Raw genomic sequence first — 51,914 nt, 5'->3', positions numbered from 1 at the left:
GCTCCGGGGGAAGGGGCTTGCCGAAGAGGGTGTGGGCCAGGAGCACATCCTCCCGCAGGAGGTCCTCCAGGAGGAGGTTGGTGGTGTAACCCCCGTAGGAATGGACCAAGGCGGCCACCGCCTCGGGCTTGGGGCGGGCCTTTTCCAAAAGGTCCCGGACCCGCACCCCCTTCCAGGCCACGTCCAGCCGGCTCCAACGGGTGACGCAGTGGAAGTCCCGCACCACCTCCACCTGGGGTAGGGCCAGGAGGTCCTGGTAGGTGAGGGTAAGGGGGACCTCCACCAAGCCCGAAAGGCTAAAGCGCCATTCCCCTGGCGCAACCTCAGGCTCTTCCCCGTAGGTGAGGATGGGGAAGCGCTCGGTGACGATCTGGCCCGGAGGGATCCGCTCCATACCCCTAGGCTAGCGGGGAAAGCCCAAGGAAAAAGGAAGGGCGCTTACCGGCTTTGGTAGCGGAGGACCCGCACCTTCTCCAAGGTGATGAGCCCCTCCCTCACCATCCCCTCCAGGACCGGCAAAAAGGCCTGGACCTTTTCCTCCGTATCCACGATCTCCACCACCACGGGCAGGTCCTCGGAAAGCTGGAGGACCTTGGCGGTGTGGATGCGGGAATGGGCGCCATAGCCCATGAAGCCCTTGAGCACCGTGGCCCCCGCCAGGCCCCGCCGCTTCGCCTCCAGGACAATGGCCTCGTAAAGGGGGCGGCCCCCAAACCGGTCCGACTCCCCGAGGAAGATGCGGAGGAGCAGCGCCTCGCCCGAAAGGCCCCCAGGGTTCTCGGCCATGGGAAAAGGCTACCACAAAAGGGGCCGGGAAGCTTCCCGGCCCCCACCCCCATGGCAGGGCTACTTCTTCATCATCTTGGCCATGAGGCCCTCGAGGGCCTTCATGTCCTCGTTCATGTGGCCAAAGGCCTTGCCCAGGGCCTTGAGGAGGAGGAAGAGCACCCCGAGCGCCTTTTGCACCTCGGGGTCGGCCAGTTGCTTGAGGATGCCCGCCAGGCCCACCCGGGGAGGCTCCCGCAGGGTCTCGGGGGTGAAGGTCTCCGCAAGCCCCCGCTCCAGGGCGCTCGCCATCATGCCGATGGCGGCGGGCTCAATGCGGGAGAGGATGTCCAAAACGTTGGCCCCGTGGGAGATGAGCCGGAGGAGCTGGGGCTCCATAAGCATCCCCAGGCCCTCGCCGAAGTTCTCCGAGAGGTGGCCGAGGAAGGCTAAAGCCCCGGACTTCTCCAGCTTCTCCAGGGTTTCCGCCAACTTCCCCAGGGCCTCCGCCTGGTCCAGGAAGCGGGCGAGGAGGGAAACGAGCTCCAGGTTCTTGGGATCTAGAAGGAGGCCCAGGTTCTCGGCAAGGGTCTCCCCCGTGCCTATTTGCGCCAACAGGCCAAGCCCGCTTTTCTCCAAAACCTCCTCAATTCGGGCCAGGCGTTCCTCCACCGTCAGGGTCTTCTCCATGGCCCCTCCTACTCGATTAGGGTGGCGAACCAGAAGCCCTCAAAGAGCATCTTGGTCACCCGCACCCACTTGCCCACGGCCATCACGCCGCAGGAGGGCATGCCCGTGCCCGCCAGCAGCCTTTCAAAGGAGCACTGGGGCAGGAGGGCGTTGTCCCCGAAGTCCATGATGCACATGGCCACGGGGTTGAAGGGTTCGCCGATATAGGCCCCCTTGAGGTCGGAGGCGATGACCCCGGCCACGTACTCCCCCTGGAAGTGGGCCACCACCCCGGCGGGGGGCAGCATCAGGGAGGGGTTCACCGTGTCGCCGATGACGAAGACGTTGGGGAACTTGGGGGAGCGGAAGGTGGACTTGTGCACCTCGGGGAAGCCGTTGGGTCCGGCCAGGGGGGATTCCCGCACCACCCGGTTGGGGGCGAAGGGCGGGGTGAGGATGAGGAGGTCGTAGGCGAGCTCGCGCCCATCCTTGGCCTTCACCTTGCCCCCCTCAAAGGCCACCGGCTCAAACTCCCCGTGGAAGGCGATGCCCTTGGCGCGGAGGATCTCCATGACCTTGCCGGAGATCACCGGCCCCATACCCGCCAAGGGCGCCGGGTTTAGGTGGAAGACCTCCACCGTGCTCTTCTCCCGCACCCCCTTCACCTTGAGGGCGAACTCCACCTGGCCCGCCACCTCGTACGGGGCAGGGGGGCAAGGGTAGTAGGGGGAGGAAACCCCCACCACCACCCGGCCGCCCCGGAAGTCCTTCAGGGCCTGGCGGAGCCTAAGGGCCCCCTCGAGGCTCCAGGGGGCATACCCGTCCTGGGCGGGGGAAGGCATGGCCTCCGCCCCCAAGGAGACGATGAGGTAATCGTAGGTAAGTTCCCCGGCGCTCGTCCTCACCTTGTTGTGGGCCGGGTCCAGGGCCTCCACCGTGGCCTGGAGGTACTGGATGCCCCGCTTTTCCAGGTTGGCGAGGGGCCTACGCACCTGCTCGGGCTCCCGCATGCCGAAGGCCACCCAGGGGTAGGCGGGCATGAACTCGTGGTAGGCGTTCCGGTCCACCAGGGTGACCTCCACCTCCTTCCCGAGGAGCTTTTTCACCTTGTTGGCCGCCACCAGGCCGCCCGAACCGCCTCCCAGGACCAGAACCTTCGTCGCCATCTTCTACCTCCTTGGGTACCTATACCGTGTACCCCTAAGTCCAGTTTCCCCCTGGACCCCTCGTGAAGGTAGGTGCAAATGCCCCGCCTAGCCCTGGCGTAGCCTGGTGGCGAAGAGGAGGCCGAGGCCCAGGAACCCCAGGACCTCCCCCACCCCCACCCCCCGGCCCAAGGCGGGGAGGAGGTACCAGGCCAGGTGGAGGAGGCGGAAGAAGGGGATCCAAAGGGCCACGGGAAGGAGGAAGCGGGCCTCCCGCTTGGGCGGGTTGGTGAGGAGGTAGAGGAAGGGGAGGAAAAACCCCCCCACCACCCACAAGGCCGCCACCTCGTCCCAGGGGCCCTCCAGGCGCTTCAGGTAGAACTCCACCTCGTGGGGGAGGTCACCGCCCCAGACGATGATGAGGGTGGTGGCCTCCACGTAAATCCAGATGATGGAAAAGGCCAGGAGGAGGTTGGTGTGGTTTTGGGCCTGGCCCAGAAGGGCCGCCGTCCCCCGCCGGACCGCCAGGGCCACGGCCAGGGAAAGGGCCAGGAGGACAGCGGAAAGGAGCAGGATGGCCCCGTAGGAGGCGGAGTAGAAGTGGGCCTCGAGGCTCTTGAAGAGGTCGTAGGTGAGGAAGGTGGCGGCGGCGAAGGTGAGGGCAAGCCCATAAGCCCCCACCTCCGCCCGGCGCTCCCCGGGGCGGAGCCGGGCCAGGATAAGGGCGAAGAGGGCGAAAAAGAGGACGTAGCGGAGGAGCAGGAAAGGGGCATTCAGGTAGGCCGAGCGGTGGCGCAGGATGGGGTCGGCAAGGGCCTCGGGCCGCGCCCAGGGGAAAAGCTCGGGCAGGAAGAGGAAAAAGGGTAGGCCCAAAAGCCCCATAAGGGGAAGGAGCCGGGCCAAGGGGTAGAGGTAGGGCTCCAGGGGAACCCCCCAGCGGCTCGTGAGGGCGTTGTGGAGGAGGAGGACGAGGAGCGCCCCCAAGGAGAGGAGGAGGAAGAAGGCGAAGGGGAAGTAGGCGGCGGGGGCACCGAAGAGGAAGGCCAGGGCGTAAAGCCCTAGGCCCAAGGCCCAAGGCCAAGCGCGGGGCGCCTCAATGGACCTCTGCATCCATTACCTCCTTGGGACAGGCCGCATCCAGGAGGCAGCGCTTGATGTAGTGGGCGATGAGCCAGCGCTCCCTTTCCGGGATGCGGCTTTTGTAGGAAAGCATCCTGCCAAAACCGTTGGTGGCGGCGAAGTAGAAGTAGCCCTCGGGCATGGCCCGCACGCCGGGATCGTGGAAGGAGCGGGGCTTTGGCACCCCTAGGGGGATGACCCGGCCATCCCCTTCCCCCCTCACCCCGTGGCAGATGGCGCAGAAGCTCCCGTAAAGCGCCTTGCCCCGCACCCAATCCGCCTCGGCGAAGGTGTAAGGGTTCTCCGCAAAACCCCCTTCCGGCTTCACCCCAAGGCGCACCTCGGGGTTTAGGTTCTCCCCGAAGCGCACCCGCTCCTCGGGGACCTCCACCTGGAGGGGGGCGGGGCGGAAGGCCTTGGCCTTGGGCTGGTCCCACATCCAGCCGCAGGCGGAAAGGAGGGGGAGGAGAAGGAGGAACCTAATCACGGCGCACCTCCTCCACCTCCGCCCCCAGGGCCTGGAGGAGGGCCTTGGTGGCCTCCGGGTCAAAGCGGGGGTCCGTGGCGTAGAGGAAGACCCCGTACCGGTCCAGGAGCACCTCCAGATAGTCCCGGGCCCGCACCGCCGGGTGGGCGGCCAGGGGTAGGCCGTTAATGTAGAGAAGATACAGAAAGATGCCCACGGTGATGGTGAGGATGGTGAGCTCAAAGGTCACGGGGATGAAGGCGGGCCAGCCCAAAAGGGGCTTGCCCCCGGCGTTGTGGGGGTAGTCCAGGGTGGTGTAGACCTGGAGGAAAAGCCCAAGCCCCGCCCCCAACACCCCCAGAAAGAAGGCCACCCAGGGGATGCGCCCATCCCCCCCAAGCACCTCCTCAATCCCCTCCACGGGGTTGGGGGTGAGGGCCTCGAGGCGGCGGTACCCCTCCCGCTTGAGCGCCCTTAGGGCCGATAGCAAGGCTTCTGGAGTGTCAAAGTAGGCCATGTAGCCGTAAAGCATCCTGCCCTCCTAGTGCCCGCGCAGTTTGTGGAAGAGGTGGACCATCTCCGCCACGGCGATGGGGGGGAAAAGCCGGATGAAGAGGGCCAGGCCAAAGAGGAAGAAGCCGATGGTCCCCAGGAAGAGCGTCCAGTCCACCCAGGTGGGGTAGTAGAGGTGGAAGTTCCCCGGCAAGAAATCGTGGGAGAGGCTAATCACCACAATCACAAAGCGCTCCAGCCACATGCCCACGTTGGCCAGAAGGGAGAAGAGGAAAAGCCAGGTGAGGTTCTTGCGGAAGCGGGGGAACCAGAGGGTCTGGAGGAGGACCACGTTGATGAGCATCATGGCCCAGTAGTAGGGGGCGTAGGGCCCCGTCATGCGCCAAAGCTGCTGGGCCCACTCCGCTGGCTCCCCGCTATACCAGGCGATGAAAATCTCCAAAAGGTAGATGTAGGCCACCCCGAGCCCCGAGGCCAGGGTCACCTTGGCCATCCAGTCCAGGTGCCGCTCCGTGATGACCCCCTCCAACCGGTACCACCGGCGCAAGGGGATGATGAGGGTGAGGGCCATGGCGAAGCCCGAGTAGATGGCCCCGGCGGCGAAGAAGGGGGGGAAGACGGTGAGGTGCCAGCCGGGCACCAGGCCGTAGGCGAAGTCCATGCTCACCACCGAGTGCACGGAAATGACCACGGGGGTGGCGAGGCCCGCCAGGAGGACGTACACCGCCCGGTAGCGCTGCCAGTGGACGGCATTCCCCGTCCAGCCCAAGGAGAGCCAGCCATAAAGCTTCCGCCGCCAGCCCCTGCTCCTTTCCCGCAAGAGGGCCAGGTCGGGGATGAGCCCCAGGTAGAGGAAGAGGGTGGAGATGGTGAGGTAGGTCATGATGGCCAGCACGTCCCAGGAGAGGGGGCTCTTGTACTGGGGCCAGAGGGCCATATGGGTGGGGTAGGGCATGACCCAGTAGAAGTGTTGCGGCCGGCCCATGTGGATGAGGGGGTAGGTGGCGGCGCAGAGCACGGCGAAGAGGGTCATGGCCTCCGTGACCCGGTTTAGGGAGTCCCGCCAGTTTTGCCGCATGAGGACCAGGATGGCGCTGATGAGGGTCCCGGCGTGGCCGATGCCGATCCACCAGACAAAGTGGACGATATCGTACCCCCAGGCCACGGGCTGGTTGATGCCCCAGGTGCCCAGGCCCTGGACGAAGGTGACGAAGATGGCGTAAAGCCAGGCCAGGGTAAGGGCCAAGCCCACGGCCGCCACCACCTTCCAGGGCCTCGGCGGGGGCTTTTCCACGGGCTCCAAGAGCTTCTCCACCAAGCTCCTCTCCGTCCATTCCCCTTGGATGAGGTCGCGGTCCGGGTGGGGTTCTTTAGCCATGGGCCTCCTCCTTCGCTAGGCGCGGGTTCGGGTTCTTGAGGTGGGCCAGGTAGGTGGTGCGGGGCCAGGTGTTGGCCTCCTCCAGGAGGGTGTAGTGCCGCCCCTCCCTGCGGTGGGCCTGGATAGGGTCCTCGGGGTCCAGGAGGTCGCCGAAGTGGATGGCCTTCCCCGGGCAGACCTCCTGGCAGGCGGTCCTCACCTCCCCGGTGCGGATCCTGCGCCCCTCCTTGGCGGCCTCGGCCCGGGCGAGCTCTATGCGCTGGACGCAGTAGGTGCACTTCTCCATGACCCCGCGGCTCCGCACCGTCACCTCGGGGTTCATGAGGAGGACGAGGGGGCTTTCCTTGGCCCGCCGGGGGTCCCCTTGGCCCACGAACCGCTCGGCGTAGGGGAAGAAGTTGAAGCGGCGGGCCTTGTAGGGGCAGTTGGCGGAGCAGTACTTGGTGCCCACGCAGCGGTTGTAGACCATGAGGTTTAGCCCCTCATCGGAGTGCTCCGTGGCCGCCACCGGGCAGACCGCCTCGCAAGGGGCCTTCTCGCAGTGCTGGCACATCACGGGCTGGTGCAAAGCCCCTTCGGGGGTGAAGTAGCGGTCCAGGCGGATCCAGTGCATCTCCCGCCCCTTCTGCACCTCCTCCTTCCCCACCACGGGGATGTTGTTCTCCACCTGGCAGGCCAGGACGCAAAGCCCGCACCCCAGGCAGCGGCTTAGGTCCACGGTCATGGCCCAGGCGTGCTCCCCCTGGGGCCAGGGGGGGTAGAAGGAAAGGCGCTTTTCCCCTTTGGGCTCCTTTAGGGCCTCCTTTTCGGTCATCACGTGGACCGCCTCCACCTCCACCTCCCCCAAGTCGCCGTGGTACTGGGTGGAGACCAAGGGGTAGTCCCGCCCCGTGGGGGTCACCTCCGCGGGGAAGGCCACCCCCTCGGGGTGGAAAACGTGGGAAAGGGGCGCCACGAGGCTCCCCTCGGGGAGCAGGGGAAGGGGCCAAAGGGGGAGAAGAACCTCCTGCCCCCCCGCCCGCACCCGGAGGAGGGGCCTTTGGGGATCGGCCCGGCGCTCCCGGGCGCGGATCCCCTGCAAAAGCCCCCAGGCCTCCGCCTGCTTTTCCCCTGCCAGGAGGGCCCCGTCCCAGACCAGGCGGGTGAGGGGCCGGGGGAGCTCCTGGAGGTAGGGGTTCTGCCGGTAGCGGCCGTCAAAGAGGCTGGCATCCGGGCGCAGGGTGAGCTCCAGGGGGGCCTCCTCCCGCAAGGGGGGAAGCCGGTCCCCAAGCCCTGGCCTCAAGGCCACCTCCAAGACCTCCGCCTCCGCCAAGGGACGGCCCTCCGCCAGGGCCTGCTTCTCCTCGGGGGAGAGGGCGGGAAGCTCCTCCCCCAGGAGGCCCGCCAGGACCTCCTCCAGGGACCTCCCCCCCAGAGGGGCTTCACCAGGGCCTGGGCGGGCCAAAGCCGCCCCTGGGCGTCCCGGCATGGGCTGGAGGCCTCCAGGGGGTGGGCGAGGGGGAGGCTATAGGGGGCCTCCTTGGGGTAAAGGGAGAGCACGGCGGCGAAGGCCTTGCCCTGAAGGCTCGGCAAGGGGCCTTCCGCGGCCCAGACCAAGCGGCTTGCCCCCTCGGCCTCCTGAAAGGCCCTGGGGGTCGCCGCCTCCCCCTCGGGCGGGGGCACGTAGGCCACGGGGGCCCTTAGGTGGGCGTTCACCGCCATGGCCAGGGCCTGGGCCCCTGGGGAGAGGTGGACCCCAGGGAGGACCACCCCACCCCGCCCCAGGTCCTCCGCCAGGGCGGGGAGGAAGCCGCCGTAGTCCGAGACGGGGCTTCCCGGGACCACCCCAAGGGCCCGGGCCAGGTCCAGGAGGAAGGCCTCCACCCCGCTCGGCTTCAGGGCCAGGCGGTGGTCCGCCAGGGTCCCGAGGAGGCTTGCCCCGCTTTCCACGGCGTAGATGCGGTTCATGGGGGGAAGGCGCCTTTGGGCCAGGGCGCTCCCCCAGAGGTAGCCCGCGGGGTGCTCGTGGAGGTCCACGTCCAAGAGGAGGACGGTCTCCGCCCTCTCGGGCCGGTAGACGGGCCAGGCCCCGCGCCCAAAGGCGAGCTCGGCCCCCAGGTAGACGTTCTCCAAGCTCCAGGCCTCAAACCGGGCCACCCGCAGGTTGGGGTAGCGCCTCAGGGCCTCCCGCACCAGGCCCTCGAGGCGGGGGGAGGTGGTCCGGGGGAGGACGAGGAGGGTTTCCCCTTCCCCAAGCGCCTTCCGCCAGGCGGCGAAGAAGCCCTCCCAGTCCGGGCCTTTCCCCTTGCGGGCTGGGTCGTAGAGGGCGTAGAGGGAGGCCAGGGGGTAAGGGCTCATGGCCGCCTCGAGGGGGGTGAGGAAAAGGGGCCGCTCCTGGTAATGGCGCACCCGCACGGGCTCGGCGAAGCCGGCGTGGGGAAAGGCGGTGACGAACTCCGCCCTCCCCCCCTCCACCACCCACTCGGGCTGGCGCACATAGGGCACCCCCTTGCGCCGCACCACCGGGGTACAGGCGGCAAGGCTCAAGAGGCCCAGGGCCAAAAAGCCCCTTCGGGTCACGGGGCCAAAGGGAAACTCCTCCCGGAATAGCTCCCTTTCCAGGGCTTCGGGAAAACCGCGCGTCTCCTTCATACGCCTCCTAGCGGTGGCAGGTGTTGCAGCTCGTAAGGGCCTCGGGGGAACGGATCTGGTAAAGCTCCTTGAGCTTCTTGCCGAGCTCGGGATCGGGGGTGTAGGCCATGTTGAAGACCTGTTCCTTGGGCCGCAAGCGGGCCTCGGGGTTCCGGTGGCAGGAGAGGCAGAACTTCATGGTGAAGGCCTGGGGCTGGTAGACCACCGGCATCTGGTCCACCCGCCCGTGGCACTCGGCGCACCCCACCCCCTTGGCCACGTGGGCGGCGTGGTTGAAGTAGACGAAGTCCGGCAGGTTGATGACCCGGTTCCACTCTATGGGCCTGCCCGTTTCCCAACTTTCCCGCACCAGGGCCAGGTTGGGGCTATCGGGCTTCACGTAGGTATGGCAGGTCATGCAGGTCTCCGTGGGGGGAAGCCCGGCGTAAGGGGCATGCTCCACCGAAGGGTGGCAGTAACGGCAAGAAAGGCCAAGCCCCCCGGCGTGGAAAGCGTGGCTAAAGGGAATGGGTTGGGCCACGGGAAGGATGCGCTGCTCAAAGGCCCCCACCGCCACCCCGGAGAAGATGACCCCCAAGAGGGCGAACACCCCGAAGACCGAGCCCCAGAACAGGGTACGTACCCAACGGTTGCGTCTCCGCATGCCACCTCCGGCCTTAGGGCCTTAGGCTAGGGACACGCCGCCTCGGTTTCCATCAGGGGCCATGGACCATTCCATAAGGAGTGCGGCCGTACCCGTACCTAACCCCTTCGCAAGGACTTATCAGGGGTAATCTACCCAAGGGATGTAGGGACAAATGTCCCAAGCCCGCCAACCTTGACAAAGAAGGGGGTTTTGCTAAACTGAGCCTTGCGCGTGAGGCGCGCCCTGCCGGGATGGTGGAACTGGTAGACACGCCATCTTGAGGGGGTGGTGCCCGCAAGGGCGTGCGGGTTCAAGTCCCGCTCCCGGCACCAAGAGAGGCCCTTCGGGGCCTTTTCTGCTTATGCGGAAGACCCTGCTCCTCACCCGAACCCTGGGGAGCCTCGAGGACACCCAGGCCCTGGCCAAGGAGGTCCTCCCCCTCCTGCCCCAAGGGGCCCTCGTGGTCCTGGAAGGCCCCTTAGGGGCGGGGAAGACCACCTTCGCCCGCTTCCTGGCGGAGGCCATGGGCTTTGGGGGCCGGGTGACGAGCCCCACCTATACCCTGATCCACACCTACCCCACCCCCCAAGGCCCCCTGGTCCACGCCGACCTGTACCGCCTGAAGGACTCCCACCTCCTCCTGCCCCAGCTGGAGGCGGCCCGGGAGGGGGCGCGGCTTCTTTTGGTGGAGTGGGGCGACCCAGAGGGCCTGGAGGCGGATTTCCTCCTACGCCTTATCCCCCAAGGCGAGGTCCGGCAAGCGGAGCTATGGCACCTCCACCCCGGCGAGGAGGAGGGCGTCTAGCAAGGCTTCCCGGCCGGCGCGCCCGGCGAAAAGGGCCACCACCTTGGCCTCCGCGTCCACCACGAAGGTCCAGGGCTGCCCCAAAACCTTGAAGCGGTTCGCCACCTCATGGGGCTTGTCCCGGTCCGAGGCCAGGAGGGGGATAAAGCGGGGGTAGGCCTTCATGTAGGCGAGAACCACCTCTTTGGTGTCCTTGGGCTCGCGGCTGATGACGTAGAAGGGTACCCCGGTTTCCTCCGCCACCTTGTGGAGGCCCGGGAACTCTGCCCGGCACACCGGGCACCAGCTCGCCCAGAAGACGAGGACCGCCGGTTTCTTCAGGGTGGCGGGGGTGACGAGGTTGCCCTGCGGGTCCCAAAGGGCAAACTCGGGGATGCGCTGCCCAGGCTGCACGGCCAAGGCCAAGCCCAATAGAACCCCCAAAGCCCAAAACACCCGCGTGCGCATGCCCTCATTTTCTACCCTGCCCCGGCTGGGTATGTAAACCCCCTCACCTTGGCCGCCGAAGCTGCCTGAGATCGTGGTCCGGCCAGATGCCGTCCGCCAGCAGGTGGAGCCACTGGGAAAGGTAATAACCCAAAAGCCCCCACCCCAAGGCTTCCTTGGGCCAGGAAGGGGGCCGAAGGTCCCAATCCACCCCCAGGTAGGCCAAAAGCCTCCCCAAGGGGAAGGCCAAAACCCAAACCACCCCCCCAGGTAGGCGAGCCGGGTGAGGGGCCCCAGCACCCAGGTGTGGGAAAGACCCCGGTGGCGGAAGAGCCAGCCATAGGGCCGCCAAAGGAGGCGCAAAACCCCCCAGCGCCGTCCGGCGCGCACCCCCTTTTCCGCCAGGTCCAGGTCCGGGGAAAGCAGGTAGGTGCCGGCCAGATAGGCCAAGGCGAAGGCCAAGGCCCGGGGCTCCTCCGGAGAGCCCCCTTGGGCCAGGTAGGCGAGGGCCCCGGCCCCCAAAACGGTCAGGTTCACGGCCTCGTGCACGCGCCCCGAGGGCATGGGGCCATGGTAAGGCTACAGGGCCGGCAAAGGGAAGCGCTCCCCCGCCGCAAGCACGTCCACCTTAAGCCCCTTCACCCCCCTGGCCGTGAACTCCGCCCCCCCGGCGTCCACCAGGGTCACCCCCCCTGCCCAGACCTCCCCTAGGCCCCTTAAGAGGCGCAAGGCGGTGTTCTCCAATAGCCCCAGGCCCACCAGGTCCGGGTTGTCCGCCACCAGGCGGGAAAGGGCCAAGAACCTGCCCCTTTCCTCCACCCGGGGCAAAAGGGCAAGGCCCCGCAGAAGGGCCAGGCCCAAGGCGGCCCGCACCTCCCCCTCCAGGGTGTAAAAGGCGGCCTCGCCCAAAATCCCCGCCGCCTCCCCCAAGGCCACCACGCCCCCACCCTGGCGGTGGACCTCCAGGAGGGCCTCGAGGAGGAGGCTTCCCCGTATGAGGTCCAAAAACTCCGGGAGGCCCTCGGCGGCCAAGAGCACCAAGGGGCTTTCCGCCACCTTCTGGGCCACCTCGGGGTCAAAGGCCTCTTCCCTGCGCCTCAAGTAGACCACCTTCCCCCGCTTGAGCCCCAGGTGGCGGTAGGCCAGGCGCCAGGCCTCCGCCACGTCCCGCAAGGGGTAGGGGACGAGGAAAAGGGCCTCCCCCGGGCCTCCGCCAAAAGCCTTTCCTCCACGGGGCGCAAAGCCCCCCGCAAAGGATCTGCGGTGAGCAAGGCGAAGAAGCCCTGACGCATACCCTGCCTCCTTGCCCCTTAGGGTAGCGCCTTCCTCATGAAAGGAAAAGGGCGGTGTGGTAGACTCAAGCACGTGGCCGCGATGGTATCCCCCCCGGGGGCGATTTCCAAGGATAAGAAGCGGGCCATCCTCGAGGCCACCTTGGAAATTCTCCGGGAGATGGGGCTTTCCGGGCTCAAAATGGAGGAGGTAGCCCGGAGAGCGGAGGTGGGGAAGGGCACCATCTACCTCTACTTCCGCGACAAGAAGGACCTGTTGCGCTCCTTGGTGGAGGAAAGGACCTGGGCCTTTTACCGGGAGGTGGAGGAGGTGGTGCGCCTGCGGGCGCCCTTTTTTGTGCGCCTGGAGGCCCTTTTGCGCAAGCGCCTGGCCTGGATAGAGGAGTGGCGGGGCCTTTGGGCCGCCGTGGCCCGGGAGGCCATGGAAGACCCCACCCCTTGGCTCAAGGGCCTGCACCAGCACTACCTGGACCTACTGGAAGAACTGGTGCGAAGCGGCCAGGCGGAAGGGGCCGTACGGCCCGAGCTTTCCCCTAAGGCCACCGCCGCCGTGCTGGCGGCTTTAGGGTGTACCCCCCAGCTAGAGGTAGAGGCCTACATGGAGCACCTCCTCTTGGTGCTCCGGAAAGGAGTCGCGCCGTGAAAGAGTTTCGTCCCGGCGACAAGGTGGTCCTACCCCCTTACGGGGTCGGTGTGGTGGCGGGCATAGCCCAGCGGAGCGTGAGCGGCGTAAGCCGGGCCTACTACCAGGTGGATTTCCCCGGCTCCCGCTCCAAGGCCTACGTGCCCGTGGAGGCTCCCCATAGCGTGGGGATGCGCAAGGCCTTAAGCCCGGAGGAGGTGCCCGTCATCCTGGACCTCTTGAAAAACGGGCGCATGCCCCTGCCCAAACAGTGGGCGGCGAGGCACCGGAAGACGAGCGAGATCCTGGCCGACGGGAACCCCTACCGCATCGCCCAGATGGCGGGGCAGCTCCGGGCCTGGGAGTTGGAGCGGGGCCTGGCCGACCTGGACCGCCAGGCCCTAAGGCGGGCCATCTACCTCTTGGCCGAAGAGGTTTCCCAGACCCTGGAAATCTCCGTGCAGGAGGCCAAGCGCCTCTTTGAGGAGGCCTGGGGCGAGGAGCTCAACTAAAGGAGTAGGCTCCAGGTCCTCTTCTCCATCTCCAGGATGCGGGCCAGGTAGGCCTGGAGGAGATGGGGGTCTAGCTCGGCCAACTGGCCCTGGGCGATGACCTCCAGGTCGTAGAGCACCGCCTGGAACTCCGGGGCCGACCAGTGTTCGGCGAGCTCCTGCCAGGGGCCTTCCCCTTCCACGTGGGCGTTCCAGGCCTCGAGGAAAAGGCGGTTCAGGAAGTAAAAGAGGACGAGGCGGTAAGGGTAGGCCAGGCCCCCCATCTCCCCCAGGAGGGCAGCGTACTCCTGGCGCACGGGGTGCACGGGCTCCTTGGGGTCCGCCCCTTGGGAAAGGAGCCAGTCCAGCTCCTCCACCGTGGCTAAGAGGGCCTGGACCAGGGGAAAGCGGTGGGCCTGGGGGGCCTCCGCCAAAAGCCCCACCTGGAAGCGGTAGAGGGCCTCCACGAAGGGATAGTCCTGCTTTAACCAAAAAAGAAAGCGCTCCTGGTCCCAGCGGATGGGCAGGGCCTTCAGCTCCGCCAAGGCCTCGCTATAGGGGGAAAGCGCCGTTTCCAGAGGGGACATGGGGACCTCCCAGAATACCCTTGCGGACAAAACCCCGGTGCCTTAGGGCCTTCACCACCGCCTCGGCGTGTTCCTCGCTTTCCGCCAGGCCAAAAAAGGCACTCCCCGAGCCCGTCATGAGGACCCCTTTGAGCCCCAAACCCCTGAGACGGGCCTTTACCTCCTTGAGCTCAGGGTAAAGGCGGAAGGCGGGGCCTTCTAGGCTATTCCAATAGGGGGGCTCCTCCCCCCGGGCGAGCGCCCCCAGGATTTCCTCCACGGGGAGCTCGGGGGCGAAGTCGTGGGGTTTCACCTCCCCGTACACCCGGGGGGTGGGAAGGCGCAGGCCCGGGGCAAACACCACCACGGGAAGGGGGGGAGGGCCAGGGGGCGAAGCCGCTCCCCAATCCCCCGGGCCTCCGCCCCCCCGCCCAGGAGGAAAAAGGGCACGTCCGCCCCCAAGGAAAGGGCCAGGGCGAAGAGGTCCACCTCCGCCGGATAGAGCTCCTTCAGGCCCAAAAGCACCTGGGCGGCGTCCGAGCTTCCCCCGCCCAGGCCCGCCCCCTCGGGCAAGGCCTTTTCCAGCACGATCCGCACTCCTCCCGGAAAGCCCGCCACCTCCAGGTACAAAGCCGCCGCCCGGTAGGCGAGGTTCCGCTTGCCGTAGCGGCCCCTGAACTCAATCCCCTCGGGGATGGGCTCCAGATAGAGGCGGTCCCCGAAGGTGAGGGCGGCGAAGAGGGTGTGGAGCTCGTGGTACCCATCGGGCCTTCGCCCCAAAAGGGAAAGCCCCAGGTTCACCTTGGCCACCGCTAGCCGTTCCATGCCCGCGCCAGGGCCTCCGCCAGGAGGAGGTCCTCCGGATAGGTGATCTTAAAGGCCGTGCGTTCCCCTTCCACCAAGGCCACGGGGTAGCCCAAGGCCCGCACCAGCTGGGCGTCGTCCGTGGCCAGAAGGCCCCGCTTCCTGGCGTAGGCGTGGGCCTCCCGCAAAAGGGCGGTGAAGAAGCCCTGGGGGGTCTGGACCAGGCGCAAGGCCTCCCGGGACACCACCTCCCCGTAGCCCTCCCCTTCCGGCCGGACCAGGGTGTCCGGCACGGGCAAGACGGGCACCGCCGCCCCCGTGGCCTGGGTAGCCTTTAGGACCCTCTCCAGAAGATCCTGGCTCACGAAGGGCCGGGCCACATCGTGCACCAGGACCAAGGGAAGGTTTGCCGCCTCCAGAAGCCGGGCCACGGAGGCCTGGCGGGTCTCCCCGCCCGGCAGAAACGTGGCCCTGAGGCCCTTGGGCGCCTCCACCCCGGGGGGCAAGGCCACCAGGACCTCCGCCGCCTGGGCGAAGGGGCCCAGGGCCCACTCCAAGAGGGTCTTCCCCCCCACCTTCAGGAAGGCCTTGGGCCCAAGACCCAGCCGCTCCCCCTTCCGGCGGCGGGGATGAGGACGGAAACCTCCACGTCCCCATGGTAGCATGGGCCGCATGAGCGCTTGGGAAGCCCTTCTCTTGGGGGTGGTGGAGGGGCTCACGGAGTTCTTGCCCATCTCTTCCACCGGCCACCTGACCCTGCTCTTCCACCTCCTGGGCCTACCGGTGGAAAGCGATCCCTTTTTGAAGACCTTCCTCATCGCCATCCAGCTTGGGGCCATCCTGGCCATCCTCCTCCTTTATGGGAGGCGCTTCCTGGTGGACCGGGCCCTTTGGCTCCGCATCGGGGTGGCCTTCCTGCCCACGGCGGCCATGGGCTTTCTCCTCTACCCCTTCATCAAGGGGGTCATCCTGGGACGGGACGACGTGGTGGTCTTCTTCCTCTTCTTCGTGGGCCTCGTCCTCCTCTTCGCCGACCGCCTGGCGGAAAGGGCCCGCTTCCGGGACGCCACCGAGCTTCCCCTTGGGCGGGTGGCCCTCATCGGCGTCTTCCAGGGCCTGGCCGCCCTCTTCCCCGGCACGAGCCGGAGCGGGGCCACCATTTTGGGAGGGCTCCTGTTGGGGCTATCCCGGAAGGGCGCGGCGGAGTTCAGCTTCCTCCTCGCCCTCCCCACCATGCTGGCGGCCGTGGGCTACGACCTCCTAAAAAGCGCCCAGGCGGTGCCCGAGGGGGGTATGGCCTTCTCCTCCTGGGCTTCCTCGCCGCCCTGGTCACCGCCCTTCTCACCGTGCGCTGGATGCTCGGCTTCGTGAAGCGCTACGGCTTCCGCCCCTTCGCCTACTACCGCATGGCCCTAGCCCTCCTTTACGCCTACTTCTTCCTACGCTAGGGCCAAGACCCGGTCCAAGGCCTCCAGGAAAGCCTGGTAAAGCTCCTTCCGGGCCCCCTCCCCCATGAGGCCGAGCCGCAGGACCTCTCCCCGGGTGGGGCCAATCCCCCGGCCACCGCCACCCCTTGGGCGTAAAGGGCCTTGACCAGGCGGTCCGCCTCCACCCCCTCGGGGGGCGGACCACCAAGACCGTGGGCAAGGGGCTTTCCTTGGGATAGGGGCTAAAGCCCCGGGCCTTTAGCTCCTCCAGAAGCCAGGCGTAGACCTCCCGCGCCCTCTTTTCCCTCGCCTCCACGCCCTCTTCCAAGGCCAGGTCCAGGGCCTCGAGGAGGGCGTAGTGCAGGAGGACCGGGGTGGTGTGGTGGTACCCCCCCCGCTCCCAGTGCTCCGCCACCCGGGCGAGGTCCAGGTACCATCCCCGTTTCCCGGAAAAGGCCTTCCTCGCCTCCGCCGAAACCGCCACCGGGGCCAGGCCCGGCGGGGCGGAGAGGCACTTCTGGCTCCCGGTGAAGGCGTAGTCCACCCCCATGGCCCGCATGGAGAAGGGGAGCATCCCCAAGGTGGTCACGGCGTCCAAGAAGAAAAGGGCCCCGGCCTCCTTGGCCAGGGCCCCGATGGCCTCCGCCGGGTTCAAAACCCCGGTGGAGGTTTCCCCGTGGACCAGGGCCACCATGCGGTAGCGGCGTTTTCTAAGGGCCTGGGCCACCCGCTCGGGGTCCACCGCCTCCCCCGGGGGGAATTCCAGGACCACGGGGTCCAGGCCGTGGAGGGCCGCCATCTCCGCCACCCGGGCGGAAAAGGCCCCGTTCACCAGGACGAGCACCGGGCCCCGGTCCAGGTTGGCCAGGCCCGCCTCCATGCCCAGGCTCCCCGAGCCGGCCAAAGCGGCCACCAGCGCCCCTTCCCCGGGGTCAAAGAGCCTCAAGAGCCGATCTTGGATGGCCCGGTTCACCGCCAAGACCTCGGGGTCCAGGTGCCCCCGCATGGGGCGCAAGAGGGCCTTTTGCACGCGTTCGGGAATGGGGGTGGGTCCGGGGGTCAGGAGCAACATGGGCTTCCTCCTAGATGAAGCGAGGCCCCCGCAGCCAAACCGGGGGGGCCCTTCCCGAAGGAAGGGGCCCCCTACCGGATAGCTCGCAGGAGCCTCATTGCCTGGCACTTTAGCAGAAGGGCGCCCTCCCTGTAAAGTGCTAAGTGGATGAAGGACTACTACGCCATCCTGGGGGTGGGCCGCGAGGCCACCCAGGAGGAAATTAAACGGGCCTACCGCAAGCTCGCCCTGCAGTACCACCCCGACCGCAACCCCGGGGACAAGGCGGCGGAGGAGCGCTTCAAGGAGATCAACGAGGCCTACGCTGTGCTCTCCGACCCGGAAAAGCGGGCCCAGTACGACCGGGGCCTCCTGGGGCAGCCGGAATACCGCGCCGAGGACCTCTTTGACCTCTTCGCCCAGGTCTTCGGCTTCCGCTCCCCCCGGGCCGCCCCCAGGGGGGAGGACCTGGAGGCGGAGGTGGAGGTGGAGCTCCAAGACCTCCTCCTGGGCAAGGAGGCGGAGGTGGTCTACGCCCGGCTCGTGCCCTGCGAGGCCTGCGGGGGCCAGGGGGGCAAGCGGGTAACCTGCCCCACCTGTGGGGGGCGCGGGGTGGTGGAAACCTTTCGCCAAGGCTTCTTTGGTGGCTTCGTCACCCGCACCACCTGTCCCCACTGCAAGGGCCAGGGCCACCTCCTGGCGGAGGCCTGCCCCACCTGCCACGGCCGGGGGCGCATCCCCCGGGAGGAAAGGATTACGGTGCGCATCCCCCCAGGGATGGACGAGGGCCACGTCCTCCGGGTACCAGGCTACGGCAACCTGGCCCCAGGGGGGCCCGGCGACCTCTACGTGCGCCTCCGGGTGCGCCCCCACCCCCACCTGGAGCGCCAAGGGGCGGACCTGGTCTTTCGCCTGCGCCTGGGCCTGGCCCAGGCCGCCCTGGGCACCCGGGTAGAGGTGCCGGGGCTTTCCGGCCCCATCCCCTTGGACATCCCCCCGGGCACGGGGCATGGGGAGGTGTTTGAGCTACCGGGTGAAGGCCTCCCCCACCCCGGGGGCCGGGGACGGGGGGCGCTAAGGGTGGTGGTGGAACTCGCCGTCCCCAAAAGGCTTTCCCCCAAGGCGCAAAAGCTCCTTAGGGCCTACGCCGAGGAGGTGGGGGAGGAGGTGGCCCCCGAGGGGTTTTGGGAACGGCTTAAGGGGTTCTTCCTCAAGTAGCCCGGTCTGTGGTAAAGTGAGGTATTCCGGGTCGCTTCAGGGTGGCCCCTTGGGTCTAAAGCAACCCCTAAGGCCCCGGATACGGGCCCGGCAAGGGCCCGGAAGCGAAGGAGCGGTATGCAGAAGGGTCGGGTCAAGTGGTTCAACGCGGAGAAGGGCTACGGCTTCATTGAGCGCGAGGGGGACACGGATGTGTTCGTCCACTTCAGCGCCATCAACGCCAAGGGGTTCCGCACCCTGAACGAGGGCGACATCGTCACCTTTGACGTGGAGCCGGGCAAGAACGGCAAGGGCCCCCAGGCGGTGAACGTCACCGTGGTGGAGCCGGCCCGCAGGTAAAAGGGCGGAGCGCCGCCCCGGGTTTCCCGGGGCGGTTTTCTTTCACCCGCTTCTTAGAAGGGGCAGGGTAACATGGGGGGGATGCGGACCCTAAGCCTCGCCTTCCGCCCGGCGGCCCCGGAGGACGCCCCTCTTCTCCACCGCGTCTATCGGCAAAGCCCCGGGTACTTCGCCTTGATCGGGATGGAGATGCCCACCCTCGAGGACGTGGCCCGCGACCTCGCCACCTTGGAAAAAGACCCCCGCCGCCGCGCCTTCCTGCTCTTCCAGGAGGCGGAGGCCGTGGGTTATGTGGACTACAAGCTCCACTACCCCGAGGCGGAGGACGCCACCTTGAGCCTCCTCCTCATCCGGGAAGACCGCCAGGGCCTTGGCCTGGGGCGGCGGGCCCTGGCCCACCTGGTGGACCACCTGGCCGGGGTGGCGCGGCTTTACGCCGTGGTCTACGGCAACAACGCCCGCGCCATCGCCTTCTTTAAGGCCCAGGGCTTCCGCCACGTGAAAGACGGGGGGCCGGCCCTAAGCTGGTACGTGCGCGAGCTTAAGGCCGGCCCCTAAGCAGGGTTTACTCTAGCCCCGCCAGCTTGCGGTTCTTCTCAATGTAGGACTTCCACTGCTCGGGAACGTCCTCCTCGGGGAAGATGGCGTTCACCGGGCAGGCGGGCACGCAAGCCCCGCAGTCAATGCACTCCTCGGGGTGGATGTAGAACTGGTCCCCCCCGTCGTAGATGCACTCCACGGGGCACACCTCCACGCAGGACTGGTCCTTGACTCCGATGCAGGGCTCACAGATCACGTGCGGCATCCTTCACCTCCCGAGCGACCGCTCCCCCCTATTTTAGGCCAGAAGCCTCCCTGTCAAGCCCCAAAGCCCATGTGGCGGAAGAAGGCCTCCCGGGGAATGGCCCCAAGGACCTCCTCCCCCCGGAAGACCAGCACCAAAGGCTGGCGGAGGAAAAGGGGAGCGAGCTCGCTCACGGCCACCTCCCCCTCCACGCCCGCCACCTCCTCCAAGGGCAGGATGTGGTCGGCAAGGCCCAGGACGCCCACGGGCCTCCCCTCCTGCACCAAAAGGGCCACCCCCCGGCCCTCGTAGGCCTCGAGGCCTTCCACCCGGGGCAGGGGCCTGGCCAGGCGGCGAGCGGGGGCGGGCCCCAAAAGCCCGGCGGTGAGCAGGGTGGTGCAGGGTACCCGCACCGCCTTCTTGGCCAGATACAGGGCGAAGGTAAAGGCGAGCACGAACCCAAGCCCCTCCAGAAGCCCGGCCAGGTTAAAGCTTCCCCACCCAAGCCGTCCCCCGCCCCCCAAAAGGACGTGGAGGAAGTAGGAAAGGAGAAGCCCCAACACCAAGGCCGCCAGGTAGGCGAAAAGCCCCGCCAGGCGTAGCTCTTTCACCGTGCGCATGGGTCTAGCTTACCAATTCCTCCTCCCGGTCCACGTCCACCCCCACCTCGGGGTAAGGGGTGACGAGGGCCCTCGCCTCCACCCCCAGGATCCGGCTCGCCCTGGCCTCCACCTCGGCCAGGGAAAGCCTCCCCCAAAGGAGCTTGAGGAGGATATCCAGGCCCACCAGCCGGGCCAGGGCCAAAGGCTTTTTGCGCAGGGCCACCACCCGTTTGGCCAAGGGCAGGGCCTGGAAGAAGAGGGCCTTGTCCAAAAGGAGGAGGTTCCCCCCGGTGAAGGTCCCCTCCTTGAGCCGGGCGTAGGTGCGCCTGGTCTTGGGGAAGCGGGCCTCCACCTCCTCCTTGGGCACGATGGGGTAGACCAAGGCCGCTTCCGGCGCCCTCTCCAGGACGAAGCGCACCGCCTCCGGCGTGAGGTGGGGGATGTCGGCGGTGGCCACCAGGACCCGGCCCTCCACATGGGCCAAGGCCGCCTCCAAGTTGGCGAGGAGGCTCCCTTGGTCCGGCAGGGTGAGGCGGGGAGGAGGGACAAGCCCAGGGTTTTCCCCCACGTAGAGGGCGGAGAGCCCCGCCTCGGCCAAGGCGGAAAGCACCCACGCCGCCAAGGGCCTTCCCCGGTAGGGCACCAGGGCCTTGCTCCGCACCCCGTACTTCCGGGCCCAAGCCTCCTCGCCGCCCCCTAGGACGATGGCCTCCATGCCCCCATGGTATAGGCTCAGGGCATGAAGCGCCTCCTTGCGCCTTTGGGGCTTCTTTGCACCTGGGGCCTCACCCTCTACGCCTACGCCCTGCTGCCGGAAAGGATCCCCGCCCACTTCAACGCCCAAGGGGAGGTGGACCGGTACGGGAGCCGCCTGGAAATCTTCCTCCTGCCCGTGATCCTCACCTTCCTCCTCTACCCCCTTCTCGCCTTGGCCCCCCGGCTAGACCCCAAGCTCAAGGGCCAGGCGCCTGCGGTCTGGCCCTGGCTTGTGGCCGGGGTGGTTTGGTCCTTCTTCCTCCTGCAAGGGGCCATCCTCTACGCCACCTGGCAAGCGGTGCAGGGAAATCCCTTTCCCGTGGGGAAGGCCATCCTGCTAGGGGTGGGCCTCGTCTTTCTGGCCTTTGGGTTCCTCCTCCCCAAGCTTCCCCCCAACTACCTAGCGGGGGTGCGCACCCCCTGGACCCTGGAAAACCCCCGGGTGTGGCGAAAGACCCATGGGCGGGCGGGCCTGGTCTTCACCCTCCTTGGCCTCCTCGCCTGGGCCGCCGCCTTCTTGGAAGGGTGGGGCATTGGGTTATGGCTTTTGGGGCTCCTTTTGGGTGCCCTCTACCTGGTGGCCTTCTCCTACCTGGCCTGGCGCAAGGAAAGCCCCGGCCCTTAAGGGCCGGGGCCAGGGCCTTCTAAAGCGGTCTAAGCTCCAGCCTTAGCACCTGCTGGCCGCTTAGGCGCACGGTCTGCACCAGGGTGCGGTAGCCCTTGGCCACCAGGGTGAGCTCGTAGTCCCCCGGCAACACCTCCAGGCGGAGGTAGCCACCCCGGGCGAGCCCCACCTCCTCGCCGTTCAGGAAGACCCGGGCCTCCACGTTAAGGTAAAGCTCCAAAACCGCCCGCACGGGCACGAGCTCCACGAAAAGCCGCAGGCTCTCCCCAGGGCGCACCTCCACCTGGGCCCGGTACTCGGCGTAGCCGGGGGCTGCCACCCGCACCTCGTGCAGGCCGGCCTCGAGGCTAAGCCGCACGGCACCCCGCCCCACCAGGCGGCCGTCCACGTAAACCTCGGCCCCCTGGGGCCGCACCTCCAGGGAGAGCTCCCCGGTACGGATGGGGGTAAGGGTGGCGGCAAGCCGCGTCTCCCGCCCCCTCTCCACCCGGACGCTGGCGGCGTAGGGCTCGTAGCCGGGAAGCCTAAGCTCCACCCGGTAGGTCCCCTCGTCCAAGGTGAGCCGCAAGGGGGTGCGTCCCCTAAGCTGCCCGTTCAGGTAGACCTCGGCCCCCGAGGGGCTGGACTCCAGGAGGAGGGTACCGGTGCGGATGGGGTTTAGGCGCACGTCCAAGCGGGTGGTCTCCCCCCGGCGCACCTCCACCCGGGTGCGGTGGGGTTCGTAGCCGGAAAGCCTAAGTTCCACCTCGTACCGCCCCTCGGGCAAGGCGAGGCTTAGGGGGGTGCGGCCCCGCAAGGCGCCATTGAGGTAGACCTCCGCCCCGCTGGGCGTGGAGGTTACCGCCAGGGTGCCCTGCCGGGGCTCGGGAACCAGCTGGGCAAAGACCTGTACCCTCTCCCCAGGCCTCGGGTTCACCGTCACCCGGTAGGGCTGGTAGCCGGAAAGCCTCACCTCCACCTCGTGCCGCCCCGGGTTCACGCCAAGGGAAAGGGGCGTGCGCCCTTGGAGGCGGCCATCCAGGTAGACCTCGGCCCCTTGGGGCCTCGAGTCCACCGCCAGGGTGGCGGTGGAAGGGGGCGTAGGGGTAACCCGGCCCACGTAGTAGCGGGCCACGTCCGTGACCCAGTCCCGGGCCGGAATGGGCTCAATCACGATGGAAAGCGCCCTGGCTAAGCCCTCTGTCCCTTCCACCCTCACCTGGTTCCGCTCCACGTCCAGAATCTCCTGGAGGGAAAGGGGCCTCCGGCTCGCCACCGCCAGGATGCGGTCTTCCCCTTCCGGACCCGTCACGGTGTAGCGGTAACGGGCCCCTTCCGGGGGAAAGCGCCGCGTCTCCCCTGCCCTCAGGAAGTTATCCCGCTCGTAGGCGTTGGGCAGGATGGGGTCTATCTTCCCGTCGGCGTTGATGTTGAAGAGGTAGACGTAGGCGTCCTGGTTGACGTTCACATAGATGTAGATGGGCTCGCCCACCTGGTAAAGGGCCGTGCCCCGCTTGCCGGGGTCCTTGTCCACCCAGACCTTGACCTGCAAGTCCGTGGGCACCGGGTTGATGAGGATGCCCTGGGGGCTTAGCTGCTGGGCCAAAGCCGCCCCCAATCCCAACACCGCCAAGAGGAGCTTCCGCATATCCCTCACCTCCAGCCCCAGGCTAAAGGGTTCCTGTGAAAATCCTGAGGGAAAGAGGCCAAAAGCCCTTAAGACTCGGCGTAGGCCCCAAGGGCGCGGAAGCGGCGGTAGCGGTCCTGGTAAAGGGCTTCTGGGCTAAGGGCTTTCAGCTCTTCCAAGGTCCGCAAAAGGGCTTCCTTCACGTTCTGGATGGCCCGGTCCGGGTCCTTGTGGGCCCCGCCCTCGGGCTCGGGGACAATAGCGTCCACTACCCCCAAGGCCAAGAGGTCTTGGGCCGTGAGCTTAAGGGCCTCCGCCGCCTTGGGGGCCTCCTTGGCGTCCCGCCAGAGGATGGCGGCGCAGGACTCGGGGCTAATCACCGAGTACCAGGCGTTTTCCAGGATCAGCACCCGGTTGGCCACCCCGATGGCCAAGGCCCCCCCGCTCCCCCCCTCCCCCAGGATCACGGCGATGGCGGGCACCCTTAGGCGTCCCATGCGCTGGATGCTCTGGGCGATGACCCAGGCCTGGCCCCGCTCCTCGGCGGAAACCCCAGGGTAGGCCCCTGGGGTGTCAATGAAGCTGATGAAGGGGTAGCCGAAGCGGTCCGCCAGGTCCATGAGGCGCATGGCCTTGCGGTAGCCCTCAGGGTGGGGCATGCCGAAATTGCGCTGGAGGTTCTCCTTGGTGTCCCGCCCCTTCTGGTGGCCCACCACCACCACCTTCTGCCCCTCCAGGTAGGCGAGCCCCCCCACGATGGCGGGGTCATCGGCGAAGGCCCGGTCCCCGTGGAGTTCCAGGAAGTCCTGGAAGGCCTTGGCCAACACGTCCAAGGTGGTGGGCCGCCCTGGGGCCCGGGCGAGCTGCACCCGCTGCCACGGGGTGAGGTTGCCGTAGATCTCCTGCTTAAGCCGCGCCAAGCGCTCCTCCAGAAGGCGGATCTCCGCCTCAAGGTCCACGCCCGTGGTGCGGGCGGTTTCCTTGAGTTCCTGGATGCGCTTTTCCAGTTCCAGGATGGGCTTTTCAAACTCCAGGGGCATAGGGGACTCCAGGGTGCAGGTGGCGCAGGGCCTGGACCAGCTCCGCCTTAAGCCGGCGGCGGTCCGTGACCCGGTCCACCATGCCGTGCTTCAGGAGGAACTCCGCGCGCTGGAAGCCCTCGGGGAGCTCCTGGCGGATGGTCTGGCGGATGACCCGGGGCCCGGCGAAGCCGATGAGGGCCCCGGGCTCGGCGAAGATGACGTCCGCCAAGGCGGCGAAGCTGGCCGTGACCCCGCCCGTGGTGGGGTCGGTGAGGACGGAAACGTAGGGCAGGCGTTTGGCCCACAGGAGGTCCAGGCTCATCACCGTCTTGGCCATCTGCATGAGGGAAAGGGCCGCCTCCTGCATCCTGGCCCCCCCCGAGGCGGCCACGATGACGAGGGCCCTCCCCTCCTCCGCCGCCCGCTCCACCCCCCGGGCGATCTCCTCCCCCACCACGCTCCCCATGGAGCCGCCGGCGAAGGCGTAGTCCATGACCAAAAGGACGCTCGGCACCCCCCCGATGGCGCAGGTGCCGCCTACGATGGCGTCCTTGCGCCCCGTCTCCTTCTGGTAGGTCTGGAGGCGCTCGGCGTAGGGCTTGGTGTCCACGAAGCCCAAGGGGTCCAAGGGGGCGAGGCGGGTGGTCTCCTGGAAGGTACCGGGATCGGCCAGCATGGCCACCCGCTCGGCGGCGGGCATGCGGTGGTGGTGGCCGCACTTGGGGCAGACGTAGAGGTTTTCCTTAAACTCCTTTTTGTAGAGCTGGGCCCCGCAGGCCTCGCACTTGGTCCAAAGCTCGGGGACGTCCCGGTTCTCCCCGCTCGGGCGCTTGCGGCGGAAAAGCCTCTCTAAGGCCACGCTACGCCTCCTTGGGGGCCTCGAGGGCCCGGCTTTCCCCAGCCAGGCTCTGGCCGATGAAGACCGCCCCCGCCTCCACGTCCAAGGCCTGGGCCCGCACGCTCCCCGTAAAGCGGGCCGTTTTGGAAAGGGCCACCTTTCCGGCCACGATGTCGGCCTTAACCTCCCCGTGGATCTGGACCGCCTGGGCCTCTATGCGCTCCCCCTCTATGCGGCCCGTGCGCCCCACCTCCAGTTCCCCTTCCACGTACACCGAGCCCCGGACCAGGCCGTCTATACGCACCTGGCCCTTGGCCTTGAGGTCGCCCAGGACCTCGGTTTCGGGGCCCAGGTAGGTGAGGGGGTTCTGCTTCCTTGCGAGCATCCGCCCCATTTTACCGGCCCACCCAAGCGGGGGAAAGGTAGGGCCTGGGGTCCACGGGAACGCCGTAGCGGTAGACGCCGTAGTGCAGGTGGGGCCCCGTGGAGCGGCCCGTGGAGCCCACGTAGCCCAAAACCTGCCCCCGTTCCACCCGTTCCCCAGGCCGCACCAGGACACGGGAGAGGTGGCCATAAAGGGTCTGGTAGCCCTGGGCGTGGTCCAGGAGGACGGCAAGGCCATAGGGCCCCATCCAGCCCACCCGGGCCACCACCCCGCCGCCCGGGGCGTAGACCGGCGCCCCGTAGGGAGCGGAAAAGTCCAACCCGTCGTGGAACTCCCAGCCGGGTCCAAAGGGGTTCTTGCGGGTGCCGAAGTAGGAGGTGATGCCCCCATAGCCCCGCAAGGGAAGCCCCCGGGGAAGGCTCGCCTCAATCTCCAAGGTGCGCTCCAAGGCTGGGACGATTTCCTGAAGTTGGTTCTGCAGGTCCAACACCGTGGCCCGCACCTCCGCCCACCCCGCCATGGCCCCCCCGCCCTTGCCCCCCTCCTGGTAGCGCACGGGAAGGGCATTGATGGGGGAAAGCCCGGCGCGGCGGCGAAGCTCATCTATGGCCTTTTTTAAGGCTGCCAGTTCCGCCTTGGTGCGCTCTGCCTCCTGGGAAAGCGCCCCGTTTTTGGCCTTTTCCGCCTCCAGGGCCAGGGAAAGCCTCCGGGCCTCCTGGGCCAGGGAGCGCATTCTGGCCTCCAAATCCCGGGCCTCCTTGGCTCGGTGCCAGAAATAAAGGTTGGCCCCGCTCCAAAGCACCAAAAAGGCCAAAAGGAGGAGGGCTACCCAGCCGGGAAGGCTCCAGGCATGGCTCCCCCCACCGCTTCGGGCGAGAAGGAGGGTGTAGCGCACGGGCCGCCTTTTCATCCCGCTAGAGTTTACCCTATCCCACCGCCTCCAAAACGAGGGGCAAGGGGCTTGCCGTTTCCCCCAAGACGAAGGCCTGCCGAAGGTGGTCCAAGGCCTCCTCCACCCCCTGTCCCCGGTGGTAGAGGAGGGCCAGGGCCTCCCCCTTGGCCACCCGGTCCCCAGGCTTTTTCAGGAGGTAAACCCCCACCCCGTGGTCAATGGCCTCGCCCTTCTTGCGCCGCCCACCCCCCAGGGCCAGTACCGCCAGGCCCACCCGGTAGGCGTCCACCTCCCGCACCACCCCGGCCTCCTGGCACAAAAGGGGTAGCTCCTCCCCAAGGGGCAGAAGGGAGAAGTCCTCCACCACCTTGGGGTCCCCCCCTTGGGCCTTGAGGAAGGCCGCGAACTTTTCCAAAGCGGCCCCGCTTTCCAGGGCCTTTCGGGCGAGGCTGGGGTCCAGGCCCTCGAGGCGCAAGGCCTCCTCCGCCAGGCGCAACGCCACCCCCACCAGGTCCTCGGGGCCTTCCCCCCGGAGGGCCAAAATGGCCTCCCGCACCTCTATGGCGTTCCCCACCGCCCGGCCCAAGGGAGCCTCCATGCTGGTGAGGAGGGCCTTCACCCGCCTGCCCGCCCCTTGGCCGATCTCCACCATGGTCCGGGCCAGGAGGCGGGCCTCCTCCAGGGTCTTCATGAAGGCCCCCTTGCCCACCTTCACGTCCAAAACGATGCTCCGCGCCCCAGCGGCCAGCTTTTTGCTCATGATGGAACTGGCGATGAGGGGAATGCTCTCCACGGTGGCGGTCACGTCGCGAAGGGCGTAAAGCTTCCCGTCCAGGGGGGCGAGGTCGGGGCTTTGGGCGGCGATGACAAGGCCCACCCGCCGGGCCCTTTCCAAAAACTCCGCCTCCGTCATCTCCCCCCGCCAGCCGGGCACGGACTCCAGCTTGTCAATGGTCCCCCCGGTGTGGGCCAGGCCCCGGCCGGACATCTTGGCGAAGGTGCAGCCGCTGGCGGCCAGGATAGGCCCCACCACCAGGCTCACCTTGTCCCCCACCCCCCCGAGGAGTGCTTGTCCACGGGGTGGGGCAGGCCCGAAAGGTCCAGGACCTTCCCGGAGTAGGCCATGGTTTCCGTGAGCCAAAGGGTTTCCTCCCGGTCCAGGCCCCGGAGGAAGGCGGCCATGAGCCAGGCGGCCACCTGGTAGTCGGGGACCTCGTCCTTCAGGTAGCCCAGGAGGAAGGCCTTGAGGTCTTCCTCCCGGTGCTTCCCTCCTTCCCGCTTCTCGCGGATGAAAAGCACGGGGTTCATGGGCCCATGCTACGCCAAAGCCAGGACCCCCCGGTACCGCTTCGGCCTGGCGGAGTACGAGGGCTCCCTCCAGGCCCTAGGAGGCGTGGAGCCCTTGGAAAGGGAGGCTTGCCGGAAGGCGCCCCCTAGGGCCAAAGCGCGCCGTAGCCGTGGCCCGGCTGGCACGGCGCTTCGCCGAAACCCCAGGCGGCCAGGCCCTAGGCCTTGCCCACGGAGCCGAAAAGCTCCATGCGGCTTTTCACCACCTCCTTCACCGCCTCCCGGGCCGGGCCCAGGTACTTCCTTGGGTCAAACTCCTTGGGGCTTTTCCCTAGGGTTTCCCGGATGAGGGCGGTGAAGGCCAGGCGCAGGTCGGTGTCGGTGTTGATCTTGGCCACGCCCAGGGCGATGGCCTTCCTGATGTCCTCGGGGTGGATGCCCGCCGCCTCCCCGATCTCCCCCCCGGCGGCGCGGAAACGCTCCACGAGCTCGGGCGGCACGGCGCTCGCCCCGTGGAGGACGAGGGGGGCGGGGACGAGCTTTGCGATGCGCTCCAGGCGGGGGTGGTCAATGAAGGGGCGGCCCTTCCCCTTGTAGGCCCCGTGGCTGGTGCCGATGGCCACCGCCAGGTAGTCGGCCCCGGTGCGCTCCATGAAGAGGCGGGCCTCCTCGGGGTTGGTGAGGAGGGCGTCCTTCTCGTCCACGGCCACGTGCTCCTCAATCCCCGCCAGGCGGCCCAGCTCCGCCTCCACCGTGACCCCCACGGCGTGGGCCGCCTCCACCACCCGCCTGGTCTCCCGGACGTTCGTCTCAAAGTCCTCGTGGGACTTGTCAATCATGACGCTGGTGAAGCCCTCCCGGAGGGCCTTGAGGACGCTCTCGTAGCTGGAGCCGTGGTCCAGGTGGATGGCCACGGGCACCCGCGCCTCCTTGGCCAGGGCCACCGCCATCTGGGTGAGGGCGCGGCCCCCGTACTTCATGGCCCCCTCGGAAAGGGCCAGGATCACCGGGCTCCTAAGCTCCTCGGCGGCCTCGAGGATGGCCTGGGTGAACTCCATGTTGTTGGTGTTGAAGGCCCCCACCCCGTAGCCCTCGGCCCGCGCCTTCTTGAGGATTTCCAGTCCCGTCACCAGCATAAACGCCTCCGCCCGGGATTATACCCCGGGCGTGGAAGCGTGGAAACCAGCCCTAGTAGGCCTGTCCCGTGGCCTTGGTGAGGAGGAGGCGGAACTCGTGGGGGCTGGTGGCGGCGGAGAGGGCGTCCTCCAGGGAGATGAGCCCCTGGGTGTAGAGCTCCACCAGGTGCTGGTCAAAGGTACGCATGCCGTGGATGCCCCCTTCCATCATGGCCTCCTTGATCTGGGGCGTCTTGTCCTCGTCCTTGATGAGCTCCCGCACGTAAGGGGTGGCGATGAGGATCTCGAGGGCCAGCACCCGCCCCTGCCCGTCCGCCCGGGGCAGGAGGCGCTGGGAGAGGATGCCCAGGAGGGACTCCGCCAGGAGGATGCGCACCTGCTGGTGCTCGTGCAAGGGAAAGAACTCAATGATGCGGTTGATGGTGCGCCAGGCGTCCAGGGTGTGGAGGGTGGAAAGGACCAGGTGCCCGGTCTGGGCGGCCATCAGGGCGGCCTCCACCGTCTCCTTGTCCCGCATCTCCCCGATGAGGATCACGTCGGGGTCCTGGCGCATGGCATACTTGACCCCGGAGTAGAAGCTATCCGTGTCCAGCCCCACCTCCCGCTGCACCACCAGGCTCTTCTTGTGCTTGTGCAAAAACTCTATGGGGTCCTCAATGGTGATGATGTTCTTGGCGTAGTGCAGGTTGATGTGGTCAATGAGGGCCGCTAAGGTGGTGCTCTTGCCGCTTCCCGTGGGCCCGGTAACCAGGATAAGGCCCCGCTCCTTGGCCGCCAGGTTTTCCAGAACCTCCCGGGGCAGGCCCAAGGCCTCAAAGCTGGGGATGACCTCCGCCACCACCCGCATCACCAGGCCAAAACTGCCCCGCTGCCTGAGGAGGTTACAGCGGAAGCGGGCCACCCCGGGGATGGTGTAGGCGAAGTCCATCTCCTTGCGGTACTCCAGCTCCTCCTGCTGCTCAGGGGTTAAGAGGGCCCGGACGATGGCCTCGGTGTCCTTAGGGGTAAGGGGCCGGTTGCCAAAGGGCCTAAGCTTCCCGTCCACCCGGACCACCGGAGGGGCCCCCGCCTGCAGGTGGATGTCCGAGGCCCGGGCCTGGACCATGGCCTTAAGCATCTCCAAGAGGCTTTGCTTCCCCTCGGAAAGGGCCTCGCTCATGGGTGGACCTCCAGGTTATCAATAAGCCGCACCTCGGGAAAACGCCCGGCCACGATGCCTCTAGCCCCCTTCACCCAGTCGGAAAGGGGAAGAAGGGTTTCGGGGTGCACCAGGGCCAGGTAGTCCTTCTTAAACTCGGGCACCTCCGCCAAAACCGCCTCTCCCGCCCTCAGGGCCTCGGCCACGCTTCCACCCCCCTGGGCCACCTCCCGCATGGCGGAAAGGGCCCTATAGAGCACGGTGGCCTTCTTGCGGGTCTCGGGGGAAAGGTACACGTTGCGGCTGGAGAGGGCCAAACCGTCCTCCTCCCGCACCGTGGGCACCCCCACCACCTCTATGGGAAAGCCCAAATCCCGCACCATCTTGCGGATCACGAGGAGTTGCTGGTAGTCCTTCTCGCCAAAATAAGCCCGCCCAGGTCCCACCAGGAGGAAGAGCCGGGCCACCACCGTGGCCACCCCTTGGAAGTGGCCGGGGCGCACCTCCCCCTCCCAAAGGGCGGTGAGGGGACCTTCCACCTGGAGCCGGGTGGAAAAGCCCTTAGGGTACATCTCCTCCACGCTGGGGGCGAAGAGGAGGTCGACCCCCGCTTCCCGCAAAAGGGCCTGGTCCCGCTCCAGGTCCCGGGGGTAGCGGTGGTAGTCCTCCCCGGGTCCAAACTGCAAGGGGTTCACAAAGATGGAGACCGCCACGAAGGGGTTTTCCGCCCGGGCCCTTTCCACCAAGGCCAGGTGGCCGGCGTGAAGGTAGCCCATGGTGGGCACGAAGCCCACCCCTTCCCGGGGCAAGGCCGTCCGGAGTTCCGCCACGGTGCGGACCACGTTCACGGGGGCTAGTATACTTGCCCCGTGGGGAAGAGGAAACGGGAGGAGAAGCTGAAGAAAAAGGCCCTAAAGGAGTGGGAGGCACGCCGGCCCAAGACCTTCCGCGAGGCCCTAAGGTATTTCCCCGGGGTGTTCCTGCGCACCACCTTGGTCATGGCGGGGGCGGTGAGCCTCATCCTGTTGGCGGCGGCCTTGGGGCTTAAGGTGGCGGAAAGCTTCTGGTTCCAGCTTCTCGTCTACCTGGGCTTTTACCTGGCCTTCCAGCGCTTCATCATGGGGCCCTTGGCCCCGCCCCGCATCAAGTAGTTAAAGCCTTTCGGCGTCGGCCCAGAAGCCCTCGAGGTCGTAGTACTCCCGGGCCTCGGGGGTCATGAGGTGGACCACCACCTCCCCGTAGTCCAGGACCACCCAGCGGGGGCTTTGCCCCTCCGTGGGCCTAGGGCGTAGACCCTCCTCCTCCAGCCTCTCCTGAACGTGCCGCTCCAGGGCCTGGAGGTGCGGGGTGCTGGTGGCGCTCGCCACCACGAAGTAGTCCAAGCTCTCGGAAATAGCCCTGAGGTCCAGGGCCACCACGTTCTCCGCCTTTTTTTCCCAAAGAAGGTCCTTAATGCGTCCGACCAGCTCTACCGCCTCCTTGGTCTTCACCATCTAACCTCATTGTAGCAAGTCCTTCCCCAACTCCACCACCACGCCCGAAAGGGGCCTATGGGGAGCGAGGAGGGGGAGGTGGAAAAGCTCGGCGTAGTAAGCCCCAGCCACGGGGTCTCGGGTGTAGACGGCGCTCCTCTCCACCTCCGCCTCCTCTAGGCCTGGCACCACCCCTTCCCTTTGCAAAAGGGCCTGCCCCCAGCGCAAAAGCGCCTCCTCTCCCCGCAACACCACCGGCACGTCCGGGGGGGCCAAGGGAGGGGTTTCCCCAAAGAAAGCGGCGAGGAAACGGGCCCGGGCCCCCTCGTCCACGTAGAGGAAGGTGCCGGGGCCCTCCCGGGTGGGCAGGGTGGCCAGGGAAACCTTAAGCCCCTGGACGGCGGGCAGGTGGCCTAGGACCTCCTCCAGGGTAAGGTCGGTGTCCAGCTGGGCCCAGGCCTCCCGCAGGGCCAAGGCTAAGGCGGGCCAGGTGCGGGGGTCTTGGGCTTTCCGCAAGACCTGGACCAACACCTCCTTGATGCGGTCCAGCCGGGCGTAGTCCCCCAGGGCATCGTGGCGGAAGCGCATGTACTTCACCGCCTCCTCCCCGTTTAGGTGGAGGCGGCCCGCGGGGAAGTCGATGAAGAGCTTGGCCGCCCGGTCGGTGTAGCGCATGGGCCTTTCCAAATAAACCTCCACCCCACCCACGGCGTCCACCACCCGGGCCACGCTCTCCAGGGTGAGGATGAGGTGCCTTTCCACCACCATCCCCGTGGCCTCGGCCACCGCCCGCTTCAAGAGCTCCGCCCCGCCCCGGCCGTAGGCGGCGTTCACCTTGCCCCCCACCAGGGGGCTATAGAGGTCCCGGGGGATGGCCACCCCCTTGGCCTCCTGGCCCCTTACGCGAACGTAGAAGAGGGTGTCCGTGCGGGAGCCGGGGCCGCAAGGGGTGTGGTAGCCGCAGTACTCTATGTCCCGGGCCGCCACCACCACCCCCATCTCCGGCAACGCCCCCACCCTTGTGGGGCGCACCGCCGCTTCCTCCTTGGGGCGGGGCAGGGAGAGTACCCCCCCAAGGGCGAAAAGCGCCAAGGCCAAGAGGAGGAAGGAAACCCTAGGGCGCATGCCGGAGGCTCTCGTACACCTCCAGGGTCCTGGGATGGACAGGAACGCCCTTGCCCTGGAGGTAGTCCACCTTGTTGACCACCGCCTTCCGGTAGGCCTCCCAAAGCCTCCCCGAAAGGGCGAGCTCCCGGATCTCCCCGTTCACCCCCCTCCCCGGCTCGGAAACGTCGGCCACGTAGAGGGCCATGCCCAGGGCGTTTTCGGGAGGTACCCCGTACACGTGCCCTTCTATGGCCTCCAGGACCTCGAGGTCCTCCACCCCCCACGCCTCCGCGAGCCTCCGTGCCGCCCGGCCGTGGAGGGCCAAGGGGTGGGCCTTTTCCACCTCGTTCTCCGGGGGGGCCAGGCGCACAAGCTCCTCCAAGGGAAGGTCCCGGGCGGCGTCGTGGAGAAGCCCCGCCAGGTAGGCCCGCTCGGGGTCTAAGCCGTTTCGCTCGGCGATGGCCCGGGCGAGCTCCGCCACCCGCAGGATGTGCGCCCACCGCTCGGGACGCACCAAGGGCTTTACCTTCTCCACCAGCTCAGCGGTAAAGGGCGTGCTTTTCAAGGTACACCTCCACGGCCCGGGGCACCCAGTAGCGCACGGAAAGCCCCTGGCGGATGCGCCGCCGGATCTCGGTGCTGGAGATGCCCACCTCCGGCACCCAAAGGGGCACCACGGGCACGGGCATGGCCTCCAAAGGATACCCCGGGCGGGCCACGGCCACCAGGGTGGCGAGCTCGTGGAGCCGGTGCCCTTCCTTCCAGGTGAGGACGTCCCGGTAAGCGTCAGCCCCGGTGATGAAGAAGAGCTCGTCCTCGGGGAAAAGCCTCCGGGCTTCCTCCAGGGTATCCACGGTGTAGCTGGGCCCAGGGCGGTCCAGCTCCAGCCTCGAGGCCCCAAACCTCCGGTCCTCCGCCGTGGCCAAGAGGACCATCTCGTACCGGGCCTCGGGAGGGGCCACGGGGGTCTTGTGGGGCGGGCGGGCGGCCACCACGAAGAGGACCTGGTCCAGGCCCAGGGCGCTCGCCGCCTCGCTGGCGGCGAGGAGGTGCCCCAGGTGGATGGGGTCAAAGGAGCCGCCGAACAGGCCGATCCGCACCCTAGCCCTCCGGGATGTACTCAAACTCCATTCCCCCAAGGCGGACCACGTCCCCCGCCCGCACCCCCTTGGCCCGGAGGGCCGCCTCCACCCCGTGGCGCTTGAAGACTTCCTGCAGATACCCCGCCGCCTCGGCCAGATCGCCTTTAATCCGCTTCAGGTAGCGCTCCACCTCGGGGGCCCGCACCTCGTAGACCCCCTCGGCCACGGGCACCACCTCCACCCCCGCCCGCACCTCCTGGCGGAAGGCGGGCTTGGGAAGCTCGGGGGCCGGGGTGGCCTGAACCAGGCCCCAAAGGGCTTCCTTTAGGGCGTCCAACCCCTCCCCGGTTAGGGCGCTCACCGGCAGGACGGGAAGGCCCTCGGGAAGGAGCTCCGCCACCTTGGCCTCCACCTCCTTGGGGGTAAGGAGGTCCACCTTGTTCAAGGCGATGAGGGCCGGGCGGAGGAGGAGGGCGGGGTCGTAGGCGCCGACCTCCTGGCGCAAGGTGGCGAGGGTCCGCCTGGGTTCCTCCGTGGCGTCCAAAACGTAAAGGAGGACCCGGGTGCGGCCGATGTGGCGCAGGAACTCCAGGCCCAAGCCCCGGCCTTGGCTCGCCCCCTCAATGATCCCGGGGATGTCCGCCAGGGTGAAGCGGGCCTCCTCGGAAAGCTCCACCACCCCCAGGTTGGGGCTTAGGGTGGTGAAGGGGTAAGGGGCGATCTTGGGGTGGGCGCGGGTGGTGGCCGCAAGGAGGCTGGACTTGCCGGCGTTGGGGTAGCCCACAAGGCCCACGTCGGCGATGAGCATGAGCTCAAGCCGGAGCCGGCGCTTTTCCCCCTCCTCCCCCGCCTCGGCGAAGCGGGGGGCCTGGCGGGTGGGGGTGACGAAGTGGACGTTCCCCCGCCCCCCTTCCCCGCCCCGGGCCACCAGGAGGACCTCCCCTTCCTGGGTTAGGTCGCCCAGAAGCTCCCCGGTGTCGGCGTCGTAGACCCGGGTCCCCCGGGGCACCTCAATGTAAAGGTCCCTGCCGGAGCGGCCGTGCTGGCCGCTTCCCTTGCCGTGCTCCCCGTCTTCGGCCTTGTAGGTGCGCTTGGGGAGCTCGGAAAGGGAGTCCACGCTCCCCCGGGCCCGCAGGTACACGCTCCCCCCCCGCCCCCCGTCCCCGCCGTCCGGCCCCCCCTTGGGCACGAACTTTTCCCGGCGGAAGGAAACGGCGCCGTCGCCGCCCCTGCCGGCGGCGACGGTGATGAGGAGAACGTCTTGGAACACCTTACGCCAAGGGGCGCACGTGCACGTACCGGCCTAGACGCCCCTTGTCCTGGAACTCCACCACCCCGTCCACCAGGGCGAAGAGGGTGAAGTCCCGGCCCATGCCCACGTTCTTTCCGGGCTTGAACTTGGTGCCCCGCTGGCGGACCAGGATGTGGCCCGCCCGCACCACCTGGCCGCCGTAGCGCTTCACGCCCAGGCGCTTGGCCTGGGAGTCGCGGCCGTTTTTGGTAGAACCTAGACCCTTTTTATGCGCCATGGCTCACCCCTGGATTTCCTTGATGAGGATCTCGGTGTAGGGCTGGCGGTGCCCCTTCTTGCGCCGGTACTGGACCTTGGCCTTGAACTTGGAGATGGTGATCTTCTTGCCCCGGCCGTGGGCCAGCACCTCGGCCACCACCTTGGCCCCTTCCACGAAGGGGGTCCCTACCCGCGTGCCCTCGCCCCCCAAGAGCAGGACGGGGAGCTCCACCTGGCTGCCGGGCTCGGCGGCCAGCTTCTCCACCCTGAGCTTAAGCCCGGGCTCCACCCGGTACTGCTTTCCACCCGTCTTGACGATGGCAAACATAGCCTTCCCCTTCCCGAAGCCCCAGAGGGCCTACCGGTCTTCCACTATACCCAAGCGGGAGGCTTCCCGCAAGCGGAAGCCCCCCTTGCGGGGGGCTTTCTGGTGGAGCCGAGGGGATTCGAACCCCTGACCTCCTCAATGCCATTGAGGCGCGCTCCCAACTGCGCCACGGCCCCAGGCAACGCCTATGGTACCGGGGGGAGGGCCAGTTGTCAACGGGGCCAGAGGCCAATCAAAAGGGCCAAGGCGGCGAAGACCACCCCTAGGACGACGGTGAGGCGGTAAAGCCCCCCGGTGACGCCGCGGGCGGAGAAAAGGTCGGTGGAGGCGCCCATGAGGTCCCCCGCCCCCTGCCTGGGCTCCTGCACCAGGACCAGGTAGACCAAAAGCCCGGCCACGCCGAGGTAAAGGAGGATGACTAGGGTGTAGAGGAAGTCCATACCCCTACCACTTTAGCGCCCTTGGGCGGGGGTGTCCACCCTGGCATGATGGGGGCATGGACCTGGCAGCGATCCACGCCGCCTTCCGCCGCATCGCCCCCTACACCCACCGCACCCCCCTTCTCACCTCGAGGCTCCTGGACGCCCTCCTGGGGAAGCGCCTCCTCCTCAAGGCCGAGCACCTGCAAAAGACGGGGAGCTTCAAGGCCCGGGGGGCCCTTTCCAAGGCCCTCACCCTGGAAAACCCCAAAGGCCTCCTGGCCCTTTCCAGCGGCAACCACGCCCAAGGGGTGGCCTACGCCGCCCGGGTCCTCGGGGTCAAGGCCCTCCTCGTCATGCCCGAGGACGCAAGCCCCTTCAAGAAGGCGGCAGCCCGGGCCTACGGGGCCGAGGTGGTGGACCGAGGCGTCACGGTGGAGAACCGGGAAGCGGTGGCCCAAGCCCTCCTCCAGGAAACGGGCTACGCCCTCGTCCACCCCTTTGACGACCCCCTGGTGGCGGCGGGGCAGGGCACGGTGGGCCTAGAGCTTTGGGCCCAAGCGGGGAAAAGGGGGGTTTTCCCCGAGGCGGTCCTGGCCCCCGTGGGCGGGGGTGGGCTCCTCGCCGGCATCGCCACCGCCATCAAGGCCCTCTCCCCCACCACCCGGGTCTATGGGGTGGAGCCCGTGGGAGCGGACGACGCCCGGCAAAGCCTCCTCAAGGGGGAGATCGTGCGTTTGGCCGAGCCTCCCAAGACCCGGGCGGACGGGGTGCGCACCCTAAGCCTGGGGCGCTTCACCTTCCCCATCCTGCGGGAAAAGGTGGACGGCATTTTCGCCGTGAGCGAGGAGGCGATCCTCGAGGCCGAACGCCTCCTCTTCACCCGCACGAAGCAGGTGGTGGAGCCCACGGGGGCCCTGCCCTTGGCGGCGGTGTTGGAACACGGGGCAAGCCTTCCCGAAACCCTGGCCCTGGTGCTTTCCGGGGGCAACCGGGACTTCTCTCCCTAGGAGGGAGGAGTAAGCTTACCCCGTGATTGTCAAGGAAGCGCTTCTTCCCATAGAAGAGGTGGCGGCCAAGCTCGGCCTAGGCCGCGAGCGGCTTTACCTCTACGGCCCCCACATGGCCAAGGTCCTGGGCGAGCCCCCTAAGGCCAAGGGGCGGCTCATCCTGGTCACCGCCATCACCCCCACCCCGGCGGGGGAGGGCAAGACCACCACGGCCATCGGCCTGGTGGACGCCCTGTGGCGGCTCGGCAAGCGGGCCGCCTTGGCCCTTCGGGAGCCCTCCTTGGGCCCGGTCTTCGGGGTGAAAGGCGGGGCCACGGGGGGCGGGAAGGCCCGCATTGAACCCCGGCACGAGATCAACCTGCACTTCACCGGGGACTTCCACGCCGTGACCTCGGCGGTGAACCTCCTCAACGCCCTCTTGGACAACCACCTGCACCAAGGGAACGAGCTCGGGATTGACCCGAGGCGCATTGAGCTCAAGCGGGCGATTGACATGAACGACCGGGCCCTGCGCCACATCGTCCTGGGCCTGGGGGGCAAGGCCCACGGGGTGCCCCGGGAAGGGGGGTTTGAGCTCACCGTGGCCAGCGAGGTCATGGCCCTCATGAGCCTGGCCCGGGACTTCAAAGACCTCAAGCGGCGGCTTGGGGAGATCCGCCTGGGCTTCACCCTGGAGGGCAAGCCGGTCTACGCCAAGGACCTGGGGGCGGTGGGGGCCATGGCCGCCCTCCTCCGCCAGGCCTTCCTGCCCAACCTGGTGCAGACAGCGGAGGGGAACCCCGCCTTCGTCCACATGGGGCCCTTTGGCAACATCGCCCACGGCACCAACTCCGTGCGGGCGAGCCTTTACGCCCTGGGCCTGGCGGACTACGTGGTCCAGGAGGCGGGCTTCGCCACGGACTTGGGCATGGAGAAGTTCATGAACGTGGTGGCCCGCACCGCAGGGCTCATCCCCGAGGCGGTGGTCCTGGTGGCCACCCTCCGGGCCCTGCGCTACCACGGGGGGCAGGACGCCTACGAGATGCCCGACCCGAAGGCGGTCAAGGAGGGCCTGGCCAACCTGGAAAAGCACGTGGAGAACGTGCGGCTTTTCGGCTACACCCCGGTGTTGGCCCTGAACCGCTTCCCCACGGACGCCGAGGAGGAGATCGCCCTGGTGCGGGACTTCGCCCAGGAGAGGGGCCTCCCCTTCGCCCTAAGCGAGGTGTACGCCAAGGGGGGCGAGGGGGGCTTGGCCCTAGCGGAAAAGGTGCTGGAAGCCCTCTCCCTTCCCCACGCCTACCGCCCCCTCTACCCCCTGGAAGCCCCCTTGGAGGAGAAGGTGGCCATCATCGCCAAGGAGGTGTACGGGGCCGAGGGGGTGGAGTGGAGCGAGGAGGCCAAGCGGGCCCTTAAAGCGGCCAAGAAGGAGGGGTGCGAGGCCTTGCCCGTGGTCATGGCCAAGGCGGCCACCTCCCTTTCCGATAACCCCAAGCTCCGGGGCCGGCCCAGAGGCTTCACCGTTCGGGTCACGGACCTAAGGTGCCGCTTTGGGGCGGGGTTTGTGGTGGTCTACATGGGGGGGATTGAGACCCTGCCCGGCCTCCCCAAGGTGCCCCAGGCCCTCCGCATTGACGTGGACGAGGAAGGGAATATCCGGGGGATGGACTACTAGATGCCGTGCCCGTCTGGCCGGCTTTTCTCCACGGGGAGGCCCGTGGCCCCGTGGAAGGCCTCCACCTCCTCCAGGAAGCGGCGGAAGAGGTAGAGGGCGTCGTGGGGGCCTGGGGCCGCCTCGGGGTGGTACTGCACGGAGAAGACGGGGTAACGGGCGTGGGCCATGCCCTCGAGGGTGCCGTCGTTGAGGTTGATGTGGGTGGGGCGGAACTCCTTGAGGGAGTCTATGTCCACGGCGTAACCGTGGTTCTGGCTGGTGATCTCCACCTTGCCCGTGAGGAGGTTCTTCACCGGGTGGTTGGCCCCCCGGTGGCCGAACTTCATCTTGTAGGTGCGCCCCCCCGCCGCCAGGGCCAGAAGCTGGTGCCCCAGGCAGATGCCGAAGGTGGGTAAAAGCCCCATGAGCTTCCAGATGGTCTCGTGGGCGTAGCGGGGCATGGAGGGGTCGCCGGGGCCGTTGCTGATGAGGAGGCCGTGGGGCTCCAGGGCCATGATCTGGCTCGCTGGGGTCTTGCCCGGGACCACGAGGATCTCAAAACCCAAGGCCGCCAGGTTCTCCACGATGGCGTGCTTGATGCCGAAGTCCATGACCACGATGCGCCGCCCGGACTTCAGGGTGGGCCAGGCGTAGGGCAGGGGCGTGGAGACCTCAGGGGTCATATCCCGCCCGTCAATGTCCGTCCAGGCCTTGGCCTCTTGGCGCAACGCCTCCAGCTCTTCCTCCGTGAAGGCGTGGTCGGGGCTACCGTAGAGGCTTGCGTGGGCGATGACCCCCTTCAAGACCCCCCCTTCCCGGATCTTGCGCACCAGGGCCCGGGTGTCTATGCCCTCAATCCCCACTACCCCGTAGAACTCCATGAACTCCCCGATGGTCTGCTGGGCCCGGGGGTTGGAGGCCACGCGGCTGAACTCCTTGGCCACGAAGCCCCGCACCCAGGGGCGGTTGGACTGCATATCGTAAACGTTCACCCCGTAGTTGCCCTGATGGGGGTAGGTCATGACCACGATCTGCCCGTGGTAGCTTGGGTCGGTCATGATCTCCTGGTAGCCGGTCTGGGCGGTGTTGAAGACCACCTCCCCCACCGTCTTCCCCCGGGCGCCGAAGGCGTAGCCGCGGTAGACGGTGCCGTCTTCCAGGACCAAAACGGCGCGCTCCTTCACTCCCGCCATTCCCCCTCCATCCCCGCCATTCTAGCTCCCAAAGGCCCCTGGGGAAAGGTGCTTGATGACGGCGATCTCCCGGCAGTTCTCGTAAAAGGGGCAGGCGTTGCACTCGCTCCACACCTTGGGGGGAAGGGCCTCCCGGCTCGTCACCTGGTAGCCCAGGTTGCGGAAGAAGTTCACCTGGAGCGTCCAGGCGAAGACCCGGGGAAGCCCGAGGTCGCGGGCCTCCCGCTCCGCCCCGAGGACCAGCCAGCGCCCAAGGCCCTGTCCCTGCCGCGCCGGGTGGACGGCGAGGCCCCGGATCTCCGCCAGGTCCCGCCAGAGGACGTGGAGGGCCACGGTGCCCACGATGTGGCCGTCCTCGTCCTCCAGGACCTGGAAGTCGCGGATGTTCTCGTAGAGATGGCTGTGGCTCCGTACGAGCATCAAGCCCTTCTCCGCCCAGTAGCGGATGAGCCAGTAGATGGCGTCCACGTCGCTTAGACGGGCCTTCCTCAGCTCCACGCCCGCCTGGGGGCGCACCTCGGGGAGCGCCGCCGTGGGAAGCTCCAGCTCAAGCAAGGCCCACCTCCTCCTTGGCCTCCAACACCCTCGCCCGCACCGCCTCCGGGGCCGTGCCCCCGTAGGACCGGCGGCGGTGGATGGCGGTTTCCAGGCGCAAAAGGCTTAGGGCGTCCTCGGCGAAGAGGGGGTGGGCTTCCCGTAGTTCTTCCAAGGTAAGGTCCTTGAGGACCCTCCCCTCCTCCACAAGCCGCCGCACCAGCCGGCCCACCACGTGGTGGGCCTCCCGGAAGGGCAGGCCCTTTTCCGCCAGGTAGTCGGCGAGCTCCGTGGCCAGGGAAAACCCCTCTTCCGCCGCCCGCCACATCCTCTCCCGGCGCCACTTCAGGCCCGGCAGAAGGGCGGCGAGGAGCTTGAGGCTATCCCGATAGGTAGCGAGGGCGTCCAGAAGGGGCTCCTTGTCCTCCTGAAGGTCCTTGTTGTAGGCGAGGGGCAGGCCCTTCACCACGGTGGAAAGCCCCACCAAGGCCCCCAGCACCCTCCCCGCCTTGGCCCGGATGAGCTCCAGGATGTCCGGGTTCTTCTTCTGGGGCATGATGGAGGACCCCGTGGCGAAGGCATCGGGGACCTCCACGAAACCGAACTCCTCGGTGCTATAGAGGATGAGTTCCTCCGCCAAGCGGGAAAGGTGGAGCATGCCGATATTCAGGGCGGAAAGGACCTCCAGGGCGAAGTCCCGGCTCCCTACGGCGTCCAGGGAGTTGCGCATGGGGCGGTCAAAGCCGAGTTCCTGGGCCGTGAAGTGGCGGTCTATGGGAAAGCCCGTGCCCGCTAGGGCGGCGGCCCCCAAGGGGCTTTCGTTGAGGCGGGCGCGGGCGTCCCTAAGCCGGCCCGCATCCCGGGTGAGCATCTCGTAGTAGGCCAGGAACCAGTGGGAAAGGAGGATGGGCTGGGCCCGTTGCAGGTGGGTGTAGCCGGGGAGGACGAAGGGGGGCTCTAGGTGCTTCTCCGCCTCCCGCACGAGAACCCGGCGCACCTCCAAAAGGAGCGCCAAAAGCTCGTCTATGGCTGCCCGCAGGAAAAGCCTAAGGTCCGTGGCCACCTGGTCGTTGCGGCTCCGGGCGGTGTGGAGTTTGCCCCCTGGGGGGCCGATGAGCTCCATGAGGCGGGCCTCGAGGTTCATGTGCACGTCCTCCAGGTCCTCCCGCCAGGGAAAGGTGCCCACCTCAATCTCCTCCTCTATCTGGTCCAACCCCTCGAGGATGGCCTTTAGCTCCTCCTCCGAAAGGAGGCCCACCGCCTGGAGCATGCGGGCGTGGACCCGGTTCTGCCAAAGGTCCTCCCGCCAAAGGGCCCGGTCAAAGGCAAGGGAGGCGTTGAAGCGGGCGGCGAGGGCGTCCGGGCCCTCCTGGAAGCGGCCTCCCCAGGTCCTATGCGCCACGCCGCCCCTCCGCCATGGCCCGCACCCTTAGGCGCAGGGCGTTGATCTTGATGAAGCCCTCGGCATCCTTCTGGTCGTAGCCCCCCAGCTCGTCAAAGGACACCAGGTCCTTCTGGTAGAGGCTTTTCTCCGCCTTCCGCCCCACCACGTAAACGTTGCCCTTGTAGAGCTTGAGCCGGGCCACCCCGGTGACGCTTTTCGCCACGTGGTCAAAGTAGGCCTGGAGGGCCTCCCGCTCCGGGGCGTACCAGAAACCGTAGTAGACGAGCTCGGCGTACTTGGGGGAGAGCATGTCCCGCTGGTGCAGGACCTCCCGGTCCAGAGTGAGGCTTTCCACCGCCCGCCGGGCGTGGTAGAGGAGGGTGCCCCCCGGGGTCTCGTAAACCCCCCGGGACTTCATGCCTACGAAGCGGTTCTCCACCAGGTCCACCCGGCCCACCCCGTGCCGCCCCCCGATCTCGTTGAGCCTTTGCAGGAGGGCCGCCGGGGAAAGGCGCTCCCCGTTTACCGCCACGGGGTCCCCCTCAAAAAATTCCACCTCCACGTACTCGGGGGTGTCGGGGGCCTCCTCGGGGTCCACGGTCATGCGGAACATGCCCTTGGGGGGCTCGGCCCAGGGGTCCTCGAGGACCCCCCCTTCGTAGGAAATATGCAGGAGGTTGGCGTCCATGGAATAGGGCTTCTCCTGGGTCACGGGCACGGGGATGCCGTGGGCCTCGGCGTAGGCGATCATCTCCTGCCGCCCCTTAAAGCGCCATTCCCGCCAAGGGGCGATGACCCGAATGTCCGGCTTCAGGGCATAGGCAGTGAGCTCAAAGCGCACCTGGTCGTTGCCCTTCCCCGTGGCCCCGTGGGCGACGGCCTCCGCCCCCTCCTCCTCGGCGATCTTCACCAGGTACTTGGCGATGAGGGGCCGGGCGATGGAGGTGCCCAGGAGGTAGTACCCCTCGTACAGGGGAGCGGCGCGGAACATGGGGAAGACGAAGTCCCGCACGAACTCCTCCTTGAGGTCCAGGGCGATGGCCTTGGAGGCCCCGGTCCTTAGGGCTTTCTCCCTCGCCTCCTCCACCTCCTCCCCCTGGCCGATGTCCGCCGTGAAGGCGATGACCTCGGCGTTATAGGTCTCCTTCAGCCACTTGAGGATGATGCTGGTGTCCAACCCGCCGGAGTATGCCAAGACGATCTTCATGCCAGCTCCCAGTCTACCCCCGGGTGGGGGTGTGCATAAGTATACAAAACCGGGGCGCTACCGCGCCCCGATGGCTTGCAACCTAGGCTATAAGTGAATGGGCTTCTCCCACGCCGCCAAGGCGGCTTCCTTGAGGACCTCCGAAAGGGAAGGGTGGGCGTGGGGGGCGCGGCCTAGGTCCTCGGCGCTCGCCTTGAAGAAGATGGCCAAGGCGGCCTCGGCCAGGACGTCCCCCACCCGTGCCCCGATGCCGTGAACCCCCAGGATGCGGTCGGTCTTGGCGTGGGCCAGGACCTTGATGAAGCCCTCCGTCTCCCCCATGGCCCGGGCGCGGCCCGAGGCAGAGTAGGGGAACTTCCCCACCTTGTAGGGGATGCCCTTCTCCTTTAGCTCCTCCTCCGTGTAGCCCACGCCCGCCACCTCGGGGTGGGTGTAGACCACGCTGGGGATGGCCTGGTAGTCCACGTGGCCGAAGCCCTTGGCCATGTGCTCCACGGCGGCGATGCCCTCCTCGCTTGCCTTGTGGGCCAGCATGGGGCCCCGGACCACGTCCCCGATGGCGTAGATGTGGGGGATGCGGGTCCTCAGGTGCTCGTCCACGGGGATCCGGCCCCGCTCGTCCGTGGAGAGGCCGGCGTTCTCCAGGCCGAGCCCCTCGGTGTAGGGCCTGCGGCCCACGGCCAAAAGGACCCGGTCGGCCTCGAGGACCTCCCCCCCCTCCAGCTCCACCCGCGCCCCCTTGGCCCCGGGGACCACGGCGGTGACCCGCACCCCGGTCCGGATGGTAAGGCCCTCCTTCTTAAAGACCCTCTCCGCCGCCCGGGAAAGCTCGGCGTCCATGGTGGGGAGGATGCGGTCCATGTACTCCAGGATGGTGACCTCCGCCCCCAGGCGGTGCCAAACCACCCCAAGCTCCAGGCCGATGACCCCGCCCCCCACCACGATGAGGCGGCCCGGCACCTCGGGGAAGGAAAGGGCCTCGGTGGAGGTCACCACCCTCTCGTAGTCCACCTGGGCCCAAGGGGGGATGAGGGGGGCGGAGCCGGTGGCGATGAGGATGTAGCGGGCGGTTAGCTCCTCCCCCGTTTCCTCCACCAAGACCTTGCGGTCCGAAAGGAAGCGGGCCGTGCCCTGGTGGCGGGCGACGCCGTTTTTCTTGAAGAGGAACTCAATCCCCTGGGTGTTGGCCTGGACCACCTTGTCCTTGTGGGCGAGGAGGGCGGGGAGGTCTAGGCCCAAGCCCTCCACCTTGGCTCCCAGAAGGCCCTTCTTCACCTCGTAGATGCGCTCGGTGGTCTCCAGGAGGGCCTTGGAGGGGATGCACCCCACCCTAAGGCAGGTCCCCCCCAGGGCCTTCTCCTTCTCCACCACCCCCACCTTCATGCCCAGCTGGGCCGCCCGGATGGCGGCCACATACCCGCCCGGGCCCGCGCCGATAACCAGGAGGTCGTACACCTCACACCTCCAGTAGGAGCCGCACCGGGTTCTCAATGAGCTCCTTCACCCGCCGGAGGAAGGTCACCGCCTCCCGCCCGTCCACGATGCGGTGGTCGTAGGAGAGGGCCAGGTACATCATGGGCCGGACCACCACCTGGCCCTCCCGGGCCACGGGCCTCTCCTGGATGGCGTGCATGCCCAGGATGCCCACCTGGGGTGGGTTGAGGAGGGGGGTGGAGTTGAGGGAACCGTAGATGCCCCCGTTGGTGATGGTGAAGGTGCCCCCCATGAGCTCCTCGGGCTTGAGCTTCTTGGTGCGGGCCCTTTCGGCGAAGTCGGCGATCTGCCGCTCAATCTCGGCGAAGGAGAGGCGGTCGGCGTCCCGGATCACGGGCACCACCAGCCCCTCGCCCCCGCCCACGGCGATGCCGATGTCGTAGTAGCGGTGGTAGACGATGGTGTTGTCGCGGATCTCGGCGTTGAGCTCGGGGATCTCCTTGAGGGCCTGGACCACGGCCTTAACGAAGAAGCTCATGAAGCCGAGCTTCACCCCGTGCTTCTTCTGGAAGGCCTCCCCCAGCTCCTTGCGCAGGGCGATGACGGCGGACATGTCCGCCTCGTTGAAGGTGGTGAGCATGGCCGTGGTCTGCCGCGCCAAAAGGAGGCGCTCGGCGATGCGGCGGCGCAAGGGGGTCATGGGCACCGCCTCGCTCACCCGCCAGGGCTTGTCCGAGGGGGCCTGAAGGGGGGTAGGGGCAGGGCGGGTTTCGGGGACGGGGCGGGCGGGCTCGGGGGCGGGCTTCGCTTGGGCCACCTCCAGGTAACGCTCCACGTCTTCCTTCAGGATGCGCCCCCCTAGGCCCGTGCCCTCCACCGCCTCCGGGGAAACCCCCTTCTCCCTTAGGAGGCGCTCGGCGGCGGGCATGGCCAAGGGGGTTTCCCGCACCGCCTCGGCCTGGGGCGCTTCCGCCTTGGGGGCTTCCGCCCCCACACCCCTTTCCAGGAGGGCGATGGCCTCGCCCACCCGCGCCGTCTCCCCGGTCTTCCTGAGGATTTGCCTTAGGGTGCCGGCGAAGGGGGCAGGGAGTTCCAGGGTGGCCTTGTCGGTGATGAGTTCCACCAAAGGCTCGTCCTGGGCGAAGCTCTCCCCTTCCCGCTTAAGCCAAGCGCCGATTTCCACTTCCACGATGCTTTCGCCCACGGAGGGCACCTTGAGCTCTTCCACCTTTTACCTCCTCACTTGAAGGCTTCTTCCAAAAGGGCTTCCTGCTCTAGCCGGTGGACCTTGGAGGAGCCCACGGCGGGGCTTGGGGACTCGGGCCGGGCCACCACGCTCAAGGGGTGGCCGAAGATCTCCCCGCAGAAGCGGGCGGAGAGGTACCACCAGGCCCCTTGGTTGATGGGTTCCTCCTGCACGTAGACCACGGGGACCTTCTTGGGGTAGGGAGAAAGGGCCTCCTGAAGCTCCGCCTCGGGGAAGGGGTAGAGGAGTTCTAGGCGCAGGATGGCCACGTCCTCCGCCCCAAGCTCCCGCCTCTTGGCGAGAAGCTCGTAGTAGACCTTGCCCGAGGTGAGGAGAACCTTCCTCGCCCCCTTGACCCTTTCGGGGATCACCTTCTGGAAGCGGCCCTGGGCGAGCTCCTCGAGGCCCGAGACCACCTCGGGGTGGCGGAGGAGGCTTTTGGGGGTCATGACCACCAGGGGCTTGCGGATGGACCTTTTCACCTGGCGGCGGAGGAGGTGGAAGAACTGGGCGGGGGTGGTGGGGTAGGCCACCTGGAGGTTGTCCTTGGCCCCCAGTTGCAAGAAGCGCTCCAGCCGGGCCGAGGAGTGCTCGGGGCCTTGGCCCTCCAGGCCGTGGGGCAGGAGGAGCACGAGGCCGGAAAGCCGGCCCCACTTGGCCTCGGCGCTGGCCAGGAACTGGTCTATGTAGACCTGGGCCACGTTGGCGAAGTCCCCGAACTGGGCTTCCCAGAGGATGAGGCCCTCCGGGTAGTCCAGGCTGTACCCGTACTCAAACCCCAGGACCCCGGCCTCGGAAAGGGGGGAGTTGTGGATCTCCACGGGGGCCTGCCCCTCCGCCAGGTGCGCTAAGGGAATGTACTTTTCCCCCGTGCGGTAATCGTACAGGGCGGCGTGGCGCTGGGTGAAGGTGCCCCTTAGGGCGTCCTGGCCCGTGAGGCGCACCCGGTGGCCCTCCGCCGCCAGGGTGGCGAAGGCCAGGGCCTCGGCGGTGGCCCAGTCCAGGGGCCGCTTTTCCTCGACCATCTCCAGGCGGGCCTCGAGGAAACGCTTCAGCTTAGGATGGACCTGGAAGCCCTCGGGCACGGTGGCGAGCCGCACCAAAAGGTTGCGCAGGACCTCCTTCGGCACCCCGGTCTCCACCTCGGGCACCAGGTGGTCAGGCCCCCCCACGTACCCCTGCCAAAGGCCCGAAAGCCCGTGGGGCACCACGGGGCCGGGCTCGGCCTTGACCCGGGCGAACTCGCTCTCCAGCCGCTCCAGGTAGGCCCCCTCCAGGGCCTTAAGCTCCTCCTCCCGCACCACCCCCTCGGCCTGGAGCCTTTCGGCGTAGGCCTTCCAAGGCTCCGGCTTCTTGGCGATGAGGGCGTACATGGTGGGCTGGGTGAAGGTGGGCTCGTCCGTCTCGTTGTGCCCCCGGCGGCGGTAGCCCACCAGGTCCAGAACCACGTCCTTGCCGAAGCGGCTCCGGTACTCCAAGGCCAGGCGTAGGGCGAACCAGAGGGCATCCACCGCCTCGGCGTTCACGTGGAAGATGGGGGCCCCCACCATCTTGGCGATGTCCGTGGGGTAGCGGCAGGAGGTGTACTCCGAGGGGAGGGTGGTGAAGCCCAGCTGGTTGTTGGCCACCACGTGCAGGGTCCCCCCCACCCGGTAGCCGGGAAGCTGGGAGAGGTTTAGGGTTTCCTGCACGATGCCCTCGCCGATGAAGGCGGAGTCCCCGTGGACCAAAATGGCAAGGCCCCGCCGCCTCTCCCGGTCCCCGAAGCGGTCCTGCTTGGCCCGAAGCCGCCCTAGGGTCACGGGGTTCACGAACTCCAGGTGGCTTGGGTTGAAGTTCAGGGAAACGTGGACCTTGCCGTAAGGGGTTTCCTGGTCGCTGGAAAAGCCCAGGTGGTACTTCACGTCCCCGGCGTAGCCCTCGGGGAAAATCTCCTCAAACTCGCGGAAGATGCGCTCAAAGGGCTTCCCCGCCACGTGGGCCAGGACGTTGAGCCGGCCCCGGTGGGCCATGCCCAGGACCACCTCCTTAACCCCGTGCCGGGCCGCCTCCACCACCGCCTCCTTGAGGAGGGGGATGAGGCTTTCCAGGCCCTCGGCGCTGAAGGTCTTGGCCCCGAGGTACTTCCGCTGCAGGAAGGCCTCAAAGAGGCTCGCCTGCATCAGGGCTTCCAACATGCGGCGGCGCACCTCCTGGGGAGGCCTTTCCCAAGGGGCCTCTATGCGGGCGAGGAGCCACTCCCTCTCCTCGGGCTCCACGTGGGCCACCTCAAAGCCGATGGGGCCGAGGTAGGTGGCCTGAAGGCGCTCCAGGAGAGCCCCCAGGGTGGGGGCGCCGAAGAAGGGGGGAAGGGGCCGAGGAAGGTCCTGGGAGGAAAGGCCGTGGGCCTCGAGGGTGAGGGCCTTCGGCCTCGGCCTTTCCTGGCCCAAGGGGTCTATCTGGGCCGCCAGGTGCCCGAGCTCCCGGTAGGCCTGGACCAGGCGCTCCACCTTGAGGAGGAAGCCTAGGTCCACGGCCTCGGCCACGGAGACACTCGGGGCGGGGCGTTCTCGTCGGCCATCCTCCAGGGTAAGGGCGGAGAAGTAGCGCCGCCACTCCTCGGGCAGGGAAAAGGGGTCCTCCAGGTACGCCCGGTAGAGGGCCTCCAGGTAGCCTTGGCTTTCCAGCGTGAGCTCCATCCTGCCTCCTAAGGGGGTTGTATACCCCCTATCTACGCTACACCAAAAAGCGGTGTAGGTGCCCCCACCCTTTACAATGGGGCCATGGTCCTGAAGGAAAAGCGCGAAGGCGTCCTCCTCCTCACCCTAAACCGGCCAGAAAAGCTCAACGCCCTCACGGGCGCCCTCCTAGAGGAGCTCTACCAGGCCTTGGCCGAGGCCAACCAGGACCCCGGGGTGCGGGCCGTCCTCCTCACGGGGGCGGGGCGGGCCTTCTCCGCCGGGCAGGACCTCACGGAGTTTGGCGAGGAAAAGCCTGACTACGAGGCCCACCTCCGCCGCTACAACAAGGTGGTAGCGGCCATGAGCGGGCTGGAAAAGCCCCTGGTGGTGGCGGTGAACGGGCCGGCGGCGGGGGCGGGCATGAGCCTCGCCCTCTGGGGGGATGTGCGCCTCGCCGCCCCTGGGGCCACCTTCACCACCGCCTTCGTGCGCATCGGATTGGTGCCGGACTCGGGGATGAGCTTCCTCCTACCCCGTTTGGTGGGGCTTGCCAAGGCGCAGGAACTCCTCCTCCTCTCCCCCCGCCTCTCCGCGGAGGAGGCCCTGGCCCTGGGCCTGGTGCACAAGGTGGTGCCGGCGGAAAGGCTTATGGAGGAGGCTTTGGCCCTGGCCCAAACCCTCGCCCAAGGCCCCACCCGGGCCTATGTCCTCACGCGGAAGCTCCTTTTGGAAACCTACCGGCTTTCCCTGGAGGAGGCCTTGGGCCTCGAGGCCATCCTCCAGGGCGAGGCGGGCCGCACCCTGGACCACGAGGAGGGGGTGCGGGCCTTCCGGGAAAAGCGCCCGCCCCGCTTCCAGGGCCGATGATCCGCTACCTCAAAGGCCTCGTCCTGAAGAAGGAGGAAGGGGGCTTCCTCCTCCTGGTGGGCGGGGTGGGGTTTTTCCTCCAGGCCCCGGGCCCCTTCCTGGCAAGCCTCAAGGAGGGCCAGGAGGTGGCGGTCCATACCCACCTGCAGCTCAAGGAGGAGGGGCTTGCCCTTTACGCCTTCCCCGACGAGGAAAGCCTCGCGCTCTTTGAACTCCTCCTCTCCGTAAGCGGGGTGGGGCCCAAGGTGGCCCTCTCCCTCCTCTCCGCCCTCACCCCCAAGCTCCTGGCCCGGGCCCTGGCGGAAGGGGACCTCAGGCTTCTCACCTCGGCAAGCGGCGTGGGGCGGAAACTGGCCGAGCGCCTGGCCCTGGAGCTCAAGGGCAAGCTTCCCCCCCACCTCCTCACCGGGGAGAAGGTGGCCAGCGAGGCGGCGGAGGAAGCCGTCCTGGCCCTCGCCGCCTTGGGCTTCAAGGAAGGGCAGGCCCGAGGCGTGGTCCTGGACCTCCTCGCCCGAAACCCCAAGGCCAAGGCCCAGGAGCTCATCAAGGAGGCCCTGAAGCGGTTACGCTAGCGCCTGTCCCAGGGGTTAGGAAGAGGGCGGAAGCCTCCCCTTCTTACTCATACCGAAGGGCCTCCACGGGATCCAACCTGGCTGCCCGCCAAGCGGGATAAAGCCCAAAGAAGACCCCCACCACCACGGCAAAAAAGAAGGCAACAACGATGCTTGTAGGGGAAAAGACGGGGGTTACCGAGATAGCTTGGCCCACAAACCGAGCCATTAAAAGGCCCACGGCCACACCTAAAAGCCCCCCACCCACGCTTAAAACCACAGACTCCGCCAAAAACTGACCCAGAATGTCCTGAGGCCTTGCCCCCAGGGCCTTGCGTACTCCGATCTCCCGGGTCCGCTCGGTAACGGAAACCAGCATGATGTTCATGATGCCGATGCCCCCCACCAGGAGGCTGATGCCTGCCACCCCTCCTAGGAAAAGGGTCATGGCCCTGGTAGTTTGGTTCACACTCTCCAAAGCATCTTGCTGGTTGGTGACGGAGAAATCGTAGCTTTGGGGATCCCATAGGCCATGCCGCTGCGCCAGGAACTGGGTAAGGTGCTCCTGAAGGTCCTTAAGGCGGTCGCGGTCAGCACCTTGGAGGTAGATGGTGTTCACCTTAGCCCCCCCGCCTCCGGACGGGAAAGGCGCTGCAGATAGGTGGAAAGGGGGACATAGACCTGGTAATTGGTACTTACGAAGCCTTGGTCGCCCTTATCTGGCAACACCCCCACCACGGTGAAGGGAATGCCGGCAATGCGCAGGCGCTGGCCTAAAGGATCCTCTCCGCCGAAAAGGTCCTGGGCGATGCCGTAACCGATCACCGCCACCCGTCGCCGGGCCTCCACGTCTTCCCAAGTGAAGAAGCCACCCCTGTCAGGCTCTGCGTTGCGGACTTGGGCAAAGTCGGGCCAGGTACCCACCACCGTGGCCCGGAGGTTTTGGGCCCCGTACTTTAGCTGGAAGTTGGCCTGGGCCACAGGGGCCACCCCCACCACCTCCCCGGCAAAGGCCTCCTGAATGGCGTAGGCGTCGGCAAGGGGGAGGGTAGCAGGTCCGCCCCCACGCACCAAGCCTCCCCCTGGCCCCCTTCCCCCTTGGGCAGGACCTACGGTGAGGAGGTTGGTGCCCAGACCCTCTAGCAAGCGGGTAACCCGCTGGGTGGTCCCCTGGCCCACCATGGTAAGGGCCACCACTGCTGCCACCCCGATCACCACTCCCAAGGCGGTAAGGGCAGAGCGCAGGGGATTGGCAGCGATAGCCCGCCACGCCACACGGGCCATCTCCGAAAGGGAAAGTCCTACCCGGCCTGCAACCACCTCCTGGGGATCATCCCGCCTCATTCCTCACCTCCTCTCGTCCGCCACGATCTCGCCATCTCGTACCCGGATCACCCTCGTTGTCTTCTCCGCCACCGAAGGCTCGTGGGTGACCACGATAACCGTGGTACCCTCCCGGTTTAGCTCCTGAAAAAGGACAAGGATCTCCTCCCCCGTCTTGGTGTCCAACGCCCCCGTGGGCTCGTCGGCAAGGAGAAGGGGGGGCTTGAGGGCTAGGGCCCGGGCGATGGCTACCCGCTGCCGTTGCCCACCGGAGAGCTGGTTGGGAAAGTTGTGGGCTTTTTCCAAAAGTCCCACCCGCTCTAGAAGTTCCAAAGCCCTACGTCTCCTCTCCTTAGGAGAGAAGCCAGCGTAGGTCAAGGGTACCTCTACGTTCTCCAAAGCAGTAAGCCGGGGGAGTAGGAAAAAAGCCTGAAAGACAAAACCTAAAAAACGATTGCGCAGGTAGGCTCGCTCCCCTTCGGAAAGGTTTTGGGTAGGCTTACCTAGGAGGCGGTACTCTCCCTCGGTGGGCCGGTCCAGGAGGCCCAAGATGTGGAGGAGGGTGCTCTTGCCGCTCCCCGAAGGCCCCATGATGGCGAGCATCTCCCCAGCCTCCACTTGCAAGTCCACCCCCTTAAGAGCGGGGAAAACTTCCTCCCCCATCTGGTAAACCTTCCTCACCGCCCTAAGCTCCAGAAGCACGCCTACCTCCCAGGCCCCATAAGGGGCAATGGCTCCGGAGGCCGTTGCTGCTGGCTATTGGAACCCGTAGCCCCTCTCCTGGAGAGGATCACCTGGTCCCCTTCCTTTAGTCCCTCGAGGACCGCAACCCGGGTGTTGTCCTCAAGACCCAAAGTCACGGGCACCCTTTCGGTAGAGCCATCGGGAAGGAGACGGGTGACATAGGCCCCACCCTGCCCCCGTTCCACTGCCCGTTTGGGAATGACCAAGACGTCCTTAGCCTCCCGCACCACGATCTCCCCATCAGCGCTCATCCCCGAGCGGAAGCGGGGATCCGGAGCAAGGCTTACAGCAACCTTAAAAACGGGGATGTTGTTCACCGTTTCCCCTTGGGGGCTAATGGCTTCCACCCTCCCTTGGAACGTCTGACCTGGGAGACCCTCGAGGCTCACCCTCACCGGAAGACCTACCTTGACCTGGGCGATCTCCGTTTCATCCACTTCCAGAACCAAGCGGTAGCGCGAAGAATCGCCCAACGTGAGGAGGGTAGAGGTGGGTCCCACCTGGACCCCCGGACTTGCCGCCACGGAGAGGACCACCCCGCTAAAGGGTGCCCGCACACGGGTCCTGTTCAGATTGCTTTGGGCTTCCGCCACGGCCAAGCGCGCCTGGACTAAGGCCGCCTCCTGGATGCGGAGGTCCTCCCGCAGCTGGGCTTCCCGCAGGGCCAAGGCTTCCTGCTGTGCCCTGACGCTCACCTCGGCGTTTTCCAGGGAACGCCTGGCGCTTGCATAGGCCGCCTCCGCTTCCAGAAGGGCCTGTTGGCTTGCGCCTCCGGCCTGGTAGAGGA

At 67.4% G+C, this 51,914-nt stretch carries 54 protein-coding genes, 2 tRNA genes and 7 pseudogenes (2 of these 63 running past the window's edge); 14 read left to right on the top strand and 49 right to left on the bottom strand.

What is annotated here, in order from left to right; genetic code table 11:
- From A0O31_RS06595 to A0O31_RS06550, 10 genes and pseudogenes are all read right to left on the bottom strand, one after another.
- Positions 1-394: the 5' portion of a sulfite oxidase-like oxidoreductase gene (locus tag A0O31_RS06595; protein ID WP_071677181.1), read on the bottom strand. 209 nt of this gene lie to the left of the window's left edge; the window shows 394 of its 603 coding nt (coding positions 1-394); it begins with the start codon at positions 392-394; its stop codon lies beyond the left edge, outside the window.
- A gap of 44 nt (positions 395-438) precedes the next feature.
- Positions 439-786, bottom strand: a complete 348-nt coding sequence (locus A0O31_RS06590; RefSeq protein ID WP_071677180.1) for a DUF190 domain-containing protein — start codon at positions 784-786, stop codon at positions 439-441.
- Positions 787-846: 60 nt separating this feature from the next.
- Positions 847-1,455 carry a helical membrane plugin domain-containing protein gene (locus tag A0O31_RS06585; protein WP_203226789.1) on the bottom strand — a complete coding sequence of 203 codons (609 nt, stop codon included), beginning with the start codon at positions 1,453-1,455 and terminating at the stop codon, positions 847-849.
- 8 nt (positions 1,456-1,463) lie between these two features.
- Positions 1,464-2,600: an NAD(P)/FAD-dependent oxidoreductase gene (locus tag A0O31_RS06580; RefSeq protein WP_071677179.1), complete on the bottom strand. Its 1,137-nt coding sequence runs from the start codon at positions 2,598-2,600 to the stop codon at positions 1,464-1,466.
- Positions 2,601-2,687: 87 nt separating this feature from the next.
- Positions 2,688-3,689 carry a hypothetical protein gene (locus A0O31_RS06575; RefSeq protein WP_071677178.1) on the bottom strand — a complete coding sequence of 334 codons (1,002 nt, stop codon included), beginning with the start codon at positions 3,687-3,689 and terminating at the stop codon, positions 2,688-2,690.
- Positions 3,673-4,182: a c-type cytochrome gene (locus tag A0O31_RS06570; RefSeq protein ID WP_203226814.1), complete on the bottom strand. Its 510-nt coding sequence runs from the start codon at positions 4,180-4,182 to the stop codon at positions 3,673-3,675. The genes A0O31_RS06575 and A0O31_RS06570 overlap by 17 nt, the downstream gene beginning before the upstream one ends.
- Positions 4,178-4,696, bottom strand: a complete 519-nt coding sequence (locus tag A0O31_RS06565; protein ID WP_071677176.1) for a DUF3341 domain-containing protein — start codon at positions 4,694-4,696, stop codon at positions 4,178-4,180. Before A0O31_RS06565 ends, A0O31_RS06570 begins: the two co-directional genes overlap by 5 nt.
- A gap of 9 nt (positions 4,697-4,705) precedes the next feature.
- Positions 4,706-6,055, bottom strand: coding sequence for an NrfD/PsrC family molybdoenzyme membrane anchor subunit (gene nrfD / locus A0O31_RS06560; protein ID WP_071677175.1), 1,350 nt, complete (start codon positions 6,053-6,055; stop codon positions 4,706-4,708).
- A pseudogene (locus A0O31_RS13570) lies at positions 6,048-8,686 on the bottom strand (4Fe-4S dicluster domain-containing protein). Before A0O31_RS13570 ends, nrfD begins: the two are co-directional and overlap by 8 nt.
- Positions 8,687-8,693: 7 nt before the next feature.
- Positions 8,694-9,329, bottom strand: a complete 636-nt coding sequence (locus A0O31_RS06550) for a cytochrome c3 family protein (RefSeq protein ID WP_071677174.1) — start codon at positions 9,327-9,329, stop codon at positions 8,694-8,696.
- A 227-nt stretch (positions 9,330-9,556) separates the two neighbouring features.
- Here A0O31_RS06550 and A0O31_RS06545 point away from each other — a divergent pair.
- Positions 9,557-9,643 (top strand) — tRNA-Leu (locus tag A0O31_RS06545).
- A gap of 29 nt (positions 9,644-9,672) precedes the next feature.
- Positions 9,673-10,116, top strand: a complete 444-nt coding sequence (gene tsaE / locus A0O31_RS06540) for a tRNA (adenosine(37)-N6)-threonylcarbamoyltransferase complex ATPase subunit type 1 TsaE (protein WP_071677173.1) — start codon at positions 9,673-9,675, stop codon at positions 10,114-10,116.
- On the opposite strand, the gene A0O31_RS06535 is transcribed toward tsaE, so the two are convergent.
- The 3 genes and pseudogenes from A0O31_RS06535 to A0O31_RS06525 form a co-directional block, all read right to left on the bottom strand.
- Positions 10,078-10,563 (bottom strand): TlpA family protein disulfide reductase, encoded by a 486-nt coding sequence (locus A0O31_RS06535; protein ID WP_071677172.1) that lies wholly within the window; start codon positions 10,561-10,563, stop codon positions 10,078-10,080. The genes tsaE and A0O31_RS06535 overlap by 39 nt on opposite strands.
- Positions 10,564-10,606: 43 nt before the next feature.
- Positions 10,607-11,106, bottom strand: a pseudogene (locus A0O31_RS13565) (metal-binding protein).
- Between the two features lie 15 nt (positions 11,107-11,121).
- A pseudogene (locus A0O31_RS06525) lies at positions 11,122-11,834 on the bottom strand (cyanophycinase).
- Between the two features lie 82 nt (positions 11,835-11,916).
- Between A0O31_RS06525 and A0O31_RS06520 the strand changes: the two are divergent.
- Positions 11,917-12,477: a TetR/AcrR family transcriptional regulator gene (locus A0O31_RS06520; RefSeq protein WP_039457764.1), complete on the top strand. Its 561-nt coding sequence runs from the start codon at positions 11,917-11,919 to the stop codon at positions 12,475-12,477.
- A complete protein-coding gene (locus A0O31_RS06515) occupies positions 12,474-12,968 on the top strand; it encodes a CarD family transcriptional regulator (protein ID WP_071677171.1) in 495 nt (164 codons plus the stop codon). Before A0O31_RS06520 ends, A0O31_RS06515 begins: the two co-directional genes overlap by 4 nt.
- Here the strand turns inward: A0O31_RS06515 and A0O31_RS06510 are convergent.
- From A0O31_RS06510 to ispD, 3 genes and pseudogenes are all read right to left on the bottom strand, one after another.
- The gene (locus A0O31_RS06510; protein WP_071677170.1) at positions 12,965-13,534 is read right to left on the bottom strand and encodes a hypothetical protein; all 570 of its coding nucleotides are present in this window, start codon (positions 13,532-13,534) and stop codon (positions 12,965-12,967) included. The two genes, A0O31_RS06515 and A0O31_RS06510, sit on opposite strands and share 4 nt — an antisense overlap.
- Positions 13,500-14,338 (bottom strand): annotated as a pseudogene (gene ispE / locus A0O31_RS06505) (4-(cytidine 5'-diphospho)-2-C-methyl-D-erythritol kinase). The gene A0O31_RS06510 and the pseudogene ispE overlap by 35 nt, the downstream one beginning before the upstream one ends.
- Positions 14,326-14,966, bottom strand: a pseudogene (ispD, locus tag A0O31_RS06500) (2-C-methyl-D-erythritol 4-phosphate cytidylyltransferase). Before ispD ends, ispE begins: the two co-directional pseudogenes overlap by 13 nt.
- Positions 14,967-14,989: 23 nt before the next feature.
- Here ispD and A0O31_RS06495 point away from each other — a divergent pair.
- Positions 14,990-15,688, top strand: coding sequence for an undecaprenyl-diphosphate phosphatase (locus A0O31_RS06495; protein ID WP_476756171.1), 699 nt, complete (start codon positions 14,990-14,992; stop codon positions 15,686-15,688).
- A 68-nt stretch (positions 15,689-15,756) separates the two neighbouring features.
- Here A0O31_RS06495 and A0O31_RS06490 read toward each other — a convergent pair.
- Positions 15,757-16,816, bottom strand: a pseudogene (locus tag A0O31_RS06490) (aminotransferase class V-fold PLP-dependent enzyme).
- Between the two features lie 147 nt (positions 16,817-16,963).
- Between A0O31_RS06490 and A0O31_RS06485 the strand changes: the two are divergent.
- The 3 genes from A0O31_RS06485 to A0O31_RS06475 all read left to right on the top strand — a co-directional run bounded on the left by A0O31_RS06485 (position 16,964) and on the right by A0O31_RS06475 (position 18,910).
- Complete coding sequence (locus A0O31_RS06485) at positions 16,964-18,013, top strand: DnaJ C-terminal domain-containing protein (RefSeq protein WP_071677169.1); 1,050 nt, start codon at positions 16,964-16,966, stop codon at positions 18,011-18,013.
- Positions 18,014-18,130: 117 nt separating this feature from the next.
- Positions 18,131-18,352: a cold-shock protein gene (locus tag A0O31_RS06480; protein ID WP_014516375.1), complete on the top strand. Its 222-nt coding sequence runs from the start codon at positions 18,131-18,133 to the stop codon at positions 18,350-18,352.
- Between the two features lie 72 nt (positions 18,353-18,424).
- Positions 18,425-18,910, top strand: coding sequence for a GNAT family N-acetyltransferase (locus A0O31_RS06475; RefSeq protein ID WP_071677168.1), 486 nt, complete (start codon positions 18,425-18,427; stop codon positions 18,908-18,910).
- 7 nt (positions 18,911-18,917) lie between these two features.
- Here the strand turns inward: A0O31_RS06475 and A0O31_RS06470 are convergent, their stop codons facing one another.
- From A0O31_RS06470 to A0O31_RS06460, 3 genes are read right to left on the bottom strand one after another with little or no spacing between them, the layout of a single operon-like run.
- Positions 18,918-19,157 carry a ferredoxin gene (locus A0O31_RS06470; protein WP_003043460.1) on the bottom strand — a complete coding sequence of 80 codons (240 nt, stop codon included), beginning with the start codon at positions 19,155-19,157 and terminating at the stop codon, positions 18,918-18,920.
- Positions 19,158-19,210: 53 nt separating this feature from the next.
- Entirely contained in the window at positions 19,211-19,756 is a 546-nt protein-coding gene (locus A0O31_RS06465) for a hypothetical protein (RefSeq protein WP_071677167.1), read from the bottom strand.
- A 4-nt stretch (positions 19,757-19,760) separates the two neighbouring features.
- Positions 19,761-20,453, bottom strand: coding sequence for an NTP transferase domain-containing protein (locus A0O31_RS06460; RefSeq protein ID WP_071677166.1), 693 nt, complete (start codon positions 20,451-20,453; stop codon positions 19,761-19,763).
- 24 nt (positions 20,454-20,477) lie between these two features.
- Here A0O31_RS06460 and A0O31_RS06455 point away from each other — a divergent pair, with 24 nt between their 5' ends.
- Positions 20,478-21,119 (top strand): DUF1648 domain-containing protein, encoded by a 642-nt coding sequence (locus A0O31_RS06455; protein ID WP_071677165.1) that lies wholly within the window; start codon positions 20,478-20,480, stop codon positions 21,117-21,119.
- A 19-nt stretch (positions 21,120-21,138) separates the two neighbouring features.
- Here the strand turns inward: A0O31_RS06455 and A0O31_RS06450 are convergent, their stop codons facing one another.
- The 9 genes and pseudogenes from A0O31_RS06450 to panC all read right to left on the bottom strand — a co-directional run bounded on the left by A0O31_RS06450 (position 21,139) and on the right by panC (position 30,271).
- Positions 21,139-22,746, bottom strand: a complete 1,608-nt coding sequence (locus tag A0O31_RS06450; protein ID WP_071677164.1) for a PEGA domain-containing protein — start codon at positions 22,744-22,746, stop codon at positions 21,139-21,141.
- A 68-nt stretch (positions 22,747-22,814) separates the two neighbouring features.
- Positions 22,815-23,765 carry an acetyl-CoA carboxylase carboxyltransferase subunit alpha gene (locus A0O31_RS06445; RefSeq protein WP_071677163.1) on the bottom strand — a complete coding sequence of 317 codons (951 nt, stop codon included), beginning with the start codon at positions 23,763-23,765 and terminating at the stop codon, positions 22,815-22,817.
- Complete coding sequence (gene accD / locus A0O31_RS06440; RefSeq protein WP_071677162.1) at positions 23,749-24,606, bottom strand: acetyl-CoA carboxylase, carboxyltransferase subunit beta; 858 nt, start codon at positions 24,604-24,606, stop codon at positions 23,749-23,751. The genes A0O31_RS06445 and accD overlap by 17 nt, the downstream gene beginning before the upstream one ends.
- 1 nt (position 24,607) lies before the next feature.
- Positions 24,608-24,970 (bottom strand): bactofilin family protein, encoded by a 363-nt coding sequence (locus A0O31_RS06435; protein ID WP_071677161.1) that lies wholly within the window; start codon positions 24,968-24,970, stop codon positions 24,608-24,610.
- A 10-nt stretch (positions 24,971-24,980) separates the two neighbouring features.
- On the bottom strand, positions 24,981-25,880 hold the full coding sequence (locus tag A0O31_RS06430) for a M23 family metallopeptidase (protein ID WP_071677160.1): 900 nt from the start codon (positions 25,878-25,880) through the stop codon (positions 24,981-24,983).
- Between the two features lie 16 nt (positions 25,881-25,896).
- A pseudogene (locus tag A0O31_RS06425) lies at positions 25,897-27,170 on the bottom strand (thymidine phosphorylase).
- Positions 27,171-27,367: 197 nt separating this feature from the next.
- The gene (gene fba / locus A0O31_RS06420) at positions 27,368-28,285 is read right to left on the bottom strand and encodes a class II fructose-1,6-bisphosphate aldolase (RefSeq protein WP_071677159.1); all 918 of its coding nucleotides are present in this window, start codon (positions 28,283-28,285) and stop codon (positions 27,368-27,370) included.
- A 52-nt stretch (positions 28,286-28,337) separates the two neighbouring features.
- Complete coding sequence (locus A0O31_RS06415; RefSeq protein WP_071677158.1) at positions 28,338-29,444, bottom strand: type IV pilus twitching motility protein PilT; 1,107 nt, start codon at positions 29,442-29,444, stop codon at positions 28,338-28,340.
- Positions 29,441-30,271: a pantoate--beta-alanine ligase gene (panC, locus tag A0O31_RS06410; protein ID WP_071677157.1), complete on the bottom strand. Its 831-nt coding sequence runs from the start codon at positions 30,269-30,271 to the stop codon at positions 29,441-29,443. Before panC ends, A0O31_RS06415 begins: the two co-directional genes overlap by 4 nt.
- Positions 30,272-30,292: 21 nt before the next feature.
- On the opposite strand from panC, the gene A0O31_RS06405 reads away from it, so the two are divergent.
- Positions 30,293-30,574 carry a hypothetical protein gene (locus tag A0O31_RS06405; protein ID WP_071677156.1) on the top strand — a complete coding sequence of 94 codons (282 nt, stop codon included), beginning with the start codon at positions 30,293-30,295 and terminating at the stop codon, positions 30,572-30,574.
- Here A0O31_RS06405 and rsfS read toward each other — a convergent pair whose 3' ends face one another.
- The 9 genes from rsfS to secG all read right to left on the bottom strand — a co-directional run bounded on the left by rsfS (position 30,575) and on the right by secG (position 35,362).
- The gene (rsfS, locus tag A0O31_RS06400) at positions 30,575-30,916 is read right to left on the bottom strand and encodes a ribosome silencing factor (RefSeq protein WP_071677155.1); all 342 of its coding nucleotides are present in this window, start codon (positions 30,914-30,916) and stop codon (positions 30,575-30,577) included. It abuts the gene before it with no gap.
- Positions 30,917-30,922: 6 nt separating this feature from the next.
- Positions 30,923-32,020, bottom strand: coding sequence for an LCP family protein (locus A0O31_RS06395; RefSeq protein ID WP_071677154.1), 1,098 nt, complete (start codon positions 32,018-32,020; stop codon positions 30,923-30,925).
- Entirely contained in the window at positions 32,010-32,567 is a 558-nt protein-coding gene (yqeK, locus tag A0O31_RS06390) for a bis(5'-nucleosyl)-tetraphosphatase (symmetrical) YqeK (RefSeq protein WP_071677153.1), read from the bottom strand. The genes A0O31_RS06395 and yqeK overlap by 11 nt, the downstream gene beginning before the upstream one ends.
- Positions 32,542-33,102, bottom strand: coding sequence for a nicotinate-nucleotide adenylyltransferase (gene nadD / locus A0O31_RS06385; protein ID WP_071677152.1), 561 nt, complete (start codon positions 33,100-33,102; stop codon positions 32,542-32,544). The genes yqeK and nadD overlap by 26 nt, the downstream gene beginning before the upstream one ends.
- A gap of 1 nt (position 33,103) precedes the next feature.
- Positions 33,104-34,354, bottom strand: coding sequence for a GTPase ObgE (gene obgE, locus A0O31_RS06380; RefSeq protein ID WP_071677151.1), 1,251 nt, complete (start codon positions 34,352-34,354; stop codon positions 33,104-33,106).
- A 1-nt stretch (position 34,355) separates the two neighbouring features.
- Positions 34,356-34,613 carry a 50S ribosomal protein L27 gene (gene rpmA / locus A0O31_RS06375; RefSeq protein ID WP_071677150.1) on the bottom strand — a complete coding sequence of 86 codons (258 nt, stop codon included), beginning with the start codon at positions 34,611-34,613 and terminating at the stop codon, positions 34,356-34,358.
- Positions 34,614-34,616: 3 nt separating this feature from the next.
- On the bottom strand, positions 34,617-34,922 hold the full coding sequence (gene rplU, locus A0O31_RS06370) for a 50S ribosomal protein L21 (RefSeq protein ID WP_071677149.1): 306 nt from the start codon (positions 34,920-34,922) through the stop codon (positions 34,617-34,619).
- Between the two features lie 100 nt (positions 34,923-35,022).
- Positions 35,023-35,098: transfer RNA gene (locus tag A0O31_RS06365), tRNA-Ala, on the bottom strand.
- A gap of 36 nt (positions 35,099-35,134) precedes the next feature.
- Complete coding sequence (gene secG / locus A0O31_RS06360) at positions 35,135-35,362, bottom strand: preprotein translocase subunit SecG (RefSeq protein ID WP_071677148.1); 228 nt, start codon at positions 35,360-35,362, stop codon at positions 35,135-35,137.
- A gap of 56 nt (positions 35,363-35,418) precedes the next feature.
- Between secG and A0O31_RS06355 the strand changes: the two genes are divergently transcribed.
- Entirely contained in the window at positions 35,419-36,351 is a 933-nt protein-coding gene (locus tag A0O31_RS06355; protein ID WP_071677147.1) for a threonine/serine dehydratase family protein, read from the top strand.
- Positions 36,352-36,373: 22 nt separating this feature from the next.
- Positions 36,374-38,005: a formate--tetrahydrofolate ligase gene (locus A0O31_RS06350; RefSeq protein WP_071677146.1), complete on the top strand. Its 1,632-nt coding sequence runs from the start codon at positions 36,374-36,376 to the stop codon at positions 38,003-38,005.
- On the opposite strand, the gene carA is transcribed toward A0O31_RS06350, so the two are convergent.
- From carA to A0O31_RS06315, 7 genes are all read right to left on the bottom strand, one after another.
- Positions 38,002-39,177, bottom strand: coding sequence for a glutamine-hydrolyzing carbamoyl-phosphate synthase small subunit (gene carA / locus A0O31_RS06345; RefSeq protein WP_071677145.1), 1,176 nt, complete (start codon positions 39,175-39,177; stop codon positions 38,002-38,004). The genes A0O31_RS06350 and carA overlap by 4 nt on opposite strands.
- A 21-nt stretch (positions 39,178-39,198) precedes the next feature.
- The gene (locus tag A0O31_RS06340) at positions 39,199-39,732 is read right to left on the bottom strand and encodes an N-acetyltransferase (protein ID WP_071677144.1); all 534 of its coding nucleotides are present in this window, start codon (positions 39,730-39,732) and stop codon (positions 39,199-39,201) included.
- Positions 39,725-41,113, bottom strand: a complete 1,389-nt coding sequence (argH, locus tag A0O31_RS06335; protein WP_071677143.1) for an argininosuccinate lyase — start codon at positions 41,111-41,113, stop codon at positions 39,725-39,727. The genes A0O31_RS06340 and argH overlap by 8 nt, the downstream gene beginning before the upstream one ends.
- Complete coding sequence (locus A0O31_RS06330; protein ID WP_071677142.1) at positions 41,103-42,302, bottom strand: argininosuccinate synthase; 1,200 nt, start codon at positions 42,300-42,302, stop codon at positions 41,103-41,105. Before A0O31_RS06330 ends, argH begins: the two co-directional genes overlap by 11 nt.
- Before the next feature lie 87 nt (positions 42,303-42,389).
- Complete coding sequence (gene lpdA / locus A0O31_RS06325) at positions 42,390-43,757, bottom strand: dihydrolipoyl dehydrogenase (protein WP_071677141.1); 1,368 nt, start codon at positions 43,755-43,757, stop codon at positions 42,390-42,392.
- 1 nt (position 43,758) lies between these two features.
- Positions 43,759-44,964 carry a 2-oxoglutarate dehydrogenase complex dihydrolipoyllysine-residue succinyltransferase gene (gene odhB, locus A0O31_RS06320; protein WP_071677140.1) on the bottom strand — a complete coding sequence of 402 codons (1,206 nt, stop codon included), beginning with the start codon at positions 44,962-44,964 and terminating at the stop codon, positions 43,759-43,761.
- Between the two features lie 11 nt (positions 44,965-44,975).
- Complete coding sequence (locus A0O31_RS06315; RefSeq protein WP_071677139.1) at positions 44,976-47,660, bottom strand: 2-oxoglutarate dehydrogenase E1 component; 2,685 nt, start codon at positions 47,658-47,660, stop codon at positions 44,976-44,978.
- 84 nt (positions 47,661-47,744) lie between these two features.
- On the opposite strand from A0O31_RS06315, the gene A0O31_RS06310 reads away from it, so the two are divergent.
- Positions 47,745-48,509 carry an enoyl-CoA hydratase/isomerase family protein gene (locus tag A0O31_RS06310; protein ID WP_071677138.1) on the top strand — a complete coding sequence of 255 codons (765 nt, stop codon included), beginning with the start codon at positions 47,745-47,747 and terminating at the stop codon, positions 48,507-48,509.
- Positions 48,506-49,081, top strand: coding sequence for a Holliday junction branch migration protein RuvA (gene ruvA / locus A0O31_RS06305; protein ID WP_071677137.1), 576 nt, complete (start codon positions 48,506-48,508; stop codon positions 49,079-49,081). Before A0O31_RS06310 ends, ruvA begins: the two co-directional genes overlap by 4 nt.
- Before the next feature lie 43 nt (positions 49,082-49,124).
- Here ruvA and A0O31_RS13065 read toward each other — a convergent pair whose 3' ends face one another.
- The 4 genes in view from A0O31_RS13065 to A0O31_RS06290 are tightly spaced (at most 3 nt apart) and all read right to left on the bottom strand, a layout consistent with a single transcriptional unit that may run on beyond the window.
- Positions 49,125-49,679, bottom strand: a complete 555-nt coding sequence (locus A0O31_RS13065) for an ABC transporter permease (RefSeq protein ID WP_237258970.1) — start codon at positions 49,677-49,679, stop codon at positions 49,125-49,127.
- Positions 49,676-50,404 carry an ABC transporter permease gene (locus A0O31_RS13060; RefSeq protein ID WP_237258969.1) on the bottom strand — a complete coding sequence of 243 codons (729 nt, stop codon included), beginning with the start codon at positions 50,402-50,404 and terminating at the stop codon, positions 49,676-49,678. The genes A0O31_RS13065 and A0O31_RS13060 overlap by 4 nt, the downstream gene beginning before the upstream one ends.
- A 3-nt stretch (positions 50,405-50,407) precedes the next feature.
- Positions 50,408-51,085, bottom strand: a complete 678-nt coding sequence (locus A0O31_RS06295; protein WP_071677136.1) for an ABC transporter ATP-binding protein — start codon at positions 51,083-51,085, stop codon at positions 50,408-50,410.
- Between the two features lie 2 nt (positions 51,086-51,087).
- Positions 51,088-51,914, bottom strand: partial view of an efflux RND transporter periplasmic adaptor subunit gene (locus A0O31_RS06290; protein WP_071677135.1) — the 3' portion only. 463 nt of this gene lie beyond the right edge of the window; only the last 827 of its 1,290 coding nucleotides appear in the window; the start codon falls outside the window, past its right edge — the gene reads right to left on this strand; it ends in the stop codon at positions 51,088-51,090.

The sequence above is a fragment of the Thermus brockianus genome, assembly GCF_001880325.1.
Taxonomy (GTDB): Bacteria; Deinococcota; Deinococci; order Deinococcales; family Thermaceae; genus Thermus; species Thermus brockianus.
Note: the sequence above shows the minus strand (reverse complement) of the source record. Positions and strands in the feature narration are given on the sequence as shown.

What these genes read in the sequence shown, in the direction of transcription:
- A0O31_RS06590 (WP_071677180.1), bottom strand. Translation starts at nt 786, where the DNA reads ATGGCCGAGAACCCTGGGGGCCTTTCGGGCGAGGCGCTGCTCCTCCGC.
- A0O31_RS06575 (WP_071677178.1), bottom strand. Translation starts at nt 3,689, where the DNA reads ATGCAGAGGTCCATTGAGGCGCCCCGCGCTTGGCCTTGGGCCTTGGGC.
- tsaE (WP_071677173.1), top strand. Translation starts at nt 9,673, where the DNA reads ATGCGGAAGACCCTGCTCCTCACCCGAACCCTGGGGAGCCTCGAGGAC.
- A0O31_RS06475 (WP_071677168.1), top strand. Translation starts at nt 18,425, where the DNA reads ATGGGGGGGATGCGGACCCTAAGCCTCGCCTTCCGCCCGGCGGCCCCG.
- A0O31_RS06450 (WP_071677164.1), bottom strand. Translation starts at nt 22,746, where the DNA reads ATGCGGAAGCTCCTCTTGGCGGTGTTGGGATTGGGGGCGGCTTTGGCC.
- A0O31_RS06310 (WP_071677138.1), top strand. Translation starts at nt 47,745, where the DNA reads ATGGTCCTGAAGGAAAAGCGCGAAGGCGTCCTCCTCCTCACCCTAAAC.
- A0O31_RS06415 (WP_071677158.1), bottom strand. Translation starts at nt 29,444, where the DNA reads ATGAGCGAGGCCCTTTCCGAGGGGAAGCAAAGCCTCTTGGAGATGCTT.
- nrfD (WP_071677175.1), bottom strand. Translation starts at nt 6,055, where the DNA reads ATGGCTAAAGAACCCCACCCGGACCGCGACCTCATCCAAGGGGAATGG.
- rpmA (WP_071677150.1), bottom strand. Translation starts at nt 34,613, where the DNA reads ATGGCGCATAAAAAGGGTCTAGGTTCTACCAAAAACGGCCGCGACTCC.
- secG (WP_071677148.1), bottom strand. Translation starts at nt 35,362, where the DNA reads ATGGACTTCCTCTACACCCTAGTCATCCTCCTTTACCTCGGCGTGGCC.
- A0O31_RS06460 (WP_071677166.1), bottom strand. Translation starts at nt 20,453, where the DNA reads ATGGAGGCCATCGTCCTAGGGGGCGGCGAGGAGGCTTGGGCCCGGAAG.
- A0O31_RS06315 (WP_071677139.1), bottom strand. Translation starts at nt 47,660, where the DNA reads ATGGAGCTCACGCTGGAAAGCCAAGGCTACCTGGAGGCCCTCTACCGG.
- A0O31_RS06480 (WP_014516375.1), top strand. Translation starts at nt 18,131, where the DNA reads ATGCAGAAGGGTCGGGTCAAGTGGTTCAACGCGGAGAAGGGCTACGGC.
- carA (WP_071677145.1), bottom strand. Translation starts at nt 39,177, where the DNA reads ATGGCGGGAGTGAAGGAGCGCGCCGTTTTGGTCCTGGAAGACGGCACC.
- ruvA (WP_071677137.1), top strand. Translation starts at nt 48,506, where the DNA reads ATGATCCGCTACCTCAAAGGCCTCGTCCTGAAGAAGGAGGAAGGGGGC.
- A0O31_RS06510 (WP_071677170.1), bottom strand. Translation starts at nt 13,534, where the DNA reads ATGTCCCCTCTGGAAACGGCGCTTTCCCCCTATAGCGAGGCCTTGGCG.
- rplU (WP_071677149.1), bottom strand. Translation starts at nt 34,922, where the DNA reads ATGTTTGCCATCGTCAAGACGGGTGGAAAGCAGTACCGGGTGGAGCCC.
- A0O31_RS06485 (WP_071677169.1), top strand. Translation starts at nt 16,964, where the DNA reads ATGAAGGACTACTACGCCATCCTGGGGGTGGGCCGCGAGGCCACCCAG.
- A0O31_RS06465 (WP_071677167.1), bottom strand. Translation starts at nt 19,756, where the DNA reads ATGCGCACGGTGAAAGAGCTACGCCTGGCGGGGCTTTTCGCCTACCTG.
- A0O31_RS06550 (WP_071677174.1), bottom strand. Translation starts at nt 9,329, where the DNA reads ATGCGGAGACGCAACCGTTGGGTACGTACCCTGTTCTGGGGCTCGGTC.
- A0O31_RS06455 (WP_071677165.1), top strand. Translation starts at nt 20,478, where the DNA reads ATGAAGCGCCTCCTTGCGCCTTTGGGGCTTCTTTGCACCTGGGGCCTC.
- rsfS (WP_071677155.1), bottom strand. Translation starts at nt 30,916, where the DNA reads ATGGTGAAGACCAAGGAGGCGGTAGAGCTGGTCGGACGCATTAAGGAC.
- A0O31_RS06585 (WP_203226789.1), bottom strand. Translation starts at nt 1,455, where the DNA reads ATGGAGAAGACCCTGACGGTGGAGGAACGCCTGGCCCGAATTGAGGAG.
- A0O31_RS06535 (WP_071677172.1), bottom strand. Translation starts at nt 10,563, where the DNA reads ATGCGCACGCGGGTGTTTTGGGCTTTGGGGGTTCTATTGGGCTTGGCC.
- A0O31_RS06520 (WP_039457764.1), top strand. Translation starts at nt 11,917, where the DNA reads ATGGTATCCCCCCCGGGGGCGATTTCCAAGGATAAGAAGCGGGCCATC.
- A0O31_RS06470 (WP_003043460.1), bottom strand. Translation starts at nt 19,157, where the DNA reads ATGCCGCACGTGATCTGTGAGCCCTGCATCGGAGTCAAGGACCAGTCC.
- A0O31_RS06565 (WP_071677176.1), bottom strand. Translation starts at nt 4,696, where the DNA reads ATGCTTTACGGCTACATGGCCTACTTTGACACTCCAGAAGCCTTGCTA.
- A0O31_RS06430 (WP_071677160.1), bottom strand. Translation starts at nt 25,880, where the DNA reads ATGAAAAGGCGGCCCGTGCGCTACACCCTCCTTCTCGCCCGAAGCGGT.
- A0O31_RS06495 (WP_476756171.1), top strand. Translation starts at nt 14,990, where the DNA reads ATGAGCGCTTGGGAAGCCCTTCTCTTGGGGGTGGTGGAGGGGCTCACG.
- A0O31_RS06355 (WP_071677147.1), top strand. Translation starts at nt 35,419, where the DNA reads ATGGACCTGGCAGCGATCCACGCCGCCTTCCGCCGCATCGCCCCCTAC.
- A0O31_RS06445 (WP_071677163.1), bottom strand. Translation starts at nt 23,765, where the DNA reads ATGCCCCTGGAGTTTGAAAAGCCCATCCTGGAACTGGAAAAGCGCATC.
- A0O31_RS06435 (WP_071677161.1), bottom strand. Translation starts at nt 24,970, where the DNA reads ATGCTCGCAAGGAAGCAGAACCCCCTCACCTACCTGGGCCCCGAAACC.
- A0O31_RS06395 (WP_071677154.1), bottom strand. Translation starts at nt 32,020, where the DNA reads ATGCGCCCTAGGGTTTCCTTCCTCCTCTTGGCCTTGGCGCTTTTCGCC.
- A0O31_RS13060 (WP_237258969.1), bottom strand. Translation starts at nt 50,404, where the DNA reads ATGAGGCGGGATGATCCCCAGGAGGTGGTTGCAGGCCGGGTAGGACTT.
- A0O31_RS06580 (WP_071677179.1), bottom strand. Translation starts at nt 2,600, where the DNA reads ATGGCGACGAAGGTTCTGGTCCTGGGAGGCGGTTCGGGCGGCCTGGTG.
- A0O31_RS06330 (WP_071677142.1), bottom strand. Translation starts at nt 42,302, where the DNA reads ATGAAGATCGTCTTGGCATACTCCGGCGGGTTGGACACCAGCATCATC.
- fba (WP_071677159.1), bottom strand. Translation starts at nt 28,285, where the DNA reads ATGCTGGTGACGGGACTGGAAATCCTCAAGAAGGCGCGGGCCGAGGGC.